The organism is Kitasatospora sp. NPDC101235, assembly GCF_044767505.1.
Lineage (GTDB): Bacteria > Actinomycetota > Actinomycetes > Streptomycetales > Streptomycetaceae > Kitasatospora.
The window spans coordinates 75,905-131,192 of record NZ_JBIWNZ010000017.1; the positions used below are offsets into that span (position 1 = coordinate 75,905).

Here is a 55,288-nt window from a genome sequence, read left to right on the forward strand (position 1 = left end):
CGCCCCAGCTCTCACCTTGTTGTTTTTATGGGGTGGCGTTCTCCTCCACCCCCCCGCCCACCCACTGTGCGGCCCCCCCCCCCCCCCCCCCCCCCCCCCGCGCGGGGGGCCCCGGCGGTGGTCTTTCCAACTCGTTTGCAGCTGACTGCAGTCGGCTCGGAAGTGGCAGCCGCGCGCGGTTACGCTTCTCGGCACGAACCGCGCGGGAAGTGTCCGGTTCAGCCCTATCCAGGCAGGTGAACCATGCCCTCAGTCATGCCGTCCAGCAGTGCGCGAGCGGCCCGGAAGGAAGTCGCCGACCGCCTCCGGGAACTGTGCCGCGATGCCGGGTTCAACGGGCGTGAACTGGCCCACCGAGCCGGCTGGCACCCCTCCAAGTCCTCACGGATCATCAACGCGTTGACCGCGCCCTCCGACGAGGACATCCGCACCTGGTGCCGGCTCTGCGGGGCGGAGGAACAGTCGGCCGACCTCATCGCCGCGACGCGGTCCGCCGAGTCGATGTACGTGGAGTGGCGCCGGCTCCGGCGTGCCGGGCTCGCGCGGTTGCAGAACTCCTACGTGCCGCTCTTCGAGCGCACCGAGGTGTTCCGGGTCTACAGCTCCTCCCTCGTCCCCGGCTTCCTGCAGAGCCGGGACTACGCAACGGCGTTGCTGTCCGCCATCACCCGTTTCCACGGCACACCCGACGACGTCGCCGAGGCGGTCGACGCCCGGCTCGCCCGTTCGCGCATCGTCCGGGAGGGCGGACAGCGGTTCGCGCTGTTGATGGAGGAGCCGGTCCTGCGCCACCGCGTCGGCGACATCGGCACGATGCGGGGGCAGCTCGGCGACCTGCTGACCGTGACCGCGCTGCCCGCCGTCTCGCTGGGGATCATCCCGGCCGGCGCGGCGCGGGAGGTGTGGCCGCTGGAGACCTTCAGCGTCTACGACAGCGAGCAGGTCGAGGTGGAGACCCTCACGGCGAGCCTGACCGTCACCCGGCCGCGCGAGATCGCCCACTACCTCGACGCCTTCGAGAAGCTGTCCGCGACGGCCGTGTACGGCGACCGCGCCCGGGCGCTGATCACCTCGGCGGTCGATGCGCTCGGGTGACGCGGCGACTACCACGGACCGGCGGTCGGCAGGGGAGGATGCCCACGAACCACCTATCCGAGCGAATCTGACGACTCATCAGTTAAGGTCCGGTCGCTCCGGACCATGATGCGGTCAGTATCCGTCACGGAAAGGGTGGTTCGTATGACCAGCTTCAATGGAGAGCCGATCCCGGCGATCACCGAGACCACACTGGCTGGCATCGCCGACAACGGCCTCTGGGGCCCCGGCGCCACCGTCAACCAGGCCGTCATCGACCTCGGCAACGGCCTGCTGGCGGCCGCCCAGGGCGTCAAGACCGTCCAGCTTCCGCCGGAGCTGGCCGAGTTGGTGGCCAAGGTGCGGCAGATCGCCGACATCGACGCCACCACGATCACGGTGGAGGACGGCACCCGCCTGTCGGCGTTCGCCGTCAAGCTGAACGGCGACGAGCCGCGCCCGGTCGTGATCGTGCCCGCCGGCTGGAGCCCGGTCGGCTGGCTGCCCTTCGTCTACGCCTACTTCAAGCTGGCGCTGCGCGGCTACCACGTGCTGGCCTACACCCCCCGCGGCCTCGGCTACCCGAACTGGATCTCCACCTCCGAGGGGTACGTCGACGTCGCCGGGCCCAAGGACTGGTCCGACGGGTCGGACGTGATCACCTACGCGGAGGGGCGCTTCAGTCCGAGCCGGGTCGGCTTCCTCGGCGAGTCCTACGGCTCCGGGATCAGCCAGCTGGTCGCCGCGCACGACCGCAGGAAGCGGGTCGCCGCCGTGGTCGCGCTGAGCACCTGGGGCAACCTGGCCACCAGCCTCTACGCCAACAACACCCGGCACGTGAAGGCCGTCGAGCTGCTGGTCGGCTTCACCGGCGGCTCGAAGGAGGAGAAGTTCGACGAGGAGACCCGGGACATCCTCGACAAGTTCGACGAGAACCGCGACCTCGACGACGTGATCGCCTGGGGCAACAAGCGCTCCCCGGAGACCTACCTGAAGGAGACCAACGCGCGGGGCATCCCGACCTTCGTCTCCAACACCTGGCACGAGACGCTCTTCCCGGCCGCCTCGGTGGTCGACGTGTTCAGCCGGCTCGACGTGCCGAAGCACCTGAACCTGTGGATCGGCGACCACGGCGCTCCCGAGGGCGCAGGCCTGTCCGGCCTGCTGACCCACCTGCCGTTCCCCGGCCTGCGGGAGCCGGTCCAGGAGGCCTACGACTTCCTGGACCACCACCTGCTCGGCGTCGACAACGACGTCCCGCGCCGGAAGCAGGTGAAGAGCCAGGTCATGTTCACCTACAAGACCAAGCCGGCGCTGGGCGGCGGCAACCGGATCACCGAGGCCGCCCGCCGGGAGGAGTGCGACGCGTGGGCGGACGTCACCACCAGCCGCGAGAACTGGTACCTGACGGGGACCAACGGCGACGGTGACGGTGCACTGGCCGACAAGCCGGCGGCCGACTGGGCGCGGAGCTTCACCGTCGGCGAGCTGACCAAGGCCACTGCGGTCGACGAGGTCATGGGGACGGGTCAGAAGGAGTGGACGGGCAACCCCCGGAGGTACGTCCTGGCCGAGTTCGAGCGGGACAGCCTGCTGGTCTGGTCGACGGACCCGCTGACCGGGCAGGGCGAGGTGGCCCGCCGCATCCGCGGTGCCGCGGAGGTCCGGCTGACGGTGCGCAGCACGGGGGAGGCCGCCACCCTGGTGGCCTACCTGTTCGACGTCGCCGCGGACGGCACGGCGCGGATCATCGCGCACGAGCCGTACACCGCGCTCGACCTGACCCCGGGCGTGGACGCGACCGTCAGCTGGAAGCTCCAGCCCACCGCCTACGACCTGCCGGTCGGTCACCGGCTGACGCTGGTCGTCAACAGCCGTGACGAGCTGTACTCCTTCGCCGCGGTGAACGGCACCACCACCATCGGCTCGCCGAGCGGGAGCGAGTCCCGGCTGGAGCTGCCGCTCGGCTGACCGAGCCCCAGGCCCGGGTGAAGCGGGCGAAGGCCCACCTGGTCCGCGTGAACTCCTGGGCGCGCGGTGACGGCAGGCGCAGGCCTCAAGCGGAGGTCAAGGAACCTTGACCTCCGCTTGGGGACTGCCGCCGCTGACGGCATGTCAGACTGTGCGCCCCGCAGGCCGATGAGGAGAATCCGGTGGACCTGGCGCGCCCCCTGATCGAGGACTTCCCCGCCCACCCGGACGGTGACCCCGCCGACGCCCTGGCCCGCGCCGTCCGTGCCCGACGTGCCGCCCTCGGCCTCACCCTCCCCGCTCTCGCCGCCCGCGCCGGGCTCCCGGAGGCCGACGTCCGGGCCGTCGAGGCGGGGCACGCGGTGCCCACGCTGGCGCTGCTCGCGGTGCTGTCGCGCGCGTTGCGGAAGGAGTGACGAGCGGCCGCTCAGGCGGGCTCGTAGGAGGTGCTGCGGACCAGAGCGCGGGCCGTGGGGGAGTCCATGGGGTGGGCGAAGAGGTAGCCCTGGCCGAGCGGGCAGCCCATGGCGGCGAGCAGGTCGCGCTGTTCGGGGTGCTCGATGCCCTCGGCGATGACCTGGACGCCGAGGGTGTCGGCGATCCGGGCGATGCCCTCGACGAGGGCGTACTGCTGGGGTGAGTGGCCGAGGCCGTTGATGAAGGACTTGTCGATCTTGAGCAGGGAGATCGGGAACTCGCGCAGGTAGGACAGCGAGGAGTACCCGGTCCCGAAGTCGTCGATGGCGATGCCGACGCCGAGGCCGGACAGGGTGGCCATGTCGGCGTGGATGCGGTCGTCGCGGCGCATCAGCACCGACTCGGTGAGCTCCAGGACGAGGGTGTGGGGGTCGATGCCGGAGCCGGCCAGGGCCTGGCGGACCACGTCCACGAAACCGGCGTCGCGGAACTGGCGGGCGGAGACGTTGACGTTGACCCGCAGCGGCGGCCGGCCGGCAGCCGTACGGACCGCCGAGCTCGCGGCGTGCCAGGCCGCGGCCTCCTGGGCGGCGCGCTCCAGGACCCAGGCGCCGAGCGGGACGATCTGGCCGCTCTCCTCGGCGAGGGCGATGAACTCGTCGGGCAGCACCATCCCGCGCCGGTCGTGCGGCCAGCGGACCAGCGCCTCGAAGGCGACCAGATCGCCCGAGCGCAGGTCGACGATCGGCTGGTAGTACAGCTGGAAGGCCGATTCCGCGATCGCCGAGTCGAGGTGCTCGTTCAGCTCGTGCCGCTCCACCATCCCGGTCTGGAGGGCCGGCCGGTAGTGGCACCACTGGCGGCGGCCGGAGGCCTTCGCGGAGTAGAGCGCGAGGTCGGCGTGGGTCAGCAGCTCGGCCGCGTCCACGCTGTCCTCGGTGGTCGCCACGCCGATGCTGGCGCTCACCCGGACCGCGCCCGCCTTCAGCTTGAACGGTTCGGCGAACACCGCCAGCACCCCGGCCGCGATGGTGTCCACGTCGGCGGGCCACCTCGCGTCCTCCACCAGGACAGCGAACTCGTCGCCGCCGAGCCGGGCGGCGGTGTCCGAGGCGCGCAGCGCGGTGGAGATCCGCAGCGAGACGGCGACCAGCAGCTCGTCGCCGACCGCGTGGCCCTGGGTGTCGTTGACCACCTTGAAATCGTCCAGGTCGATGAAGAGCACCCCGGTCACGGCCCCGCTGCGCTCGCCCCGGGAGAGCGCGTGCCCGACCCGGTCCTGGAACAGCACCCGGTTGGCCAGGCCGGTCAGCGAGTCGTGGAAGGCCCGGTGGGTCAGCTCACGCTCCATCTGCCGCTGCTCGGTCACGTCGCGCAGGGTGAGCACCAGGGCGCCGACGGTCGGGTCCGCGCGCAGGTCGTTGAAGCGGACCTCGGCCTCGATCGGGGTGCGGTCCTGGCACAGCAGCCGCCAGTGCTCGCGCGGCTGCTCGCCCCGGGACTGCTCGGGCGCCTCGCGCATCCGTGCCAGCGCCTTGCCGACCTCCCGGCTGTCCTCGGGCGGGACCAGGTCGGTCAGCAGGGTGCCGGCCAGGTCCGGGTGGCCGAGCACCGTCTCGGCGGACGGCGAGGCGTAGCGCACGCCGTCGTCGGCGTCGATGATCAGGATGACGTCGCTGGCGTTCTGCACCAGGGTGCGGAAGTACAGCTCGCTGTTGCGGCGGGTGACCTCCCGGCTCAGCACCACCCGCTCGACGGCGAGGGCTGCCTGGGCGGCGAGGATCTCCAGAGAGCTCCAGAGGCCGGTCAGCTCCTGCTCGGTGCCGATGACGATGAGCGCGCCGATCAGCGGGTCGCCGGAGGGCCGCTCGGCGAGCGTGAGCGGGCAGACCAGGGCGTACGGCATGCCACCGGGACGGGTGCGGCGGTCGCCGCCGGACCGTGCGGCACCGGGCGGGTCGGCGGCCGTCAGGCCCAGGGCCGCCACGGGCAGCAGCAGGGTCTCCCGCACGGCGGCGAGTTCGAGCACCTGGTTGGACGGCGCGGCGTCCCCCGGCCGGGGCCGGGCGGCGCCGCTCCCGGCGTGCCGGACGTGCAGCACGCCGTCCTCGGTCACCGCGAGCAGGGCGACGCGCCCGGGCACGGCCGGCATCAGGGTGGAGGCGGCGGTCTGGACGGCGTCCGCGACCTCCTCCACCGTCGCGGCCGCGGTCAGCCGGGCGCCCGCCTCGCGCAGCGCCCGTTCGCGGGCGACGGCCTGTCTGCGGTCGGAGACGACCACCGCCAGCCGGGCCAGCACCAGCAGGTAGAGCAGTGCGGAGAAGGCGCCGATCACGCCCGCGTTGCTGGTGTTGCCGGCCAGCGACTCGATGATCAGGATCGCCGGGGCGATCAGCGAGGCGAGGGTGAGCAGCACCAGCCGGGCGGTGCTCAGGTCCGGCTGCTGGGTGGGCACCGGCCGGGTCAGCTCGACCATCGACGGGTGCAGCGCCGCCGCACCCCAGGCGGTGTGGAACGCGGCCCAGCCGAGCTCGACGGGCGTGCCGATGTGCCAGGTGCCGTGCAGTTGGACCAGCCCGTACAGCACGTCGGAGACCAGGATGCCGAGCGAGCCCACGGCGAGCAGCTGCAGCGAGCGGGAGCTGCCGCCGCGTGGGGTCAGCAGGCGCAGCAGGAGGGCGAGCACGACCACGTCGCCGAGCGGGTAGGCGATCGAGACGGCCTTCTGGAACCAGCCGAGGTCCGGGTTCCGGGTGTACGGGAGGATCAGGTAGATCCAGGCGAGCAGGGCCAGCCCGATGGTGAGGATGAGCGCGTCGAGCAGCCCGGCGCGGTCCTGACGGGCCGTGCGCCAGCGGATGAAGCCCAGCAAACCGATCGCGTACAGCACGTACTCGGCGAGGTAGAAGGCGTCCGCGACGGACGGGAAGGGGTTGGGCAGGCGCAGGATGTCCAGCTGGACGGCCTGCACCGCCTCGCCCACGGTGAAGCTGAGGTTGGCGAGCGCCAGCACGTACCAGAACCGCGCGTGCGCGGGCCGGTTGAGACGGACGCCGGCCACGATGGCGGCGACGCCGCCGAGGCCGATGCCCGTCCACCAGATGATCCGCTGGCTCGGATTCGCGTAGTAGATGCCGGTGAACAGCACCATCCAGAGCAGATAACAGACCATCAGGCGTCGGCGCCGGCGAGTCAACGAGGCTACCTCCTCCGCGACATCACCCCGCCCGTCGGGCGGGGGAGTTCGGGCGAGGGCTGGGCGGGCGAGCCCGTGCGGGGCCGGCCCGGGTGGGGCGGACGAGCGCTTGCGCGCAGCAGTGGGGCGTCCGGCGGGACCGGACGTCCTCGACGAGGCAGGAGTGCGTATAGTCGGAAATGTCGCACTCCCAAGCATTCTGCCGTCACAGCACGAGGTCAAGCCGGTGGACGACGCAGCAGACAGCGCACGGGGCGTACGAACGGATGCGAGCTCCGGACGTCACGCCGTGGTCCGCAACGACGACGGTCAGTACGCGATCTGGCCCTGGGGCTTACCCGTCCCGGCCGGCTGGTGGCAGGTCCACGGGCCGGCCGGGCAGGCCGACTGCCGGGACTGGGTGGAACGCGAGTGGCACCCGGCCGGGCTCGGCTTCCCCGGCGCAACCCCCGTACGGCGGGCGGCGGCCGGATTCGCGGACACGGTGCACGGACTGTTCCGCGCGCGGGCGGCGCACGACCCGCAGGCGATCGCCGTCGTCGCCGACGACGCCACGCTGAGCTACCGCGAACTCGACCTGCGCAGCACCCGGTTGGCCGCCGCACTGCGGGCGCACGGAACCGGTCCGGAGCAGGTGGTGCCGGTCTGCCTGGAACGCGGGCCGGGGCTGGTGACCGCCTGGCTGGCCGTGCTCAAGGCGGGCGGGGCCTTCCTGCCGCTGGACCCGGCGCACCCGCAGCGGCGGCTGGCCCGGCTGATCGAGGACTGCGGGGCACGGGTGGTGGTCGCGGACGGTGACGGGTTCCCCGGGGCGTCCCGGGTGTCCGTGCTCGGGCCGGAGGGCGGCGGGAGCGGGGAGTTCCCGGGCGACGGCGGGGCCGGGGGGTTCCCGGGCGACGGCGGGGCCGTCCCGGACGACCTCGCCTACCTGATCTACACCTCCGGCACGACCGGGCGCCCCAAGGGCGTACCGGTCACCCACCGCGCGCTGCTGTTCACCCTCGACCGGATCGTCCACGCCTACCGGCTGCGCCCGGGCGAACGCGTCCTGCAACTGGCCGCGCTGGGCTCCGACACCGCGCTGGAACAGGTGCTCGGCCCGCTGCTCGCGGGCGCGACGGTCGTGCTGGGCGGCGGCGGGGGCACGGGCGGCACCTGGGCGCCCACCGAGCTGGCCGGCCGGCTGCCCGGGCTGGGCCTGGCCGTCGCCGACCTCACCCCCGACTACTGGCACCACCTGCTCGACCTGCTCCCGCCCGGCGGACCCGGCCCGCAGGGGCTGCGGCTGGTGCTGGTCGGCGGGGACACCGGGCACGCCGACGACTTCCGACACTGCCTGGAGCGGCTGCCCGGCGCGCGGCTGCTCAACGCGTACGGGGTCACCGAGGCGGCCGTCACCTCGACGCTCTGCGAGGTCACGGCGGAACTGCTCGGCGGGGGAGCGGGCACCTTCACCGCGCCCGTGCCGATCGGACGGCCGCTGCCCGGTGTCCGGGCGTACGTGCTCGACGCCCGGCTGCGTCCCGTCCGGCCCGGGGAGAAGGGACAGATCCACCTCGGCGGGCCCGGTCTCGCCCGGGGCTACTGGCGGCAGGCCGGGCTCACCGCCGAGTCCTTCCTGCCCGACCCGTACGCGCCGCTGCCCGGCGAGCGGATGTACCGCACCGGCGACGCCGGGCGGTGGCGGATGGACGGGCAGCTGGAGATCCTCGGGCGGGTCGACGACCAGGTGAAGGTGCGCGGGCACCGGGTGGACCCGGCCGAGATCGAAGCCGTCCTGGCAGCCCACCCGGACGTCCGGCAGGCCCGGGTCGCGGCCGTCGGCGTGGCGGCGGACGGCAGCCGAACGCTCACCGCGTACTACACGCTCGCCTCCGGGGCGGCCGGCGGGGCGCCGGGGATCCGGGCGTTCCTGGCCGAGCGGCTGCCGGAGTACCTGGTGCCGGCCGAGTTCGTGCCGCTGGAGGAGATGCCGCTCACGGCGGCGGGGAAGATCGACCGGCAGCGGCTGCCGCAGGCCCCGGTGCGCCCCCCGGAGCCGGTGCCGCCCGCGCCCGAGGCCTCCGGTGCGGGGACGGTGGAGGAGGCCGTCGGGCAGCTGTGGGCGGAGCTGCTCGGCGTCCAACACATCGGCCCGGACGGCGACTTCTTCGCGCTCGGCGGCACCTCACTGCTCGCGATGGAGATACTGGCGCGGGCGCGGATCGTGTTCGGCATCGACGTCGGGCAGGTGCGGACGCTCACCCGGGCGCTGCTGCGCGAGCCCGTCCTGCTCGCCTTCGCGGGGGCGTTGCAGGCGGCGCGGACGGGGGGCCCCGCGGGCGCCGTACGGGATGCCGCCGTCGACTGGTCCGCGGAGGCCCGGCTCACCGAGGACCTCCGGCAGTCCTGGAGCCCGGCGCCCTCCCGTGTCGACCCCGCCGAGCTCCTGCTCACCGGCGCCACCGGCTTCTGCGGCGCCCACCTGCTGCACGCGCTGCTCGCCACCACCCGGGCGCGCGTCCACTGCCTGGTCCGCGCGCCCGACGAGGAGCACGCGCTGGAACGGCTGCGGGCGGCGCAGCAGCGCTTCCTGCGGCGCGACCTCGCCGACCCGCGGGTGGTACCGCTGGTCGGCGACCTCACCCGGCCGCGGCTCGGCCTGACGGACCGCCGGTTCGACCGGCTGGCCGGGCACCTGGACGCGATCCACCACCTGGCCGGGCAGGTCAACTTCCTCTATCCGTACCACCAGCTGCGGCAGGTCAACGTCGGCGGCACCCGGGAGGTCGTCCGGCTCGCCGGACACCGCCGGGGCATCCCCGTGCACTACCTCTCCACCCTCGCCGTGCTGGCCGGCTTCGGTGCGGCCGGTGTCGCGAAGGTCACCGAGCGGACCCCGCTCGCCCACCCGGAGCGGCTCGGCGTCGGCTACGTCGAGAGCAAGTGGGTCGCCGAGCAGCTGCTGCACAACGCGGCCGCCGCCGGACTGCCCGTCACCGTGCTGCGCACCAACGACGTCACCGGGGACCTGGCGGACGGGATGATGAACACTCGCACCGAACTGTGCGCGCTGATCGCCTACCTGGCCGACAGCGGGACCTGCCCGGACGTGCAGCTGCTGCTCGACTTCGTCCCCGCCGACCGCTTCGCCCGCGCCATCGCCCACATCGCCGCCCATGCACCCGCCGCCGGCGAGGTCTACCACCTCACCTCCCCGCGGCCGGGCGTCCTCGCCGACCTCGCCGAGCGGCTGCGGGTCCGCGGCCACCGGATCGCCCGGCTGCCGTACGGGGAATGGGTGCAGCGGCTGGTCCGGTTCGCGGCCGGGAACCCGACGCACCCGATCGCGCCGTTCGTCCCGCTGTTCGTGGACCGCGCGCCGGGGACGGCACTGTCGATCAGCGAGATGTACTTCCGGCCGACGTTCCCGCTGTTCGAGCGGGCGAACGCGGACGCGGCACTGGCCGGGAGCGGCATCGAACTGCCGCCGGTGGATGCGGAGTTGATCGACCACTACCTGACAAGGCTGGAGCGGGAGGGCTTCCTGCGGGCGGCGCCGTCGTGAGCTCCTTCGCCGCAGCCCTCGGGGCGCTGGACGTACGACTCGGCCACGGTGACGGTCCGGTGGCCTTCGGCGGCACGCTCGGCGCCGAGGAGTTGCTGGCGGCGTACCGGCACGGACTGTTCCCGCTGCCGGCGGCGGACGTGTACGCGAGCGCGTACAACGAGGCGCTGTACGGCGAGGCCGTCGAGGCGGGCGAGGTGGCGCTGCTGCCCGGCAGGGCGGACCCGTACGCGCTGGCCTGGTGGTCGCCCGACCCGCGGCCGGTGATCGCGCCGGACGGCGTACGGCTCGGGAGCCGGCTGGCGCGGCGGCTGCGCAACCGGTCCTCCTGGTGGACGAGCGCCGACCGGGCCTTCGGGCGGGTGCTGGCGGCGTGCGCCGAGGGGCGTCAACCAGTCTGGCTCACCGAGGAGTTGGCGGCGGCACTGATGCGGCTGCACGAGCTGGGGGCGGCGCACAGCGGGGAGGTGTGGGAGGGGGAGGAGCTGATCGGCGGGGTGTTCGGGGTCGCGGTCGGGCCGGTGCTGAGCCTGGACTCGATGTTCCACCGCCGCCCGGACGCCGCCAGGGTCGCCGTCGCCGACCTCGGGGCGCGGTTCGGTGCGGCGGGAGGGCGGCTGCTCGACGCCCAGTGGGACGGGCCGCACGTGCGGAGCCTGGGGGCCGAGCCGATGGCGCGCTCGCGGTACCTCGCGGAGCTGTCCGGCGAGGGTCGGGGTGGGGTTGGGGTCGGAGTGCCGGACGGGGCGCCGCTGTCGGCGGCGCGGCTGGGGCGGCCGGGCTGACCTGCGGTTAAACCTGTCCGGGCGGGCTTTTTTGCCCGTCTTCGACAAACTTATTCCTCGTCAGTAACATGACGTGGCGTGTTCAAACGCTCCATAGGCAGGGCCGCAGGCCCCGCCGTCCTCACCCTCGTCCTCGCCGGGGCCGCCGCGTGCGGGCCGACCGACCCCGGTACCTCCCAGGCCGGTGCCGCACCGGCCGCCGCCACCGTCGCCGACCCGGCCGCGACCGCCGCCGGGGGCAGCCCGGCCGCCGCCCCGCCCGCCGGGAACACCCCGCGCGCCAAGGCGGGCAGCCCCGCCGCCGGCCGCCCGACCCCGGGCAAGGCCTCCGTCACCGCCGCGCCCGCCGGGGACCGGCAGGCCGCGATCGGCAGTCCGGGCAAGGACGGTGGCGCCGTCACGGCGGCGACGAAGAACCTCCAGCTGACGGCCTACGACCCGGCGGGCGGAACGGCGGTGCTGTCCGCGGCGGGGCCGACCGCCCCGGCTTCGGCCGCCGCCTCCGCTTCCGCCCCCGCCTTGCCGAGTGTCGTGCCCACGGCGGCCACTGCCGCCGTCCAGCCCGGGCAGCTGATCGCCAGCCCGCCCACCGCCGCAGCACCGCAGGGCGCGCTGGTCGCCGTCACCGGCGTCCGCCCCGGCGCGGGCAACACGCTCGCCCTGACCACCCGTCCGGCCACCCTGGCCGAACTCCTCGGCGGCACCGAGGCCGACGGCAACGTCCCCGTCGACCCGCACGGCATCACGGTGACCCCGCTGGTCAAGGACCTCAAGGCGACCGCCGGCCTGACCGGCGACGGCGTGCAGGCCGACGCCTCCGGCACCCTGGAGGTGAACCTCAAGGCCCCCGTCCCGCTGCCCGGCGGCGCGAGCCTCGACGCGTCCGGCTCGCTCCGGCTCCACCCCGCCGTCCACTTCGCCTACCACGGCGCGGCGGCCGGCAGCCCGCGCACCGCCTCGATCGGCTTCGACCTCGGCGCCCACGCCCAGTGGAAGGTCACCGGCGACGCCGCCCGCAGCACCGGCGCGGCGCCCGTCCGGGTGCCCTTCGCCAAGCTGCAGGCCAGCCCGGTGCTGACCGTCGCCGGCCTGCCGGTGGTCGTCAACCTCGGCCTCACCTGCTACCTGGAGGTCAGCGCCGACGGCCAGGTCCACCTGGAGGCGGAGCAGGACGCCACCGGCACCTGGGCGGTGCGCGCCGACTACGCCGGCGGCAAGGGCTGGACCCCGGTCACCAACGCCGAGACCAAGGTCACCCCGGTGCACGTGCGGCTCAACGGCAAGGCGGGCGTGCGGGCCGCGCTCGGCGCCGAGATCAGCCTCGGCCTGTACGACACCGTCGGCGTGGAGACCACCGTCGCCCCCTACCTGCGCGCCCAGGCCGAGGGCTCGCTGACCGTCGACTCATCCGGCAACCCTCCGCAGGTGCAGGGCAGTTGGTCGCTGGTCGGCGGCGTCGACCTGAGCGGCTCGTTGCTCGCCCACCTGAAGGTCTTCGGCACCCCGATCATCGAGGGCAAGCTGCCGTTGCCGCCGTTCCACCGGGAGTGGCCGCTGCTCGCGGGCTCGGCGGCGCTGCCGTCACCGCAGCACAGCTGATTCCTCGCCATCCTGTGGGCCCCTCGGCGGAGTTGTCCGGCCGAGGGGCCCTCGTCGTGGGGAGGCCCGGACCGGCCGGACGTCGCTGGTCCAGGCGTTGCCGTCCCACCAGCGCTCGTGACCGGGGGAGCAGTCCGCACCGGGGACCGGGTACCACCCGGGAGGCGTGTCGTTGTTCACGGCCGTACGCCAGCCGGCGCCGGCGGTGTGTCGCCCGAGCTGGGAAAGGTTCCGCGCCCACCGCCGCCAGCGCCACCGCCGCCGCGTCCGCCGCGGGCGGTCAGCGCGAGGGCCGCGGCCGCGGCTGCGGCGAGGGCTGCCCAGGCGGCGGTGAAGCCGTGGGTGGTGTCGCGGAGCAGCCCGAGGGCCGGCGGGACCAGGACGACGGCCAGTTGGTTGACCGCCATGACCAGGCCGAGGGCGAAGCCGGTCCGCCCCGGTGGGGCCGACTCCGCCAGGTGGGCCACCCACGGGCCGTACCAGCCGATGCCGAAGAAGCCCAGCCAGACGAACAGGAACGCGGCCACCGCGGGGGAGTGGCCCGCCGGCGTCGTCAGGGCCGTCAGCCCGGCCACCACCGCGCCCAGGCAGACCAGGACGGGCCGGTACCGCCCGGCGCGGCTGCGGTCGCTCCAGGCCGCCAGTGCGATCCGGCCGATCGCCCCCGCGACCTGGGCCGCCACCAGGACGGCGGCGCTCGGGCCGGGGCCGAGGGCCGTCACGTCGTGGAGGTACAGCGCGCCGAGCACGCCGATGCCGCTGTGCACGGAGACCAGGCTCAGGCCGGACAGCAGGATCCTCGCCATGGCCGGCTCGCGGAGCATCCGCAGCCGGGAGCGGACGGAGGCCATCGCCGAGGCCGTGTCGGGAACGGGGCGCACGGCCGTGGTGGCCGGCGGCCGCCGGTAGAGGGCCGTGAAGAGCCCGGCACCCAGGAGCGCGACCAGCCCGCCGACCACCAGCGCCGCCCGCCACCCGTACGCCACGGCCACCAGCGGCAGGACGGCGGCGGCGAGCGCCCCGCCCAGCGGCAGTCCGGCCTGGCGGATGCCCATGGCCAGCCCTCGCTGGGCGGGGTCGAACCAGGCCGCCACCGACTTGCTGCCACCGGGCTGCACCGTGCTGTACCCGGCGCCGACGACCAGCAGGACGGCGAGCAGGGAGGCGTACCCCTGCGCCAGACTGCCGAGGAGCAGGCCCGCGGCGACCACGGCGGCGCCGATGCCGACGACCCAGCGCTCGTTGTGCCGGTCCAGGAGTTCGCCGGCCACCAGCAGGCCGACCAGCGGCACCAGTTGGGAGGCCGACAGGAGCAGGCCGAGCTGGGCCGTGCTGAGGTCCAGCGAACGCTGCAGGGGGACGGCCATCGCCCCGATGCCCTGCACGAAGAAGCCCGACGCGGCCTGGGTGACGGTGGCGACGCCGAGGACCACCCAGCGGTACCGGAGCGGGCGGGTGGTGCCCCCGGAGGGCCTCAGTCCGGAGCGCGTTCCGGTGCCGGTGTGCTGACTCATGCCCAGCAGCCTGCTGTCATGGTCCTATGCATCTCAACCCTTACGGCGAAGGCGCCGTGCACCTCGCCGCGGAGCTGGCCAACCGGCGCCCCGGAACCCCCGAGGAACTGGTGGACCGCTGCCGCGCGGCCGGGCTGGTGGTCGAGGGACCGGTCCTGGCGGCGGACCTGGCGCGCATCCTGGCCCTGCTGGACAGCTGGGAGTCGGTGGTCGACGCGGCCGACGGGCGCGAGCGGGCCGAGCGGCTCAACCGGATGCTGGCCGCCGATGCCGACCACCCCCGGCTGACCGACCACACGGGTGGCTGGCACCTCCACTACCGCGACGACCATCAGCCGTTCGCCGCCGTGCTGTCCACCCTGATCGCCGTCGGCACCGCCTTCCACCTGGTGGGCCGAGGCATGCACCGGCTCGGCCGGTGCGCCGTCGCCGAGTGCGCCACCGTCTTCGCCGACACCACCCGGACCGGCCGCAAGCGCTACTGCTCCCAGCGCTGCGCCAACCGCGACGCCGTGCGCCGCCACCGCCGTGCGGCGCGACCGGCGAGCGGCCCGGCCCGCGCCTGACGCCCGGGGTGGGCGGGCGCGGTCCGCCGGCGTTCCGACCGGTCCGGTGGGCGTACGGCGCTGGTGCCGGCGCCGGCGCCCTCGGGGACGGCGCCGGGTGGTGGATCGTGTACGGGACCGGCTGGATACCATCGCCCGGTGATCACTTCCAGCGCCCGCACCACGGTCTTCGACATCGACGGCACGCTCTGCTTCGACGGGCGGACGATCGACAGCCGGATCCTCGCCGCCCTCGACGCCTGCGAGCGCGCCGGCCACCAGCTGGTCTTCGCCTCCGCCCGGCCGGTCCGCGACCTCCTGCCCGTCCTCGACGGGGCCTTCCCCACCGCCACGCTGATCGGCGGGAACGGCAGCCTTGTCTCCGTCGACGGCCAGGTGCGGGCGCGGGCCGCGTTCGAGGCGGGTGAACTCGGCCGGCTGCTGGCCGAGGCCGAGCGGTTCCGGGCGGGCTACCTCGCCGACGGGCCGTGGGACTACGCCTACACCGGACCGGCCGACCACCCGATCCGCGGCCGGGTCGACCAGGGCGGCCTCGCCCGACGGGTGGAGCTCGCCGAGCTCCCCGCCGTCGTCAAGTTCCTGGTGGTCGACGCGACCGACCTGACGGCCCTCGCCGAGGCCGGCCGCGGGCTCGGGATGACCGTCAACCACCACCTCGACGAGGCGATCATCGACTTCGCCCCGGGCACCACGAACAAGTGGGAGGCGCTGACCTCGCTGGGGATCGACGCGTACAACGCCTTCGGCAACGACATCAACGACCTCGACCTGCTGCGCAACGCGCGGCACTCCGTCCGGGTCGGCACCCACCCGGGCCTGGACGGCGTCGCCCGCGTCACCGTCGCCGCCGAACCGGAGGCCGTCGCCGCCGAGATCTCCCGGCTGGCCGAGGCGCCCGGCCGGTAGCCGCCGGGCGCCGCGACCGTTCGCGTCAGGCCGAGGCGGCAGCCCAGGCGGTGGCCGGCCCGGCGGACGGGCGGCCGAGGTGGCGGGCGAGGAAGCGGACCGCGCTGTCGGCCTCGAAGCGGGGCAGATCCTTGTGCCGGCCCGCGTTGGCGTGCAGCGTCTTCTCCGTCGAGGCGAAGGCGTCGAACAGAGCCAGGCCGGCCTCGCGCGGGATGTGCTCGTCGTCCCACTGGAGGTCGAACTCGACCGGGACGGTGATCCGCTTCGCGTGCTCGACCAGGACGTCCGGCCAGTGCCGGCCGAACACCGCGGCCGTGATCCGGGGCTCGGCCGCCACCAGCGGCACGCCGGTCGCGGTGGCCATGTCGAGGCCGAAGTAGCCGACCGGCCCGTCGGTGCCGATCTCCGGAAGTTGCTGGAGCGCGTCCAGCGCCGCCCGCCACTCGGGCACGGCGAGCTCCGCCAGGTACGCGTTGTAGCGCACGCGGGCACGGCGGTCGCACGCTCGTACGTCACCGTGCTGCAGGCGCTGCCCGAGCTGCCGCTGTCCGAGCTGCCGCTGCAGGCCGTCGCCGCCGGCCGGTACCACGACCGCTTCGCGCGCGGGGAGTACGGGCGGTGGCGGTTCGTGGAACGGCGGGTGCGGATCACCCTGGTCGGGGACGTGAGCCGCCACCTGCGGCGGTAGGGTGCGCAGCCGGGACGGGGAGAGGTGGGGCAGTGGTGCGGGAGCTGTTGGCGGGTGCGGCACGGGCCGCGCTGGGCGGCGGGCGGCGGCTGGAAGCGGCCCGGCGGCTGGCGGGCGGCAGCAAGAAGGGCGTGTACCGGCTGCTGATGGACGACGGGACGACGGCGATCGCCTACCGCTGGGACCGGTCCGAGAACTACTGGCCGGCGGCCGAGGGGGACGAGGACCTCGCCGACCCGTTCTCGCCCGGCCTCGGGCTCGACCTGTTCGAGGCTGCGCACGCACGGCTGGACGGGCTCGGCGTCCGGGTGCCGGCGATCCGGTTCGTCGAGCGCGCCGGGAACCGTGACGGCGGCAGTGCCCCGGGCGCGGCCGACCTCGCGATCGTCGAGGACGTGCCCGGCGAGAGCCTGGAGAGGCTGCTCGCCCGCGACCGGCGCGCCGCCGCCCCGGTGCTGGCCCGGCTCGGCGAGGCGCTGGGGGCCATGCGCGGCCACCGCGCGTCCGGCTACGGGAAGGTGGCGGTGGTCGACGGGGGAGGAGCGTCGCACGGGCCGTCGTGCGAGGGCGTCGTACTGGACCGCGCGCTGCGCGACCTCGCGGAGGCGGCAGCGCGCGATCCCCGGATCGCGGGAGCCCGGGACCGGTTCGCCGAACGGCTGCGGGGCCTGGCGGCGGCGGTGCGGCCGCGTGCCGAGTACGCGGTGGTGCACGGCGAACTGGGGCCCGACCACGTGCTGGTGGACGCGGACGGTCACCCGGTGCTGATCGACATCGAGGGCGCGATGTACTTCGACGTCGAGTGGGAGCACGTCTTCCTGCGGATCCGGCTGCACGAGGCCGACTACCGGTCGCTGGCGGCCGACGCGCTGGACGAGGATCGGCTCGCCCTCTACGCGCTGGCGCAACGCCTCTCGCTGACGGCAGGACCGCTCCGACTGCTCGACGGGGACTTCCCGGCACGGGAGGCCATGGCCGGCATCGCCGAGTACAACCTGCAGCAGGCACTGCAACTGGTCGGCGACCGATAGCCGTTGGAACCGGATCCTGGCCGGTCGTCCGCGCGCCGGTCGCGGGTCAACCGGTGAGCTGGGCCCGGAAGACGGCGCTGTTGAAGTACGCCCTGGCCTCCCGGATGAGGCCGGTGTCGTCCAGCTCGTAGACGTTGATGCCGGACCAGTTGACCGGCTTGCCGTCCAGGGCGACGGCGGCGCCCCGCCAGGAGACCGCGACGTGACTGCCGACGGTGTGTGCCTCCAGGGGCGTCAGCCCGAGGAACGGACGGAAGCCGGGCAGGACGGAGGCGATGAAGTCGTGGATCGCGGCGCGCCCGGTGATCGGCGGCGTGCCGACGGGGTCGTGGAAGACGCCGTCCTCGGCGAAGGCCTTCGCCCAGGTGTCGGTGTCGCCTTCCTGGGAGGCGCGGAAGAACTGGAGGACGGCGGGCGGCATGGCCGGGAACGTCATGGAAGATCCTTCGTGTCGTGTTGGCGTGCTGACGTGGTGACTTGATGAAGTGATGACGTGGTGGTGTGGCGACGTGGCGACTTCGTGACCCGGGAGCCCGGGAACACGGGTGGTCGGGGGACTCAGCGGCCGGCCCCGGCCCGCAGAGCGGTCAGGGCGGCGACCGCGGCGAGCGCGATGAGGCCGCACACCCCCGGCCAGCCGAGCTGGGCGTGGAGGCGGATGCCGAGCCAGGAGCCGGCGCTGCCGCCGAGGAACGAGCAGGTCATGTAGGCGGTGTTCAGCCGGCTGCGGGCCTCCGGGCGCAGTGCGAAGATGCGGGCCTGGTTGGCGACCTGGCTGCACTGCACCGCCACGTCCAGCAGCAGGAGGCCGGCGGCCAGTGCGACCAGGCCCGGTGCGCCGCCCGCGCTGCCCGCGGTGAGCACCGCGGCCGCGGCGAGGGTGGCGCCGGTGCACCAGCGGTTCACCCGGTCCGGGCCGTGCCGGTCGACCCGGCGTCCGGCGGCCGCGGCGCAGAACATGCCGGCCGCCCCGATCAGCGCCAACAGGCCCACCGCCTGGGCGTCGAGCCGGTAGTGCGGGCCGGTGAGCAACAGGGCGAGCGCGGTCCAGGCGGCGCTGAAACCGCCGAAGAGGGCGGCCTGGCAGAGCGCGGAGCGGCGCAGGCCCGGCTCGGTGCGCAGCATCCGGACGGTGTCGGCGAGCAGGGCCGGGTACCGGTCGCGGACGGCCGGTGCGGTGCTGGGCAGCGCCAGGCCGAGGACGAGCGCGAGCAGCCCGGTGAGTGCGGCGGCGGCCAGGTACGTGGCGCGCCAGCCGAGTTGCTCACCCAGGACGCCGCCGAAGGTGCGGGCCAGCAGGATGCCGCCGATCAGGCCGCCCTGGAGGGTTCCGATCACGGCGCCGCGCCGGTCGGGCGCCACCAGGCCTGCGGCCAGCGGGAGGAGCAGCTGGGGGACCACCGTGGCCAGGCCGACCACCGCGCCGGCCGCGACCAGCGGACCGGTGGCCGGGGCGAGCCCGGCGGTCAGCAGCGCGCAGCCCGTCACGGCCAGCAGCACGGTGATCAGCGGGCGGCGGGGGAGTCGGTCGCCGAGCGGGACCAGCAGGAAGATCCCTGTGGCGTAGCCGAGTTGGGTGACCGTGGCGACGCTCGCCGCCGTGCCCGGTGCGATGCCGAAGCCGTCGGCGACGAGCGGGGTGAGGGCTTGCGGGAAGTAGACGTTCGCCACGCTGACGCCGCAGGCCAGGGCCATCACCAGCGGCAGCCGTCCGCCCGGCGCGGCGGACTCCGGCTCCGGCGGTGCGGGCGCGGGCGCTGGTTCCGGCGGTGCGGGCGCGGGCGGGGCGGGCTCCGGCAGGGCGGGCGGATTGATCCGTGGCATCACAACTCCAACCGAACGAACTAGATGGTTCGAATGCTCGGTGCGAGCGTGGCAGACCGTCGCGGGATCGTCAAACGAACCGGTTCGTTACCATCGGTCCATGGCGTACGACTCGACGGCAACCAAAGAGCGGATCCTTGCGGCGGCAGCCACCGAATTCGCCGCGTACGGCGTCGCCGGCGCCCGGGTGGACCGCATCGCCGCCCAGGCCCAGGCCAACAAGCGGGCGATCTACGACTACTTCGGCGACAAGAACAGGCTCTTCGCCGCCGTTCTCGAACGCCTCATGGCCGACCTCGCCCAGGCCGTCCCGCCCGGCGACGAGGACCTGTCCACGTACGCCGAGCGCCTCTTCGACTACCACCGCGCCCACCCCGAGGCCCTGCGGCTGCTCATGTGGGAGGCCCTCGAACTCGGCGACCAGCCCGTCCCCGGCGAAGAGGCCCGCACCCGCCACTACCGGGACAAGCTCCGGGCGGCGCAGCCCGCGGACGGCGCCGGCGACGCCCGCGCGCGACTCTTCCTCACGCTCGGCCTGGTCGGCTGGAGCCTCGCCATGCCCCAGCTCCGCCGCATGATCCTCGGCCCCGACCACACCCTCGACGGGCTGCGCACCGACATCGCCCACGCCGTCCGGGCGCTGTCGGCCGGAGACGGGCTCCCCGAGCAGCCGTAGCCGCGCCCCCGCACCGGGTGGAGCGGGTCTGGCGGGAACCCCTATCGCGATATATCGTGAGTTCCTGTCCGCGCCGCTGACCCATCGCGCGCGAAGACCTTCGTCAAGCTCAGGACGGGACGTATGCCGGGAGAGATGTCACCCACCGGGAAGCACTCCGGCCGCAGCTCGGAACCCGAGATGCGGGCCTCCCACGCGGACCGGGACCGGGTGGTCGAGCTGCTGCGCGTCGCGGCGGGCGACGGCCGCCTCACCTCGGACGAACTGGACCAGCGCGTGGAGGCCGCCCTGTCGGCGCGGACGGTCGGCGAGCTGGCCGGTCTCACCGCCGACCTGCCGGCGCTGTCGGTCTCGGCCGGCGGGGTGGTGGCGGAGGTCAAGGACGTCCTCCGGATCGACCAGCGGTGGAGTCCGGTCAGGCGGGAGGGGCGCTGGGTGGTGCCGCGCCGGATGGAGCTCTTCGTGGAGTGGTGCGAGGTGACACTCGACTTCACCCAGGCGGTGATCACGCACGACACCCTGCAGATCGACCTGGACATGGAGGGCAAGACCCTGACGCTGATCACCGGGCCGGGCGTCGTGGTCGATGCCGACGCCCTGGCGCTGGAGTTCAGCAGGGTCAGGAACCACCGGGCTCCGGACCCCGGCGAGCCGATCACGCTGCGCGTGGAACTGGTCGGCAGGAAGAGGCACGGCCGGGTCGTCGTGCGGCAGTCGCGACGGACGGCCGGCCGGTGGCTGCGGCGCAAGCCCCTTCCCCTGCCCGGCGGCTGACGGGCCGCCACGGCGGCGGAGTGTTCGTGTCGCGCGCCGCAACCGTCGAGGTCCGACCTCGGCCTCCCCTACCCTTCCTCCATGCTCTCTGTGGTGGTGGCCCCCTGGGCGGGACAAGCGGAGCCGGTGTTCGTCCGCAACCCGGACGAACTTCACGACGCGGCCAGCACGATGAAGGTCGCCGTGCTCGCCGCGCTCTGCCGCAGCGGGGCGAACCTCGATGCCGAGGTGCCGGTGGTGAACCGCTTCGAGTCCGTCGTGGGTGGTGAGTTCGGCAACGATCCGGACTGGGACAGCGATCCGCTGCCCTGGGAGCTGCTCGGCACCCACGTGCCCCTCCGGCTGCTCGCCGAGCGGATGATCACCCACTCCTCCAACCTGGCCACCAACATCTGCCTGGCCCGCACGACTCCGCAGGCCGTCGCCGAAGTGTGGCGCCGCGCCGGAGCCACGCGCAGCTCCACTCCGCGCGGGATCGAGGACTACGCGGCGCGCGCCCGGGGCGTGCACAACCGGGTGAGCGCCCGTGACCTGGTCCGGCTGCTGCGCTCGCTCGCCGAGGAGCCCGAACTCCTCGCCCTCCTCGAATGCAACGAGTTCCGGGTGGACCTGGCCGCCGGCCTCCCCTCCAACACCCGGATCGCCTTCAAGAACGGCTGGTTCCCCGGCACCCGGCTCAGCGTCGGCCTCGTCCAGTCGGCCGACTGCCCGCCCTATCTGATCGCCGTCTGCTACACCGGCCCGCTCGCCGACGGCACGGACCGCACCGACCCGGCGGCCCGCCTGCTCGCCCGCATCTCCAAGGCGGCGTGGGACCGCCGCGAGCAGATCAGCGGGCCAGGGTCGTCAATCCGTCCAGCGCCGCCTCGTTCAGCAGGTTGATCCGCACGAACCCCTGGTGCCCGGCGAGTGCGAAGTGCCGTTCGTCGTGGGTGCGCAGCCGGTAGCCGGCAGGGCGGGGCGCGGGCACAAGACCGCGCGGCCGGGGCGTGCGCCTCCAAACCGTTACCGATCGCACACGCATGACGGCCCGTCGGGTGCGGTATCGGTTTGAAGGGTCCTGCTCAAGCAGCTGTGCGAAGGCTCGGGGGTGGGTTGACGTGTCGTCCCGGCTACGGATGGTCGCCCGGTGGATCACGGTGATCGCGGTCGCGGCGGCCTATGTGGCGCTGCACCTGCTGGTCAACGTGGGCATGGGCCGGCAGGTGCGCGGGAGCGCGGCGGGGGCGTCGTGGTGCGGGGCGATCGCCCTGGCGCTGCTCGGGCCCGCCCTGTGGTTGCGGCACCGCCGTCGGTCGGCGGTCGCCGAGATCGTCGGGCTCGTCGACCGGTACGGCCCGCGGCAGCCGCGCCGGAGGCGAGCCGTTCGGGTCGTCGGTGCCGCCGGTCGGGTGCTGTCCGCAGGCGGCGCCCTCGCCGTCGCCGTCGCCCTGTCGGAGCGCGGCGACGACCTCTGCCCGGAGGTGTCGCTCCTGCTGCTGGCCGGCGGTGTGGCGGCCACGGGGAGCGGCCTCCTGGTCCTGCGCCGCACCCGTCCGTACGCGGCTCGCGGGGCTGCCCAGGTCCTGCTGCGGGACGGCCGCAGACCCGTGCTCTACCTGCGCAGCTTCGACGACGACGAGGTCGCCGCCCGGGAGGGCGGCAGGGCGAAGACCGACCTCCACACGAGGGAGGTGCAGTTCGCCGCCGCGCTGGGTGCCGTCGGTCCCGTGATCGCGGTGGGACGGCCGGGGGAGGACCTGCCACGCCTGGGCGCGGCCCGGTTCTACCTGCCGCTCGACGACTGGCAGGGCACGGTGCGCCGGCTGATGGACCTGTCCCAGCTCATCGTCCTGCGCCTCGGGCAGGGGGAAGGGCTGCGGTGGGAGATCGGAGAGGCGCGGGCCACCCAGCCCCCCGCGAAGCTGATCCTGCTGGCCCCGGGCGGCCTTCCGGAGCTCGCCGGCCAGGTGAACGAGAGCCTCCCCACCCCGCTGCTGCCCAGGGAGATGGTCACGGGCGGGTACCGGACCGGAGCCGTCGTCGCCTTCGACGGCCACTGGACCCCTCGGGTGTTCCCGGTGAAGGAGCGCAGGGGGCCGGCGGCGTGGATGGCCCGGTCGGGCATCTCCCACCTGCACACGCCCACGGTGCACCTGGCCCGCACCATCCACGCGGCTCTGGCGGCCACCGGGAGGCGGCGGCGGACGATGGCCTGGCGCGCGCAGCTCGCCACGAGGAGGGCGGACCTGGTGAGTGTGGGGCTGGCCCTCGCGATGGTCCTGCCGGGATGGCTCGGGTACCGGATCCTGCAGTTGGCCGGCCGCTGGTGAACCACCTCGCCGGGGGGGGGGGGGGGGGGGGCCCCCCCCCCCCCCCCCCCCCCCCCCCCCCCGCGCCGGGACCGCAGCCGTCAGTACGGCTGCACGAGGACGTGCGCCGCCCCCGGGACGCCGACCTTGAGGAGCTCGTCCTCCTCCGGCGTGGTCGCGGTGCCGGTCTCCTGCCTGAGGATGGCGCGGGACAGGGCCTGGACCCACATGGCGCGCGGGCGGCGGCGCTCCTCCCAGGCGGCGAGGGCGGCCGGGACGGTGTCGGCCGCGTCCAGGCTCTGGGCGAGCACGAGGGCGTCCTCGACGGCCATCGCGGCGCCCTGGGCCAGGTGCGGGGTGGAGGCGTGGGCGGCGTCGCCGGCCAGGACGATCCGGCCGACGTGCCAGGGCTCCTCGACGGTGACCTGGGAGATCCGCGAGTAGACCACGGCGGCCGGGTCGGTGATCTGCGCCAACGCCTCGGCGATCGGGCCGCCGAATCCGGCCAGCCGCTCCCGCAGCTGCTCGTGGGCGCGCTCCGGGTCCGGGCGGAAGTCCTCGGCCTCGGCGAAGACCGAGCCCAGGTACATCTGCTCCGTGCTGATCGGGGTGAGCAGCGCCTTGGCCGCAAGGTTGCCGGAGGACATCAGCACGCCCTGCACCTCGGGAGAACGAGGCAGCGTGACGCGCCAGTTGGCGAAGCCGGTGTACTCGGGGGCGTACTTCTCGCCGTACAGGTGGCGGCGCAGCGGCGAGCCGATGCCGTCGAAGCCGACGACCAGGTCGTAGCGGGCGCTGTGCCCGTCGGTGAGGGCGACCCGGACGCCGTCGGCGTCCTCGGTCAGGGTGTCGATGGTGGTGCCGAAACGGATCGTGGCGCCCGCCTCGACGGCGGCGTCGGCGAGGACGCGGGCCAGCGCCGGGCGCGGGATGCCGTTGTTGGAGGGGGCGTCGCCCATCCGGGGCTGCGGGATGGTCGCGAGGGTGGCGCCGGCCGGGTCGCAGATGGTCAGCACCTCCCACTCGAAGCCGACGGACAGGCAGTCGTCCAGGACGCCGATCTCGCGCATCACGTGCAGGGCGTTGGACGGCTGGATGATGCCGACGCCGAGCGCCTCCAACTGCTCGCGCAGCTCGGCGACGTCGACGTGGTGGCCGCGTCCGGCGAGGGCGGTGGCGAGGGTGAGGCCGCCGATGCCGCCGCCGTGGACGAGGACGCGCAGGGGTGTGGTCATGAGGAGTGCTCCGGGAGGAAGTTCACGAGTGCGGATGGCCGGCCGGGGACCGGAGGGTCAGCCGGCGGGCGCGGCGGCGAGGTCCATCAGGTGGTCGACCAGGGCGAGCAGCAGGTCCCGTCCGAAGACGCGCTCGCGCACGTCGCCGAGCAGCATCGGCACCTGCGGGTCGAGGTCGAGCGCGGCCCGGATCTCGTCGGGGGTGCGGGTGTTGGTGTTGTGGAAGCAGTTGATCGCGACCACGAACGGGATGCCCCGGCTCTCGAAGAAGTCGATGGAGGCGAAGCTGGTGTCCAGTCGGCGGGTGTCGGCGATGACGATCCCGCCGAGAGCGCCGTTGACCAGGTCGTTCCACATGAACCAGAAGCGTTCCTGACCGGGCGTGCCGAACAGGTAGACGACCAGCTCGGAGCTGATCGTGATCCGGCCGAAGTCGAGTGCGACGGTGGTGGTGGTCTTCTGGTCGACGCCGGCCAGGTCGTCGACGCCGACGCTGGCCCGGGTCAGGTACTCCTCGGTGCGCAGCGGGGTGACCTCGCTGACCGAGCCGACCAGGGTGGTCTTGCCCACGCCGAAGCCGCCCGCGATCAGGATCTTGACGGCGGCCGGGGCGGCGGCGGGGTCGTCGATGGCGGAGTGGGGTGTTGCCATGTTCAGAGTCTCCGGAGTCCTTCGCGTACGGCCGTGAGCAGGCCGAGGTCCACGCCCCCGGCGGCCCGGGCCACCGAGAGCGGGGCCCGGGCGTTCAGCAGGCCCTGGGCGACCAGGTCGCCCAGCAGGATCTTGGTGACCGAGACCGGGAGGTCCAGGCCGGCCGACACCTCGGCGACGGCGATGGGGTGCCGGCAGCGTTCGAGGATCAGCCGGTGCTCGGGCTGGAGGCCGCGCGCACCGGCGCGGCTGCCCCGCGCCAGGGCGGCGTCGGCCTCCGCCTCGACCGTGGTGAGCACGGTGATGAGGGTGAGGTCGTCGCGCTCCGGCGCGGTCCGGCCGCGGGTGATCGTGTACGGGCGCACCATGCTGCCCGTCTCGTCCTGCGCGTCCTCCTCCTCCAGCTCGCTCCAGTGCGGCACCGCGCCGCGCCGCCAGCGGTCGTCCCAGCCGGACTGCGGACCGGCCTGCCGGCCGTCGTCGCGGCCGTCCCCCCAGGCGTCGTTCCCGTACGGTTCCACCCGCGTCAGCCCCGGGTCCGGGCGGCGAAGGCGTCGAAGGAGGCCGGGGCGGCGGGGGCACCGGGGGCGCCCTCGTTGCGGGCCGGGGTGGTGAGCTTCTGGCCGACCTGCTGGACCAGGGTGTGCATCGCGACGGACATCACCTCGGCGTCCACCTCCTGGGAGGCGACCACGGCCAGGTGGGTGCCCTGGGCGGCGGCGATGATGAACAGCCAGCACTCGGCGAGCTCGACGATCACCTGGTGCACCGGTCCGCCGTCGAAGAGCTGCCCGACGCCCCGGGCCAGGCTCTGCTGGCCGGTGGCGACGGCGGCCAGGCGCTCGGCGTCGGCCCGCTCGATGGTGCGGGAGTGGCTGACCACGAGACCGTCGTCGGAGAGCAGGACGGCGTTCCTGGTCCCGGGCACCGAGTCGACGAGTCCGTCCAGCAGCCAGTCCAGGTCCTGGTGGGTGGCGATCGTGCGGTTCATTGCTGGTCATCCGTTCGTGTGGTTCGGGAATCCGCGGCCGGAAGGGCCCAGGGGGACGGGGCGGGTGTGGGGGAGGCGACGGGCGGGGTGGCGGGCAGCAGGTGCTCGCCGCTGTCCTGGGCCCGGGCGGCGCGGGACTGGCGCTGGAAGGCGCCGATCGCCGCACCCGAGCGCCGCACCGGGCAGTCGGTGCGCTGGAACGGGCCCGCGGGCGCGGCGTTCCCGGCGGGCCGCTCGACCCACTGCGGCTGGTCCGGCGGGGGCACCCGCAGCTCGGCCGCCAGGCTGGCCTGCCGGACGCGCTGCGGCAGCGGGGGCTGGCCGCTCTCGGCCGGGCTGAACGGCACCGAGGTCTGGTACTCGCGGCGCTGCCGCCGCTCGGCCAGCCGGTAGTGGTCGGCCGGGCGGTACTGCTCGTCGGCGTACGGGGCCTCGGCCTCGGTGACCCGGGCGTAGGCGATGTCCGGGTAGACCGGGGCGCCCTGGGCGGGGGCCGGGTCGGCCGGGGAGCTGTGCTCGATCGGCTGCTCCGACTGGAAGGACGGCTGGGCGGCCGGGACCGGCTGCTCCGACCCGTACGACGGCTCCGAGCCGACGGACGGTTCAGTGCCGTACGACGGCTCCGCGCCGAAGGGCTGCGCGGACGGGTACATCTGCTCGGCCCGGAACGGCTGGTCCGCCTCGAACTGCGCCGCCGGGAGGGCCGCCTGAGCGTCCGGGGGCAGCGGCAGCTGCTGGACGACCGCCGGCGTGAACGGCGCCTGCGGCAGCGGGACCTCCTGGAGCGTGGTCTCCGGCCCCGCCTCCTGCCCGGCACCCGCCGGGGACAGCGGCAGCGGCACCGGAGCCGCCTGAGGGGCGAAGTCGCCCTGGCCGAAGGAGTCCACCGGTGCGACCGGTGGACCGGCCGGCACCGGGGCGGACGTCTCGTCGGAGGCCGAGCGCACGGCCCGGCGCGAGCGGCGCACCAGGGGGATCGGCTCGGTGGCCGTGCCGCCGGCGCCGTCCGGCAGCCCGGCGTCGCCGTCGAGGACCAGCTCGTCCGGGACGAGCACGACCGCCCGGGTGCCGCCGAAGGCGGACGGGCGGAACTCGATCCTCAGCCCGTGCAGGGCGGCCAGCCGGGAGACCACGTGGAAGCCGAGGCGGATGTCGTCGGCCCGGGCCAGCACGTCGGTGCGCGGGGGCCGGCTCATCAGCTCGTTGGCGGTGTCGTACTGCTCCGGGTCCATGCCGAGGCCGCGGTCCTCGATCTCGATCGCGAGCCCGCGGCCGACCACGGCGGCGCGCACCTCGACCGGCGTGGGCGGCTTGGAGAACGTGGTGGCGTTCTCCATCAGTTCGGCGAGCACGTGTGCCACCGGGCCGACGGCCCGTTCGGAGAGCCACGGGTGGCCCTCGATGTCGATCGAGATCCGGCGGTAGTCCTGCACCTCGCCCTGCGCGGCGCGCAGCACGTCCAGCAGCGGGACGGGCTTGCGCCAGCGCCGCTGCGGCTGGCCGCCGGCCATGATGACGAGGTTCTCCTCGTAGCGGCGCAGGCGGGCGGTGAGGTGGTCGAGGTCGAAGAGGCCCTCCAGGACCTCCGGGTCGTCGTGCCGGCGCTCCAGCTCGTCCAGCTTGCGCAGCTGGCGGCCGATCAGCAGCTGGGTGCGGCGGGCGACGCGCTGGAGCAGCCGCTCGAAGCCGCGGTGCTGCTCGGCCTGGCCCACGGCGGCCTTCAGGGCGGCGGAGCGGGCGAGGTTGAGCGCCTGGCCGAGGCGGGCCAGCTCGTCGGTGCCGTTGCCGTGCGGGCCGGCCGTGATGCTGTGGCTCTCGGCCTCGACGTCGACCTGCTCGCCGCGGCCGAGGCGGTCGACCACCTCGGGCAGGGTGCGCTGCATGTCCTCGGCCTGGGTGTGCAGATCCTTGATGCGGCGGCGCAGCGAGCGGCTCAGGCGCCAGGAGGCGATGATGACCGCGATGACCGTGACCAGGCCGATGGCGGTGGTCAGCACCACGCGGGTGAGCATGCCGATGATGGCGGTCTTGGCGACCTCGATGATGCCGTTGGTGCGGTCCTCCAGCGCCTTGACCAGCGGCGGGTTGAGCCCGTCGAGGGCCTGACGCCACTGGTCCTGCGTCGCCGGGACCTTGACCGTGCCGTTGGCGTCGGCCGCGGTGGGCTTGAGCAGGGCCTGCTCGACGGCGGCCTTGGCCTGCCAGGACGGGCTGTTGACCAGCTCGTGCCAGGCCGGCGCCTCGGAGTCCGGGATGTACGGGATGACCTGGACGTTGAGCAGGTGGTCCTGCGTGCCGATCAGCTGCTGGACCTGCTGGTAGTCGGTGGCGGACAGCCGCCCGGTGGGCCAGCCGCGGGCCAGGATGGCGTCCTCGCGGGAGAGCATCTCCTTGACCCAGAAGGCGTTGACCAGGGTCTTGGACAGCCAGGTGACCTCGCCGGTGTCGACCCGGCTGAGCGCGGTGAACAGCCGCAGGTCGACGCTGATCAGGTCGGTGTAGTAGACGAAGACGCTCTGCTGGTCGGTGGTGCCGCGGTCGACGGCGGCACGCTGCTCGGCCAGCTTGCCCATGGCCTGGCGGGCCTCGATGACGGCGGCGCGGATCTCGGCGGGGGCGTTGTCGGCCGTCGCCCCGGAGAGGGTCTGGAACTGGCGTACCGCGTCGTCGGTCAGCTGCCGCTGGTGGCGCAGCTGGTCGGCGTTGGAGCCGGGCCGGGCGAGCGCCTCGGCACTGAGCCGGCGCTCCTCCTGGAGGTTGTAGTAGACGATGTTGGACGGCTGGCCGGCCTTCTGCGCGATGGTGGCCTGGTCGGCCAGCCGCTGGAAGCCGGCGATGGTCTCACCGCTGGTCACGGCCCAGAGGGCGACCAGGGCGATGCTGGGGACGACGGCCAGGACGAGCAGCGCCGTCCGCAGGGACAGGCGTGGACGCCTGCGGGGGCCCTTCGGCGTCGGGGGCCGCCGATTCGCACGCGCGCGCAGAGCTGACTCCTTGAGGCTGGCGGCCGGCCGGTGAGGGGCAGGCCGTCCGGGGCACGGGATTTTTGACGAAGCGATATTAGTCATACCGTGTGATTGGAGTGAAAGTCCGTTCGCCGCCTGGGCCGGGCTTGCGCACGCAGCGGCCACAACGTCATTCGGTTGTTGACTGTACGTATGCGGAGCAGGCGGCTGTGGACTTGCTTGACACAGTGTCAATGCGGCGCGCGGCCGCCGGATGGCCGTCATGTGAAGACTGTGTGACGCCCCGCCGGGAGGCGCTCGGCGGTGCGGCGGGCGGATCGTCCGTGGGCGAGCGGACGCCCCTCACCGGGCCGGCGCTCGGGAGCGGGCGGCCGCCGGATCCGCCGCCGGATCCGCCGACCGCCGCCGCGCGGAAGGCATGATGGGCCGATGACCTCCTCCCTCCCCACCCGCAGCCTGGCCGTCGCCGAGGCCCTGGCGGCGGCCGGCGTCCCCGGCGGGATCCGCCTCCTGCCCGACTCCGCCCGCACCGCGGCCGAAGCCGCCGCCGCGCTCGGCTGCGAGGTCGGCGCCATCGCGAACAGCCTGGTGTTCCTCTGCGGCGGTGCGCCGCTGCTGGTGATGACCAGCGGTGCCCACCGGGTCGACACCGTCCACCTGGCCGGGCAGCTGGGAACCGGCCCGATCGAGCGCGCCACCGCCGCCCAGGTCCGCGAGGCCACCGGCCAGGCCATCGGCGGCGTCGCCCCGACCGGCCACCCGGCCCGGCTGCGCACCGTGGTCGACACCGCGCTGCAGCAGTACGAGGTGCTCTGGGCGGCCGCCGGGCACCCGCACACGGTCGTACCGATGACGTACGAGGAGCTGCTGCGGGTGACCGCCGGAACACCCTCCGTCGTCACGCCTGGCTGAACCCCGTCCGTCAGCCGGATGGCGGATGTCGAGCTGCGGGTTCCGTCGCCGGCCACATACTGGAGGAGTGGGAGGGACCCGGGCGTCATTTCGCCTCCGGCCCCGCCGGTATGGAACCCGACCACGAACGGCAGATCCGGTGCCGCAACCCCGTATCTCCCGGGCGCAGTCGCCTCGGCGGCGGCCTGAGCGTGCGGAGCACCGGTGCGACGAGAGAAAGAAGCCGCACAATGAGTTACTTCGACCGTCGAGACCATGGCAACGGACGTCGGAACCGCCGTCGTCGTCGCTCCAACCGCCGTCGTCGTTTCGGCATGTGGTGACGGAGGGACCGGTACGGGTCGCTAGCAACCCGTCATAGTTTCCAATCCTCGGGGCCGGCGGTTCCACCGCCGGCCCCGTCTTCATGAACGGGGTGCGCCATGCACGGTGCGACGGCCTCGGGGAACCTGACGGAGGAATCCGACGGGAGGACGGACGAGGGGGGGAACGAACGGCCGGACCGGAAGGCGGACGAGGGGCCCGACGGGACCGGCGCGCAGGGGCCGGTGGCGGACTCGCCGACCATCCCGCTGCGCGGACTGTTCCACCGGTTCTGGCCCTGGGTGCGGCCGGACGCGCGCTGGCTCCCGGTGGCCGCCGTCCTGCTCGTTCTCGGAGCCTTCGGCGAGGTCGTCTCGGTCTGGCTGTTCAAGGACCTCATCGACGACGTCCTCGTCCCACGGCGTTTCGCCGACTTCTGGCCGCTCGCCGGTGCCATGCTCGGCGCCGCCGTCGCGGCCGCCCTGTTCGCCTTCGCCGGCACCTACACCAGCACCTGGATCGCCGAACGCTACATGCTGCGGCTGCGCACCGACACCCTCGCCCACCTGCACACCCTGCCGCCGGACACCCTGGAGACCCGCTGGCGCGGAGACCTGGTGGCCCGGATGACCGCCGACATCGCGGCGATCGAACAGATGGTGGCGACCGGCATGGTCGAGGGCGCCGTGGCCGGCATCAGCCTGCTGCTGTTCACCGGCGCCGCCTTCTACCTCAGCTGGCCGCTCACCGTGGCCGCGCTGCTCGTCGCCCCCCTGTTCATCCTCTCCACCAGCCTGTTCGGGCGGTGCATCCGCGCCCGCGAACGCCAGGTCCAGCGCCGCGCGGGCGGCGTCACCGCGTTGCTGGAGGAAAGCCTGCGCAACGCCGTGATCACCCGGACCTACGGGCAGGAGCGCCGCGAGGTCGAACGCGTCCACCGCGAGGGCCGGGCCCTGCTCGACGCCGAACTCGCCTCCGCCCGGGCCTCCGACCTCTACCAGCCCTTCCTCAGCGTGCTGCAACTGCTCGCCGCGCTGGTCGTGGTGGGCGTCGGCGCGCTGGAGGTCATCCACGGAAAACTGAGTCTCGGCGGACTGCTCGCCTTCGCGGCCTTCATGGCCCAGCTCTTCGAGCCGGTCCAGCAGCTCGCCGCACTCGTCCCGCTGGCCGGCGCCGCCTGCGCCTCCGGCGAGCGGGTCCTGGAACTGCACGACATGACCAGCCCGGTACGGGAGAGCGACGGCGCCCGGGACGTCGGGCCGGTGCGCGGCCGGGTCACCTTCGAGGGCGTCCGCGCCGCCTACCCGGGCAGCAACGGCAGCACCGGCCCGCCCGTCCTCGCCGGCGTGGCCTTCGACCTCCCGCCCGGCGAGACCCTGGCCCTCGTCGGGCCCAGCGGCAGCGGCAAGTCCACCCTCGCCAAGCTCCTCGTCCGCTTCCTCGACCCCGAGGCGGGCACCATCCGCCTCGACGGCCACGACATCCGCGGCCTCACCCTCGCCTCGCTGCGCCACGCCGTCACCCTGCTCCCGCAGCAGGCCCCGCTCTTCCACGCCACCATCGCCGACAACATCGCCTACGGCCGCCCCGGCGCCCCGCAGCCCGAGATCGAACACGCGGCCCGCACCGCCGGTGCCCACGACTTCGTCACCGCCCTCCCGGACGGCTACGGCACGACCATCGGCGCCGACGGCTTCCAGCTCTCCGGCGGCCAGAGCCAGCGCATCGCCATCGCCCGCGCCCTACTGCGCGACACCCCGGTCCTCGTCCTCGACGAACCCACCACCGGCCTCGACCCGCAGACCGTCGAGCAGCTCATCCCCCCGCTGCGCCGCCTGATGGCCGGGCGCACCACCGTCCTGATCACCCACGACCGGGCCCTCCTGTCGCTGGCCGACCGGGTGCTCACCATCGGTCCGCCGGGCGCAGGCCTCCGGGGTGCCGGCCCGGACACGGGTCCGCGCGCCGGTTCGGGCATTCGCCCGGTCGCGAGCCTGGTCGCCGCGCTCCGGGCGCTGCGGGATCGCTGAGGCCCGGGTGCCCGGAGCGCTTCCCCGGCCGGGGGATACTGCCGCAATGCTGTTGACGTGGATCGCCGAGCCGGCCGACGAGCCGCTCGCGCTGGAGCCGGACGACCGCCCGGTGGAGTGGGAGACCAACACCTGGTGGCTGAGCGCCGAGGTCGAGGACTACGCGCCGAGGTAGTGCAGGACGGCCAGGATGCGGCGGTTGTGGTCGGTGGTGCGGGGCAGGTCCAGCTTGTCGAAGACGGCGTTGAGGTTCTTCTCCACCGCGCTCAGCGAGACGTGCAGCCGCTGCGCGATGGCGGCGTTGGTCCAGCCCTCGGCGAGCGCCTCCAGGACGCTGCGCTCGCGCGGGGTGAGCCGGGCCAGCGGGTCGGTGCGCGTGGTGCGCACCACCAGCCGGCGGACCACCTCCGGGTCGATCGCCGCGCCGCCCGCCGCGACCCGCACCAGGGCGTCCAGGAACTCCTCGACCTCGGCCACCCGGTCCTTCAGCAGATAGCCGACCCGCTCCGCGCCCGCGTCCAGCAGCCGGGCCGCGTAACCGCGTTCGATGTGCTGGGAGAGCACCAGCACGCCCACCTCCGGCCAGCGCTCACGGATCTCCACCGCCGCCCGCAGCCCCTCGTCGGTGTGGGTCGGCGGCATCCGGATGTCCACCACCACGACGTCCGGCCGCTGTTCGGCCACCGCCGCCGTCAGCGCCGTCGCATCGCCCACCGCGGCCAGCACCTCGTGCCCCTCCTCGGCGAGCAGGCGGACCAGGCCCTCCCGCAGCAGGGTCGAGTCCTCGGCGAGGGTCACGCGCATGGCAGCTCCGCGGTGATGACGGTGGGGCCCCCGGCGGGGCTGTGGACGTGGAGGGTACCGTCCAGCGCGGCGACCCGCCCGCGCAGGCCGGTCAGGCCGCTGCCCGACGGGTCCGCGCCACCGCTGCCGTCGTCCTCCACCCGTACCGTGAGCAGGGCGGCGGTCCTCTCGACCCGGGCCGAGACCGTCGAGGCGGCGGAGTGCTTGGCCGCGTTGGTGACGCACTCCGACACCACGAAGTAGGCCGCCGTGCGCACCGGTTCGGGCAGCGGGCCGGCCACCTCGTAGCGGAGCCGCAGCGGGATGGGGCACCGCTCGGCCACCCCACCCAGCGCCTCCTCCAGCCCCAGGGCGTCCAGCGCCGAGGGGTACGCTCGCCAGGCCACCTCGCGCAGCTCGGTCAGCACCTCCTGCGCCTCCCGGTGGGCCTGGCGCAGCAGCGCCTCCGTCCGCTCCGGGTCCCGGTCGCGGCCCAGGCCGCGCCGCGCCCGGCCGAGCAGCATCGCCAGCGCCACCACCCGCTGCTGCACGCCGTCGTGCAGATCCCGCTCGATCCGCCGCCGCTCGGTGTCCACCGCCTGCACCACCGCGGCCCGACTGTCCGCCAGTTCGGCGATCCGGTGGCGCAGCAGCTCGGCCTCGGACGGCCCGAAGCACTCCCGGGCGGTCCTGGCGTCCAACGCGGCCAGCGAGAACAGGCCCTGCACGGCCAGGAAGAGCAGCACCCCGCCGAGCAGCACCTGGGTCGCCAAGTCCTCCCAGCCCAGCGAGCCGCGCAGCACCCCGCTGACCAGCAGCACGGCCAGCACCGTCCCGAAGGCCAGCAGCCCCAGCACCACCCCGGCGACCAGCCCGCCGCCGCTGCGCACCACCAGGTAGCGCAGCAGCCTGCGGTCGTCCGCCCGGTAGTGGCGGGGGAAGCGGTCGCCGAAGAACGCGCTGCGCCGGGCCCGTTCCAGGGCGGCCAGCCGGCGCACCCCGGACAGCAGGGCCGGCGCCGCGTACGGGCGGGTGCGCGGCCAGAGCAGGAACGGGCCGAGGACGGCGCCCGCGAGGAGGAGGTACAGCGCGGCGAGGACGGCGCTCGGGCAGCCGAGCAGAACTCCGGCGGCTCGACGCGGCCATGACGTGGTGTCTGCTCCATCCCCCTGCACGGGGTCCGAGCTTACGGGGCCTGCCCGGGTTGCGGAGCCTGCCGGGGTTACGGGGCCTGCCGGGGCTGCGGGGCCGGTCGGGCCGCTCACCGGGCGCGGCGGTGCTGGGCGGCGCTGTTGCGTCCGCGCCAGCGCATCGCGACGTACCCGGCCACGGCCACCACGACCAGCACCAGGACCGCCTTGGAGAGCAGGCCGACGTACGTCTCCACCACGTCCCAGCGGTCCCCGAGCAGGAACCCGGCCATCACCAGCACGCTGTTCCACACCAGGCTGCCGATCGTGGTCAGCATGACGAACGCGGGCAGCGGCATCCGCTCGACCCCGGCCGGCACGGAGATCAGGCTGCGGAAGATCGGCACCATCCGGCCCAGCAGCACCGCCTTCGTCCCGTGCCGGGCGAACCAGGCCTCGGTGCGCTCCAGGTCCGAGGCCTTGACCAGCGGAAGCCGGGCCCAGATCGCGTGCATCCGCTCCCGGCCGAACAGGGCGCCCAGCCAGTAGAGGACGACGGCTCCGGCCACCGAACCGAGGGTGGTCCAGGTCAGGGCGGAGGCGAGGCTGATCACGCCCTGCCCGGCGGCGAAGCCCGTCAGCGGCAGGATCACCTCGCTGGGCAGCGGCGGGAACAGGTTCTCCAGCGCGATCGCCAGGCCCGCCCCGGGGCCGCCCATGGTGTCCACCAGGTCGGCCGCCCAGCCGGCGAAGCCGTCGGCGGGCTGCTGGGCGATGGCGAGGACGGTGTGCTGCATGCGGGGCTCCAGGGTGGCAGGGGTGCCGGCGCTGGTGCGTCCGGCTCTGGTCTCCACGCTAGAAATCGCAGGTCAGCGGCGGTATGAGGGTTTCCGGCGAACCTCCTGCGGAAAACCGCACCGCCGCGCCCTGCGGTTTTCCGCAGGGCGGCTTGTCCGGTGGCGACGGCCGTGGTCGTCTTGTCAGGATGTCGCCATGAACGACGCATTCACCCTGGCCTGGCAGTACACCGCCGGACTCGTCCACCCCGAGGGCCTGCCGATGGCCGCCGCCGAGTTGCTGGCGCCGGGCGTCGGCGAGGAGTCGCCCGCGCTGTGCGAGCTGGCGGGGCGGCGGGGCCGTGGCGAGAGCTCGGCCGAGCTGACGGAGCTGCTGTGGCAGGCGATGGCCGAGCTCGGCCTGCCGGTGCCGGACGGCGACTTCGTCCGACGCTGCGTGCTGCACCGCACGGCGGCCCGGCTGACGTCGGGGGAGATCACGCCGGAGGAGGCCGTCGTCCGGCTCTGGCACCTGGGCGGCTCGACCGCGACCGCGGTGGAAGAGCGGCTCGCGGAGGTGGTCGGCCGGATCTGCTGCCCGGACTGCCTCGACGACCGGGAACCCGGGTCGCAGCACGACTGGGAGCGGGAACTGAGGGCGGCGGCCGTCGCGGTGACGGCCGAACCCGACCACGAGCTCACCGCCTCCTGGCACCGGGACTGACCACCCCGCACCGCGCCACCGGGCACCGCCGGGGTCCTCCGCTCCGCCCCGGCCGGCTCAGCGGTCCAGCGCGGCCACGGTCTCCCGGGTCAGCTCCCGCGCCCGGGCGACGGTGGCCGTCAGCTCGGCCGCCGACCCGCCGGGCGCGGCGAGCAGGCTGCGCACGCGCGGGCCGAAGCCCGGCGGGGCGTCGGGCAGTTGCTCGGCGACGGCCAGGGCGCCCTTCTCGTTGAGGCACCAGCGGCGGTGATGGGCGTACAGGGCCTGGATCAGGATGCCGACGGCGCGGGACAGGCAGAGTGAGACGTGCAGGGCGTCGGCGCGGACGGCGCTCTTCGCGGCGGTGTCGAGCAGGAAGCCGGCCTCCCAGGTGGCCGCGGTGAGGGCCCCGCGCAGCGGCTCCGGGTAGTCGGCGGTCTGCCGCTTGAGCCGCGTCAACTCCCCGGTGGGGTCGGCCAGTGGCTGCCCGAGGGCGACCTCGCCCGGGTAACAGGGCGACCAGAAGCCGAGCGGGTGGCCGGCCTGCGTCCCCACCTCGTAGCGGCCCTCCCGGCAGTCCGCCCACACCTGCCCGACCCGGTCGAGGTCCCGCAGGATCCAGTCCACGGCGGCACCGTCGATTCGCAGCCACGCCCCGCCGTTCACCCACGGGCCCCAGCCGCCCGGGCCGGCCACCTCGACCTCCGGCCCGGCGAGCGCCCGCAGTTCGTCGAGGTCGAGGCGGCCCCGGTAGTACACCCCGAGGTCCCAGTCCGACTCCGGCCGCTCCTCGCCCCGCGCCCGGCTCCCGCCGAGCATCACCCCCACCACGCCCGGCACGCGGGTGAGTTGGCCGGCCATGTCCTCGATGATCGCGCGCATGGGGAGAGTCTGGCAGGTGGTGCGGCGCCCGGCCGGGGAATTCCGGGTGCCCCGGCGCGCTGAGGACGGCCGGAAGGGCCGGGCGGTCAAGGGGAGTTCGCTGCTGTGACGGCGTTGCGAAGGCGCTTGTGCCGGAACTTGTGTCGGCGTCCGCGGAGGTGTCACCACTCCTCGCCACTCTCAACGTATAGCGCACGGGGGGCCTTGCCACAAGGCCCCGGTGATGCCGCAGAATCACCGGCTCAAGGACGCAGCCTGCGGAAACGGGGAGTCACGAAGTGCGAGTGGTGTTGTCGACGTACGGGTCGCGCGGGGACGTCGAGCCGATGGCCGCGCTGGCGTTGCGGCTGAAGGAACTGGGCGCCGAGGTACGGGTGTGCGCACCGCCGGACGACGAGTCCTCGGCGCGGCTGGCCGAGGCCGGAGTGGATCTGTTGGCGGTCGGGCAGTCGGTGCGCTCACTGGTCAGCGGGCCGCCCCCGGCCCCCTCGGACCTCCCCAAGCGCGCCGCCCGGCTGGTCGAGCAGTTCCATGCGGCGGTGCTCGCAGCGGCCGAGCCGGGCGGTGCGGTGGTGGCCACCGGCCTGTTCCCGGCGGTGGCCGGCGCACAGGCGGCGGCCGAGCAACTGGGCGCCCGCTTCGCGTGCGTCGCCCTCCAGCCGACCATGCTGCCCTCCCCGCACCACCGGCCGTTCGAGTACCGGATGCGGCCGTACCCACCGGAGGTGACCGACCATCGGGAGCTGTGGGAGCTCAACATCGGGACGATGAACGCGCTGTTCGGCGAAGCGGTCAACACCCACCGGGCGGCGGTCGGACTGCCGCAGGTCGACAACGTCCGGGACCACGTCCTCACCGGCCGGCCGTGGCTGGCCACCGACCCGCTGCTCGACCCGTGGCCCGGCTCCGAGGGGGACGGCGGGATCTGGCCCGAGGTGGTGCAGACCGGCGCGTGGATCCTGCCGGACGAACGCCCGCTGCCCGCAGACCTGTCGGCCTTCCTGGCGGCCGGCGACGCGCCGGTGTACGTCGGCTTCGGCAGCATGCCGCTGCGCGACCCGGCGGACGCCGCCCGGGCCGCCGTCGAGGCCGTCCGGGCGCAGGGCCGGCGGGTGCTGCTCGGCCGGGGCTGGGCCCGACTCGCCGAGGTGGACGGGGCCGAGGACTGCTTCGTGGTCGGCGAGGTCAATCAGCAGGCACTGTTCCCGAAGGTCGCCGCCGTCGTCCACCACGGCGGCGCGGGCACCACCACCACGGCCGCCCGGGCCGGCACGCCCCAGGCGCTGGTCCCGCAGATGGTGGACCAGCCGTACTGGGCCGCACGGGTGGCGGAGCTGGGCATCGGCGTCGCCCACGACGGCCCGACCCCGACCACCGAGAGCCTCACCGCCGCCCTCCGCCACGCCCTCACCCCCGCCACCCGCGAGCGCGCCGCCGCCCTCGCCGCCGACGTCCGCACGGACGGCGCGACGGTGGCCGCGAAGCTCCTGCTCGGCTGAGGAGGGACGGGGAGTGGGAAGTCGGCCGAGCCGACTCCCCACTCCGCAAACCGCTGGTGGGAGCGGTCGTGAGTGGCGAGACTGCAGGGATGACACACGCTGACGACGAACTCGCCCGGCTCTGGGAGGCGTACCGCAAGGCCCCCTTCCCGGATGCCCTTCGCAGAACCCGACTCGCGGGAAAGGACGCGGCGCTGCTCGACTTCGAGATCGCCGGGCTGGTGTGGGTGGACATCCACAAGGAACTCGACGGCCGGCAGGTGGCCGCCCTCCGCGAGTCCCTCGCCGTAGTGGACGAGGCCCTGCCCCTGATCGAGGACGAGTACGGCGCGTCCTACTTCACGGACCTGCGGACGATGGCCGCGATGGTGGCCGAACGCCACCCGCCAGGCCAGGCCTCCTAGCCGGCCACCGTACCCCGGGCACGCCGCAGGGCGAGGTGCGTCAACCAGGCCAGGCCGAAGGTGAACGGTGCGGCGGTGTCCTCCGGCGGGCCGGGGACGGCGACGCAGACCGCGTCGACCGCCAGCGGTACCCAGGGGCCGAGCACGAGGTGCCGGGCGAGCACGTTGCCCGGCGCGAGCTTCGCCACGAAGGGGACCAGGACCCCCACCACCGCGAGGGGGATCGTCGGACCGGTGTGCTTCACCGCCTCGAAGACCGTCCAGGCGAGCAGTACCAGTCCCAGTGCGCCCCACCCCGCCGCCTGCCTCACCGGCACCCCGTCAGTCGCCACCGCTCCAGCCGACCACGGGCCGGTTCCTCAGGAGGCCGTTTCCCTCATGAGGCCGGTTCGGTCAGGAACCTGGAGCCGGCGTCCGGGAGCTTGTTGCCGTCCCTGTCGAAGAACTGCCAGGACTTCGCCCGCATGGTCCCCGGGCGGGCCACCACCATCGCGCGGATGGGGGAGTCGGCCACGGTGACGAACGGCGGCTCGGTGGTGGAGCCGTCCGCCCAGGTCACCACCACCCGGCCGACGTCCGGGCCGAGGGAGAGCAGCACCACGTCGAGCGGCGCCACGGTGTCGCCCTTGCCCCGGTGGCCGACCACCCCGCCGCCGAAGCTCGTCCTGCTGCGCGGGTCCACCTTGCCCGGGGCCGCCTGGGTGCCCTCGGAGTCATGGCTGAGCCGCACCCCGTCCACCGTGAAGTAGACGTTGACGACATCGGAGTCGGGCTGCCAGTACTGCCGAACGAAGTCCTCCGTCGGCCTGGGGACCGCCGGGTCGTACCGGATGCGTTCCTCCCACACCGCCGTCGCCTGCTCGAACGCCCGCTCCCGCGGGGCCTCGGGCCACAGCGCCTCCCACAGCTGCCACTGCTTGCCGTCCGGGGTCCGGTCCTGGCCCAGCAGCACCCGGACCGGGGTGAGCGGGTCGCGCACCGCGGGGGTCGCGCTCGTCGCGGGGGCGGTCGCCGGCGCGAGCACGGCGCCGGCGCCCGCCGGGCCGATCCCGTGGGCGGGAGCCGGGTTCGGGCGCAGCTGCGCCAGTGCCCCGCCGGTCAGGGCCACCACCGAGGCCAGCGCCACGGCGCCGACCACCGTCCGGCGGCGGTGCCGCAGCCGGCGGCCGCCCGCCACGATGTCCGCCACCGGGGCCGGGCCGATCCGCGCGCCGGCCGCCGCCTCGGCCAGGCCGAGCCCCACCCACAGGTCCTTGCCGTCGTCCACGCCCGCACCCATCCCGTCCGTCTCCCGGTTCATGCCATTCCTCCGATCTGCGTCGTGTCCTTGAGCTCCACCAGCGCCGTGACCTGCCGCAGCCGTGCGATGCCCTTCGCCGCGTGGCTGCGCACCGCGCCCACCGAACACCCCATGGCGGCCGCCGTCTGGCTGTCGCTCAGGTCCTCCCAGTGCCGCAGCACCACCGCCTCGCGCTGGCGCGGCGGCAGGGTGGCCAGCGCGGCCAGCAGGGCCCCGCGCTGGTCGGAGCGGGCGAAGCCGTCCTCCACCCCCGGTGCGTCCGGCACCGCTTCCATCAGCAGCTCCGGCGCCCGGCGGCGCCAGCGGCGGGCGTGCTGGTTGACCAGGATCCGCCGCACGTAGGCGTACGGATCGTCGGCCCGGCGCACCCTCGACCAGGCCGCGCAGGCCTTCTCGGCCGCGGACTGCACCAGGTCCTCGGCCGCGTACTGCTCGCCGGCCAGCAGGTACGCCGTCCGCACCAGGCGTGGCCAGGCCGCGACGACGAACGCCTGGAACCCGTCGTCCTGATCGCTCTTCGCTTCTCTCATGAGCACTTCCGAGCACCTCCTTCACCCGTCCAGAGCCCGGGGGCGGCCGGAAGCGCTTACCGGTGGCTGTGGCGGCTTCACATTGCCTGGGGGCGACGGCGGGAGCGACGGCGCGGGCACTACCATCCGCCGGGTGATCATTTCTCATGACGTAGCGGGCAGTGGGCCCGCCGTGGTGCTGCTGCACTCCTCGGTGTGCGACCGGCGGATGTGGGACGCGCAGTGGCAGCCGCTGATCGACGCCGGGTACCGGGTGGTCCGCTGCGACTTCCGCGGCTTCGGCGACACGCCGCTCGCGGACGGCCCGTACAGCGACACCGGGGACGTCCTGGCCCTCCTCGACCACCTGGGCATCGAGACCGCCGCCCTGGTCGGCGCCTCCTACGGCGGCCGGATCGCCCTGACGGCGGCCGCGCTGCGCCCCGCGGCGGTCACCAAGCTCGCGCTGCTCGGCGCGGGCATGCCCGGACACCAGCCCAGTGACACCCTGCGCGCCTTCGGCGGACGCGAGGACGAGCTGATCGAGGCGGGGGAGCTCGACGCGGCCGTCGAGCTGAACGTCGACTCCTGGCTCGGCCCGGAGGCCGACGAGCAGGCCCGCGCGGACGTCCGCCGGATGCAGCGCCACGCGTTCGACGTCCAGATGGAGGCGACGTTCGGCTCCGACCGCGAGGACGTCGACCTCGGCCGGATCACCGCCCCCACGCTGGCCGTGTCCGGCGCCCACGACTTCCCGGACTTCCGCGACATCGCGGCGGCCCTCCCCACCGTCCTCCCCGACGCCCGCCACCGGGAACTCCCCTGGGCGGGCCACCTCCCCAGCCTGGAACGCCCGGCCGACACCACCGACCTGCTGCTCGCCTTCCTCCGCGAGCCCGCCCGGGCCGCGCAGTAGCACCCCCGGCCCCGCCACCCACCGGAGCCCCGCTGGACCGGGCCGGAGTGGGAAGTCGGCCCGGTCGACTTTTCACTCCGCGGCTGGTTTCAGCAGGTGGCGGAGGGCGGTGGGGGTGTGGCCGAGGTGGTGGCGGAGGGTGCGGGTGAGGTGGGCCTGGTCGGCGTAGCCGAGGTCGGTGGCGAGGGTGGCCAGGCTGGGTTCGCCGGCTTCGAGGCGGTCGAGAGCGCGGGTGATGCGGACGTGGTGGCGGTGGTGGGTGAGTGAGACGCCGAGTTCGCGGGGGAAGGCGCGGCTCAGGCGGTACGGGGAGACGCCCAGGAGTCCGGCGAGGGACAGCAGGGTGCGGGAGGCCGGGTGGTCCTCGGCGATCGCCTCGCGGGCCGCTGCGACCAGGGCGCGGTCGCGGGCGGCGGACGGGCGGGCCGCCGCGGGTGTCGGCCCGAGGGCCGTACGGGTGACGGCGGTGGCCAGCAGTCCCAGCAGCTGCTCCGTGACGGCGTAGTCGACGTCCCCCGAGCGGGCGGTGGCGAGCAGGCGGCGGTGGGCGAGGCCGAGTCCGGGATCGACGTAGAGCGTTCCGGCGCCCGGCCCGGGGCCGTCGCCGGCGAGGGAGCGCCAGAGCGCGGGCGTCACGCTGATCGAGGTGCACCGGTCGCCGCCGCTGGGGTGGGCGAAGCTCTCCTCCTCGCCCGGTGTGCCGAGGTAGCCGAGGTTCGGGTCGAGGTCGGCGGCCACCCCGGCGGCGCGACGGCGGAAGCGGCCGTGCCGGACCAGCACCATGCGGTGGCCGCGATGGACCTCCGGCGGGGACCAGCGGACGTGGTCGCTGCGGCAGGCGACCGCGCTGATGTCGAAGTCGGGCCGGGTGGCGACGGGTTCGGCGGTGAGCACGGTCGGCAGGGTACGGGCGGGGTCTGACACCAGGGCCGGCCCGACGGCCGCCTGCAAGGATGTTCAAGACCGGCGCGGCGGGCCGGCGGCAGGCTGTGCACGGCAACAGCAGCAGTGCCCGCATTCACCCGCAACCGCAGGAGCCCGCACCATGTCCGTGCTGAACCAGCCCGCCACGATCGTCCTCGACAGCGCCGACCCGCTCGCGCTCGCCGCCTTCTACCAGAAGGCCACCGGGTGGGAACTCACCCACAGCGACGAGGACTTCGCCTCCCTCGCCCCGGCCGGTGCCGCGCCCGGGCTGGCCTTCGTCCGGGTGGACGGCCACCGTGCGCCGGGCTGGCCGGAAGGCGGCGCGCGGCTGCACCTCGACTTCGCCGTCGCCGATCTGCCGGGAGCCGTCGAGGAGTTGCTGGCCCTCGGGGCCACCCGGCCGGCGTTCCAGCCGGGGGAGGGGCAGTGGGTGGTCCTGCTCGACCCGCAGGGTCACCCGTTCTGCCTGGCGCCCTCCGTCGCCGGCGACTGACCGTCCGGGTCGAGGCGGGCGAGGAGCGTGCGGCACCGGCGCTGAAGCTTCTCGTCCTCCTCGATGCTCCCGAACCGGCCGCCCCGCTGCGGCAGTTCGAGCTGTGCGCGCAGCAGCGGGACGGCCGGTGCGGCGGCGGCGCCCATCCGCTCCAGGCAGGCCGCGACGTGGCCGCCGGTGGCGGAGTTGTTCTCCCAGGCCGGGAGGAGCGCGTCGAGGACCGCCGCGGTCTCGGGGGCACCGCCGATGTCCCAGAGTGCGGCGGCGCAGTGGACGCGAACCCAGTCGTAGCCGTTGGTGAGCAGTTCACGCAGCCGGGGCAGGGCGGCCGCCGCTGCCGGGCCGATCCCGCCGAGGAGGTCCACGACCGTGAACAGTCCGAAGGGGCTGTCGGTGTCGAGCAGTTCGAGCAGTGGCGGCAGAATCTCCGCCGCGTCGCCCTCGACCGCCCAGAGCGCGCCGAGGGCGACGGGACGGACCCTGGCCTCCGGTCCGTGCGCCAGGGCGCGGATTCGCGGCAACGCGGGTACGGCCGCCGGGCCGAGCCGTCGCAGGGCCTGGAGCGTGGATTCGACGATGCCCCACTGTCCTTCCCGGACGGCCGCGTCGAGGGCCTCCGTGAGGGCCGGGAGCACCGCCGCGTCGCCGAGCACCCCCAGGGCACCCACGACCGACCGCACCTCCGTCTCGATCCACTCCCGGGACAGGTCGAACCCGCGCAGCATCCCGGCCAGCCGGGGCGACAACTCGCCTGTCGCGGCAGGAAGATGGCGGGCAACCTGGACGGCACGCCAGGCATCGTCCCCCGAGTCCAGCGCCGTCAGCAGGCCCGGCAGCGCCCGTTCGTCGCCGAGCTGCGCCAGCGCCAGGACGGCCTCCTGGTGTGCCCGGCGCCGGTGCGGCTCGGGCGAGGCCCACACCTGGGGCCCGCCCTCGGCGCGCTGCGCCGCGACGAGGGCGGCGAGGGCCTCGCGGGCGGGTCCGGCGGTCACATGGCAGGCGTTGAGGACGGCGGCGGCCTCGGCGACCACCTCGGGGTGGGGGTCGGCGAGCCGTCCGGCGACCAGCGCGATCAGCGAACCGTGGTCGCCGCGCCAGGACCTGACGAGTTCGGCGGTCATCCGCAGTGCGTCGAGGCGGGACCCGGGGTCGGGGCTGCACAGCTGTTCGGCGAGCAGTGCGGTGCGCTCGGGCACCCGGGAGTCCAGGACTTCGTGGAAGTCGCGCAGCAGCCGGGTGGTCGGCGAGTGGACCGCGGCGTGCCGGTCCAGCTCCGCGAACGCGGCGATGACGTACCCGGGTGCGCTGCCCGGTTCGATCGGGGGCTTGGGCCCGGTCGGGGCGGGGGAGGCCCACCACTCGCCGGCCGGCGCCGGCTCCTGCCGCAGCAGGTCGATGGCGGCCGGGATGTCCTGTGGACCCGGTTCGGTGCAGCGGGCCCGGTGGACGAGCGCGGCGAGCCGGGTCGTGGGGTCCAGGGTGGCGTCCCCGGCCAGGGCGGTGAGCCACACCGCCGCGTCCGGCGCCGCTTCGGTACGGCGCAGGGCCAGTGTCGCCATGGCCTCGACCAGCAGCAGCCGTTCGACCACTCCGGGCTCGGCGGGCAGCCGCTCGCGCAGCACCGCCGCGGCCCGGACGGTGTCCTCGACGAGCAGGCCGAGCGCCGGGATCGCCGCCTGCCGCAGCAGTCGGCTCCCGGTGTCGTCGGTGGCGAACCGCACGAAGACGTCGCTCCGTCGGCGCAGGAGGGCCAGCGCGTCGGAGTGGTCCCCGTCGGTGTACCCGTGGTCCTCGCACGCCGCCGACTCGTGGCCGATACCGGACAGCAGCTCGACGATCGCGGCCCGCCCGGGCGTGGCCGGGTCGTCCACCAGCTCGAACAGGAACGGCAGGCTGGCCGTGGTGGCGGGGTAGACGCTGCCCTGGTGGAAGAGGGCGCTGTAGTAGCGGTCGAGCGCCTTGCCCCGCTCCTCCTCGTCCGTGGAAGCCAGGGCCGCGAGCAGTTCCGGCACCTCCTCGGCCGTTCCGTACGCGTGGTGCAGCTGCGTCCAGTCGATGTCGTGCAGTCCGTTGAACATGACCGGCACTCTGCCGGGCCGGTCTGACAACGGGCCGGACACCTGTTCCGCCGACAACGGTGAAAGCCGGGACTCGAACGCGCGTCGGGAGCCATGATGGCGGGGTGCACTTCACCTCGGAATCCAGCGCGGACGGCGTGACGCAGCGCAGCTTCACCCTCGACGGCGTGCCCGGTGTGCTCTGGCACCCGGACGGATCGCCCCTCGGTGGGCGGCCGTTGGTGCTGCTGGGGCACGGTGGCGGCCAGCACAAGCTGGGGCCGGGGGTGGTGGCGCGGGCCCGGCGGTGCGTGCGCCGGCACGGGTTCGCGGCGGTGGCGCTGGACGCGCCGGGGCACGGGGAGCGGGCGCGCAGCGCGCAGGACGAGCGGTTCGCCACCGAGATCGGGGAGCTGATCGCGGCGGGCCGGCCGATCAGTGCGTGGGTGGCGCGGCACACGGCGGTGCTCGCGGAGCGGGCGGTGCCGGAGTGGGTGGCCGTGCTGGACGTGCTGGGCGGGCAGGTGGAGGACCTCGGGCCGGTGGGGTACTGGGGGCTGTCGCTGGGGAGCGTGATCGGCATCCCGCTGGTGGCGGCCGAACCGCGCATCGCCGTCGCGGTGTTCGGGTTGACGGGGCACGCGTCGCAGACGGAGGCGGCGGGGCGGGTCGGCGTGCCGGTGGAGTTCCTCCTCCAGTGGGACGACGGGCTGGTCCCGCGCGAGGGGGCGCTGGCCCTGTTCGGCGCGCTGGGTTCGCGGGAGAAGACGCTGCACGCCAACCCCGGCGGGCACCTGGAGGTGCCGGAGCTCGAACTGGCCTCGTGCGAGCGGTTCCTGGCCCGGCATCTGATCCGGGCGCAGTGAGCGCGGGCCCCGGCGCCGCCGACGTCAACCGTCGGTAAAACTTCGCAAAGGATTTCTCCCCGCAACGAACGCGGGCGGCGCCGACTTCAACAGATTGTTGCAGCTCAGTGACCCGATGGTCACCCTTCGTGGATTCGGCGTAACAGTCCGCTCCCACTGGACTTCGCAATCCGTAGGAGTACGGTTCCGGAGGAATCGCCGGGGCCGACTTCCGGGCAGGCCGGCCGTACCGGAAATTGGTGCGCAGCATGGGTTGGCAAAAGGGTGGGGAGAGCGCCTCGGTGGCGACTCGTCCGATATCCGGCAGGTGGGCCGCGGAAGTCCTGCGCGGCGTCGCACAAGTCGATTTCATGCCGTCCGTCGTCTGCGGGCTCTTCTTCGTGGCCGCACTGTTCGCCGCCGGCTGGCGGTACGGCCTCTACGGACTGCTCGGCAGCGCCGTCTCCACCGCCGTCGCGTACGGGCTCGGGCTCGACCGGGAGACCGTCGGCGCGGGGCTGCACGGGTACAACGGGTGTCTGGTGGCGCTGGGTTGCGCCGTCTTCCTGGACGCCGGGCACCCGGCGACGGTCGCGGTGGCGGTCCTCGGGGCCGCCGTGGCCGTGGTGGTCACGGCGGGCGTCGGGGCGCTGCTCGCCACCTGGCGGCTGCCCGCGCTGACCGCGCCGTTCTGCCTGGTCGCGACGGCCGTCACGGTGGCCGCCCCCGGCTTCCGGCGGCTGTGGCACGGCGCGGGCGCACCCGCCGCCCTGCCCGTCCCGGCCGACGGTCCGACCGGGCTGAGCTGGGAACAGCTCTGGCACGGGTTCTTCGCGAACATCGGTCAGATCTTCTTCATGCCGCAGTGGTACGTCGGCCTGCTGTTCCTGACCGGGCTGTTCGCGGCGAGCCGCCTCGCGGGCCTGATGGCCTGTGCGGGAAGCGCCACCGGGCTGCTCACGGCCTGGGTGTTCGGTGCTCCCGGTGAGGCGGTCGGGCAGGGCCTGCTCGGGTACGGCGGCGTGCTGGTCGCCCTCGCGCTGTGCGGGGTGTTCCTGGCGCCCGACGGCTGGAGCGCGGCCTACGCCCTGGTCGGGGCGGCGGCCGCGACCGTGCTGACCCCCGCGCTCGGCGCCGTCTGCGCGCCCTTCGGCGGCCACGCCTTCACCTGGCCGTTCGTGCTGACCACCCTGCTGTTCCTGGCGGCGGTGCCGGCCGTCCCCCGCCTGCGCCGGGCCTGAATCCACATCCGGCGCCCCTGGATTTCCCGTCCGTCGAACACCTCCTGCATGTCACCCATCGGATTCCCGGAAAGGAAGAGTGGTGCCCGTGAATCTCTCGCCGCGTGAGATGGACAAGCTGTACATCTACGTCGTCGCCGATCTGGCCCGCAAACGCCGCGACCGCGGCGTCAAGCTGAACTACAGCGAGGCCTGCGCACTGATCAGCGAGGCGATCATGGAGGGTGCCCGGGACGGCCGAACCGTCGCCGAGTGCATGGAGATCGGCAAGCAGGTCGTCGGCGGCGAGGACGTCATGCCGGGCGTGCGCGAGATGCTCCCGCTGCTCCAGGTCGAGGCGGCGTTCGTGGACGGGACCAAGCTGGTCTCCTGTCACGACCCGGTGGGTGCCTGAGCGATGACCCAGCCTCAGGCCGCCGCGGTGGTGCTGGCCGGCGGGCACGAGAGCGACGGCGGCCGGGATCTCGCCGCCCTGGTGGCCCGCGAGCCCACGGTGCGCGCCGCCGTCCCCGCAGGCCGTCCGCTCACCGAGGCCGTGCGGTCGGCGCTCGCCGCGGCGGGCGACGGGCCGGTGTGCGTCGTACCGATGACGCTCGGCCGCGACCCCGAACTGGTCGCCGACACCGCTCGGGCGCTGCGCTGGCTGGCTGCCGGGGAGGCCCACGGCCGGCTCGCACTGACCGCGCCCTTCGGCGCCGCCGACCACCTGATCGGCTGGTTGCGCGCCGCCGCCCGCACCGCCCCCGACGGCGCGGTGCTGGTCACCGCCCCGGCGGCCGGCCCGTTCGAGGACGCCGAGCTGTTCCGGATCGCCCGCCTCGCCCGCCAGTACGGACGGCACCGGTGGGTCGAGGTCGCCTTCGAGGGCGGCGACCCCGACCCGGCCGAGGGCACCGAACGCTGCCGGCTGCTCGGCGCCCGCGAGGTGACGGCCGTTCCGGCCTCCTTCGGGCCGGCCCTGCGCACCGCGCTGCCCGGCGTACGGGACGGCGGCCCGCTGCTGCGGCCGTCCGCCGTCGCCGGGGTCGTCGCGGCCCGGACGGCGGCGGCGCTGCACCTGCTCGGGCACGGGGAGGACGGCATCCTGGCCGGCCTCGACGCCGAGCACGGGCACGGCTACACGCACAGCCACGGGCCGGGCGAGCAGAGCCACAGCCATGGGCCGGTCCGACAGGGCCACAGCCACGGGCCGGGCGAGCAGGGCCACCAGCACCGCCGCGACCACGCCAACGAACACGCGCACACCCCCCACGCACACGGCCCCCACTGACCCGGCAGAAAGGAAGGCCAGCCATGTCCGGTAGCGCCGCATACCTGTACGGCGAGGACCCGGTGGAGATCAACGCCGGCCGCGCCAAGGCCACCGTCACGGTCAGCAACACCGGCGACCGGGCGATCCAGGTCGGTTCCCACTACCACTTCTTCGAGGCCAACCGCGCTCTCGACTTCGACCGCAACGCCGCCTTCGGCAAGCACCTGGACATCCCGGCCGGCACCGCCGTCCGGTTCGAGCCGGGCGACACCAAGGACGTCACGCTCGCCGAGTTCGGCGGCCACCGCCGCCTGGTCGGCTTCGCCAACCTCGTGGACGGCGGCATCACCGCCCCCGACACCCGCGCCCGCGCCGTCGACCGGGCCATCGCCCGCGGCTTCAAGGGCACCAACCTCGACCACAAGGAAGACCGGTCACGGGACCTCCACCCGGAGCTCCACCAGGAAGGCGACCGCTGATGGCCATCCTCTCCCGCAAGCAGTACACCGACCTCTTCGGCCCCACCGTCGGCGACCGCTTCCACCTCGCCGACACCAACCTCGTGGTCGAGGTCGAACAGGACCACAACCAGGGCCACTACGGCGACGAGGCCGTCTACGGCGGCGGCAAGGGCATCCGCGACGGGATGGCCCAGGACCCGGCCGCGACCTCCGTGCAGGGCGCGCTCGACCTGGTGATCACCAACGTGGTGGTGCTGGACCCGGTGCTCGGCGTGGTCAAGGGCGACATCGGCGTCAAGGACGGCTTCATCGTCGCCGTCGGCAAGGCCGGCAACCCGCACACCCAGAGCGGCGTGCACCCGCGGCTGGTGATCGGCCCCGGCACCGAGGTGATCTCCGGCGAGCACCTGATCGCCACCGCAGGCGGCATCGACACCCACATCCACTTCATCGCCCCGCAGCAGGTGCAGGAGGCGCTGAGCAACGGCATCACCACCCTGATCGGCGGCGGCACCGGCCCGTCCGACGGCACCAACGGCACCACCTGCACCCCCGGCCCGTGGAACATCCACCGGATGTACCAGGCGGTGGAGGAGCTGCCGGTCAACGTCGGCCTGCTGGGCAAGGGCAACGGCTCGCTGCCCGGCGCGCTGCGCGAGCAGGTCGAGGCGGGCGTGTGCGGACTCAAGGTGCACGAGGACTGGGGCAGCACCCCGGCCGCGATCGACAGCGCGCTGAGCGTCGCCGACGAGTACGACGTGCAGGTGGCGATCCACACCGACACCCTCAACGAGTCCGGCTACTTCGAGGACACCCTGTCCGCGATCGACGGCCGCACCATCCACACCTTCCACACCGAGGGTGCGGGCGGCGGCCACGCCCCCGACATCATGCGGATCGCCGGCGAGCCCAACGTGCTGCCGTCCTCCACCAACCCGACGCTGCCCTACACCGTCAACTCGGTGGACGAGCTGCTGGACATGGTGATGGTCTGCCACCACCTCAGCCACAACATCCCCGAGGACGTCTCCTTCGCCGACTCCCGGGTCCGCGCCGAGACCATCGCCGCCGAGACCGTGCTGCACGACGAGGGCGTCATCTCGATCTTCTCCTCCGACTCGCAGGCGATGGGGCGGATCGGCGAGTCCTTCACCCGCGCCTTCCAGACCGCCCACCACTGCAAGGAGCAGCGTGGCAAGCTGGCCGGCGACAGCGAGCGCAACGACAACGTCCGCGTCCTGCGCTACCTCGCCAAGCTCACCATCAACCCCGCCATCGCCTCCGGTACCGCCGACCACATCGGATCGCTGGAGCCCGGCAAGCTCGCGGACATCGTGCTCTGGCCGATCAACTCCTTCGCCGCCAAGCCGAAGATGGTCATCAAGGGCGGCGTGATCAACTGGGCGCTGATGGGCGACCCGAACGCCTCGCTGCCCACCCCGCAGCCGGTCTACTACCGGCCGATGTTCGGCCAGTACGGGCGGGCCAGGCAGGCCACCCGGGTGTCCTTCATGTCGCAGGCCGCGGTGGACCTCGGCGTTCCGGCCGAACTCGGTCTGGAGAGCAGGGTGTTGCCGGTGCGGCGGTGCCGTTCGATCGGCAAGCAGCACATGGTGCGCAACGACGCGCTGCCGAAGATCGCGGTCGACCCGGAGACGTACAAGGTCACCCTGGACGGCGAGCCCGCCACCATCGAGCCGGCCCGCGAGCTGCCGCTCAACCACCTGTTCTACCTCGCGTGAGCGTTGTCGACGCCGGCGCCGGCGATGCCGCTGATGCCGCTGATGTCGCCGGGACCGCCGACACCGGACTGGACGCCCTGCTGGTCTGCCTCCAGCTGACCGACTCGGCCTTCCCCAGCGGCTTCTACACCCTCTCGCACGGGCTGGAGGGCTACGCCCAGGCCAGGGCCGTCACCCCGGACACCCTGCCCGGGCTGCTCGCCGACCTGCTGCGGCACGGCGTCGGACCGTCCGACGCCACGGCGCTGGTCCTGGCCCACCGGGCGGCCACGGCGGGCGACTGGGAGCTGCTGGCCGAGACCGACCAGCGGCTGCACGCCACCAGGCTCAACCGTGAGCTGCGCCTGGCCGCCACCCGGACCGGGCGCCAACTCCTGGACATCGCCAGGGAGTCGGTGGGCGGCGAGGCGCTGGAGCGGTACGCCGCGCTGGTCGCGCAGAAGCGGGCCCCCGGCTGCCAGGCGGTGGCGGCCGGGGTGGCGTACGCCTCGGCCGGCGTTCCGGTCGAACAGGCCGTCACCAGCGACCTGTTCGCGTTCTGCACCAGCTTCGTCGGCGCCGCGCTTCGGCTGCGGCTGACCGACCACCGCAAGGCGCAGGTGGTGCTGCGGGCGGCCTCCCCGGTGATCCGGGAGGTCGTCTCGGCCGCCCTGGTACGGGACTTGGCGGACCTCGGCGGCTGCGTGCCGGTCGCGGACGCCATGTCCGGACGGCACGAACGGGCGGAGGCCCGGCTGTTCATGAGCTGAATCCGTTGTTTCGCACAATGTACGACCAGAGGAGGAGAGTTGACCGAGAACGTGCTCCGCGTGGGCATCGGCGGGCCGGTGGGCTCCGGAAAGACGGCGCTGATCGAGGCGCTCGTCCCGGTGCTGATCGCCCGCGGCCACCGCCCGGCCGTCATCACCAACGACATCTACACCCAGGAGGACGCCCAGCACGTGCGGCGCACCCTGGCCGGGGTGCTGGACCCCGAGCGGGTGGTCGGCGTGGAGACCGGCGCCTGCCCGCACACCGCCGTCCGCGACGACCCGACGATGAACCTCGCGGCCGGCGCCGAGATGCTGGAGCGCTTCCCGGACGTCGACACCCTGCTGTTCGAGTCCGGCGGCGACAACCTCACGCTGACCTTCAGCCCGGTGCTGGTCGACCTCTTCCTCTTCGTCCTCGACACCGCCGAGGGCGAGAAGATGCCCCGCAAGCGCGGCCCGGGCATCACCGAGTCGGACCTGCTGGTCATCAACAAGATCGACATCGCCCAGTACGTCCGCGCCGACCTCGGGGTGATGGAGTCCGACGCCCACCGGGTCCGTGAGGGCGGTCCGGTGGTGCTCACCAACTGCCTGACGGGGGAGGGGCTGGAGGAGATCGCGGCCTTCCTGGAGACCTTCCGCAAGGTCCCGGCGTGACAGGCTCGTCGGCCGCTCCGGCCGGTGTGGACGCTTCGGTTGCGGCGGTGCCCCGGCTCGACCCCCGGCACTACGAGCCGGTCCGCGTCCCGTACGAGGTCCGGCGCCACGCCGGGACGCCCGACACCCTCGGGGTCGGGCGTCCCGGCAAGGTCGGGCTGTTGGAGCTGGCCTTCGAGCAGATCGCCGGGCGCACCGAACTCACCGGCCACTACCAGAAGTCGCCGTTGCAGATCATGCGCCCGCTGTACTTCGACCCGGCCCGCCCCGACCTCGCCGTCACCTTCCTGATGTCCACCGGCGGCGGGATCCTCCAGGCCGACCGGCTCCGCACCGACCTGCACTGCGGCGCCGACACGGCCGTCCACCTGACCACCCAGGCGGCCACCAAGGTCTACCGGATGGAGCACGACTACGCGACGCAGCTGGTCAACCTGACGGCCGGCCCGCGCGCCTACGTCGAGTACCTGCCCGAGCCGGTGATCCCCTTCGTCGACTCGCGCCTCTACCAGCGGACCGTCCTCACCGTCGACCCGGAGGCGACGGTGCTGGCCGCCGAGACCGTCCTGGCCGGCCGGCTCGCCCGGGGCGAGCGCAACGCCTACCGGGTGTTCGCGTCCGACCTCGAAGTTCGGCGCCCGGACGGCGAGTTGGTGGCACTGGACACCGTACGGCTGGAGCCCTCGGTGACCGGGGGCGGCGGGGTCACCGGGCCGGCGGTGCTGGCCGGGCACGACGTGATGTCCAGCCTGTACGTCCTCAGCCCGCTCGCCCCGGCGGGCCGGATCGCGGACGTCCTGCACGAGGCGGTGGCCGGCTGCGGTCAGGAGTACGGCGAGCTGCTGTACGGGGTCAGCGTGCTGCCGCAGGACAGCGGCGCCTGGCTGCGGCTGCTCGGCTCCGACACCCGCGCCTGCGCGGCCGCTCTGCGTGCGGCCTGGGACGCGGTGCGACGGCTGCTGATCGGGGTGCCGGCGCCGGAGCTGCGGAAGACGTAGCGTCCTCCGCCCGGCACGGTCGTCAGGACCCGCCTTACCCGCCTGACTCCCCGGAGGCCATGGCCGCGAGCCGGGCGACCTGCCGGTGGCTCAGCTCGACCGTGCGGTTCATGTGCCGTAGCAGGAAGGCGAGTTCGGCCTCGCTGTCCTCGGCGAAGACGGCCGCCCAGTCGGTGGACAGCTCGCGCCACACCGCCCCGAAGCGCTCCAGCGCCTCGGGGAGGACCGCGACCAGCACCCGGCGGCGGTCCGCCTCGTCGCGCTGCCGGGTGACCAGCCCGGCCTTCTCCAGCCGGTCGACCAGCCGGGTGGCCGAGCCGCTGGTGAGCCCGGTGAGCTCGGCGATCCGGCCGGTGGTGACCGGCCCGTCCTCCAGGGTGAGCAGGTTGAGGCACTGGACGTCGGTCGGGTGCATGCCCAGGTGGTCGGCGACGGCCTGGTTGAACAGCACGTACGAGGCCAGGTAGCGGCGCGAGACCGGCCACAGCCGGGCCATCAGTTCGTCGCGGGTCGTCGTCATGAGGGAAGGGTAACTGGCTGCCCGATAATTGTTTGCGTCGCACAGAGATCGCTCCCTATGTTGTCTGCATGACGCAGATAATCGAGTCTTCGCTTCCCGTTGCCGTCACCGGAGTCACCGGCGCCCAGGGCGGCGTCACCGCCCGCGCCCTGCTGCGCGCCGGCCGACCCGTCCGCGCCCTCACCCGCGAGCCCGACTCGCCCGCGGCCGCCGAACTCGCCGCGCTCGGAGCCGAGGTGGTCCACGCCGACTTCGACGACCCGGCCTCGCTGGTGGCGGCGCTCGACGGCGCCGGCGCGCTGTTCGCGATGTCCACCCCGTTCGGCACCGACCTCGACACCGAAGTCCGCCAGGGCACCGCCCTGTTGGATGCTGCCCGGCTGGTCGGAAGCGTCCGGCACGTCGTCTTCACCTCCGCCGCCAACGCCGACCGCTCCACCGGCATCCCCCACTTCGACAGCAAGCACCGCATCGAGCGGCACCTGGCCGGCCTCGGCCTGCCGTGGACCGTCCTCGGCCCGGCCGCCTTCATGGAGAACTACGCCAACGACTGGACCCTCAAGTCCCTCCGCGAGGGCGTCTTCCACCTCCCCATGCCGCCCGGCGTCCCGCTTCCCATGATTGCCGCCGACACCATCGGCGCCTTCGCCGCCCACGTCCTCGCCCGGCCCGAGGCCTACGCGGGACGACGCATCGACATCGCCTCGCAGTGGCGCACCGGCGAGGAGATTGCCGCCGCCATCAGTGCGGCGAGTGGCCGGCCGATCCGCTTCGCGGAGGTGCCGCTCTCGGTCGCGGCCGGGTACTCCGAGGACCTCGCCACGATGTTCCGCTACTTCCAGGAGCCCGGCCTCGACATCGACACCGCCGCCCTGCACGCCGAGCACCCCGACATCGACTGGCAGCCGCTGGAGACGTGGGCGGCGGGCCGCAGCTGGGACTTCTGACGGAGTTCAGGAGCCGGCGGTGAGGTGCGCGACGGCCCCGAGCCCGGCTTGGGCGGCCTCACGGACCGCGGTCTCCGGATCGTCGGCCAGCGCGGACCGGAGGGCCGCCGTGGTCTCCGGACTGTTGGGCCACTGCCAGGCGAGCATGGTCAGCGCCCGGCCGCGCACCTCCGGACTGGGGTCCACCGTGGCTCGGGCGCGAATGGTGCTTTCGGCTGCGTCGAAGGCAAGCATCGCGTAGCAGCTGAGAGCTGTGCCACGGATCGTGGGAACCGGGTCCTCCATGGCGCGGTTGAGGAGAACCCGGATCGTTCCACCGCGAGATCCGTAGCGTTTGGTCAGAAGATTCAGCACCAATTCCCTTACGGAGGTAGATTTGGACTCAGTGGCTGTCCGGACCAGCAGTTCGAAGGTATTGGGTGTCTCCCTAGCCACGGCGGCGATCGCCCTGAGTGCGGAGATTCGGACGATGTTGTCGGTGTTGCGAGTTGCGAGATTCCGCAGGATGGCCATGACCTCAGGACTCTTGGGCCAACGCCGTGCGAGATCGTTGGTCGCCACGGCGCGAATGAGGACAGAGGGGTCGTTGACCGCACGGTCGAGAAGCAGTGTGAGAATCCCGTCGGCCGTCGGCCATGTTTGAACGAGACTTTCAAGTGCAACACCACGGATGATCTCGTCGTCATCATCGGCCGCGAGCTCCATCAACCGAGCGGGGCCATCAGAGCGCTTCGGCCAGTGGTTTATCAGCAGGTTCATGACGCGGTCGCGATTCATCGGTGCTGTATCGCTATCTGCGCGGTCCTGGAGCGTCTGTTGAACATCCGGATGATCCGGCCAATGCAATCTGAGCTGGCGTAAAGCGGTCACCCGGGTTGCTGGGGATGGGTCAGCGGTGGCGCTACACACAAGGAGTGGCAGGACATCGGGATGGGTCGGCCAGTTGCTGGCAAGGAGTCGATGCTCAGGTACTTGGTGTCGCGGTCCCAGTGGGCAACCAGTACTCGCACCGCGTGCTCATAGACGCCCTGGCGGTCACGGGGCAGAGACTGGCGGCGGCCGATGATGGCGAGGATGGTCAGCAGCAGGGGGTTGCTGGCGAGTTCGCGGATGGGGCGGGAAGACTCGACGGCGCTGGTGATGCGGTCGACCAGCCGGCCGGCGAGCTCGGGATCCGTCGGACAGGCGATGGCGTACCAGCGGCGGGCGAAGTCGGCGATCCGGGCCGGGTCGAGGTCCTGGAGCATGAAGTGGGTGAACCCGGCGCCGCCGAGCGGGCCGCGCTGGTAGCCGATGACGCGCGAGGTCACGACGACGCGCGCCCGGTTGTAGCGGGCCGCGAAGGCGGCGATGCGCTCGGCGGTGGCGGCGCGCACGCCCGGGTCGAAGAGTTCGTCCAGACCATCGAAGACGACCACAGCCCGTTCTTCGGTAAGGAGTCGGCGCAGCTCGGGGCCGGGGAAGGACATCCCCGCGACGGCGTGGCGGTGATCGAGGAAGTCCTCGAAGGTCCGCTCGCGCCACCGCCCGTCGGCGTACTGTCGCAG

Annotated in this window: 54 protein-coding genes and 1 pseudogene (1 of these 55 only partly in view); 32 read left to right on the forward strand and 23 right to left on the reverse strand. The window is 73.9% G+C overall.

Annotated features, from left to right (window positions below; translation table 11 throughout):
- Positions 1 to 243: 243 nt before the first annotated feature.
- The 3 genes from ACIRRH_RS26280 to ACIRRH_RS26290 all read left to right on the forward strand — a co-directional run bounded on the left by ACIRRH_RS26280 (position 244) and on the right by ACIRRH_RS26290 (position 3,461).
- On the forward strand, positions 244 to 1,095 hold the full coding sequence (locus ACIRRH_RS26280; RefSeq protein WP_403072051.1) for a helix-turn-helix domain-containing protein: 852 nt from the start codon (positions 244 to 246) through the stop codon (positions 1,093 to 1,095).
- Positions 1,096 to 1,239: 144 nt separating this feature from the next.
- A complete protein-coding gene (locus ACIRRH_RS26285; RefSeq protein WP_403072054.1) occupies positions 1,240 to 3,045 on the forward strand; it encodes a CocE/NonD family hydrolase C-terminal non-catalytic domain-containing protein in 1,806 nt (601 codons plus the stop codon).
- 182 nt (positions 3,046 to 3,227) lie between these two features.
- Positions 3,228 to 3,461, forward strand: coding sequence for a helix-turn-helix transcriptional regulator (locus ACIRRH_RS26290; RefSeq protein ID WP_224279039.1), 234 nt, complete (start codon positions 3,228 to 3,230; stop codon positions 3,459 to 3,461).
- 11 nt (positions 3,462 to 3,472) lie between these two features.
- Here ACIRRH_RS26290 and ACIRRH_RS26295 read toward each other — a convergent pair whose 3' ends face one another.
- Positions 3,473 to 6,634, reverse strand: coding sequence for a putative bifunctional diguanylate cyclase/phosphodiesterase (locus ACIRRH_RS26295; protein WP_403072057.1), 3,162 nt, complete (start codon positions 6,632 to 6,634; stop codon positions 3,473 to 3,475).
- 250 nt (positions 6,635 to 6,884) lie between these two features.
- Here ACIRRH_RS26295 and ACIRRH_RS26300 point away from each other — a divergent pair, with 250 nt between their 5' ends.
- From ACIRRH_RS26300 to ACIRRH_RS26310, 3 genes are all read left to right on the forward strand, one after another.
- Complete coding sequence (locus tag ACIRRH_RS26300; RefSeq protein WP_403072059.1) at positions 6,885 to 10,205, forward strand: amino acid adenylation domain-containing protein; 3,321 nt, start codon at positions 6,885 to 6,887, stop codon at positions 10,203 to 10,205.
- Positions 10,202 to 10,990, forward strand: a complete 789-nt coding sequence (locus ACIRRH_RS26305; RefSeq protein WP_403072062.1) for a leucyl/phenylalanyl-tRNA--protein transferase — start codon at positions 10,202 to 10,204, stop codon at positions 10,988 to 10,990. Before ACIRRH_RS26300 ends, ACIRRH_RS26305 begins: the two co-directional genes overlap by 4 nt.
- A gap of 78 nt (positions 10,991 to 11,068) precedes the next feature.
- Entirely contained in the window at positions 11,069 to 12,589 is a 1,521-nt protein-coding gene (locus ACIRRH_RS26310) for a hypothetical protein (protein ID WP_403072065.1), read from the forward strand.
- On the opposite strand, the gene ACIRRH_RS26315 is transcribed toward ACIRRH_RS26310, so the two are convergent.
- Positions 12,572 to 12,769: a DUF2510 domain-containing protein gene (locus ACIRRH_RS26315; RefSeq protein WP_403072067.1), complete on the reverse strand. Its 198-nt coding sequence runs from the start codon at positions 12,767 to 12,769 to the stop codon at positions 12,572 to 12,574. The genes ACIRRH_RS26310 and ACIRRH_RS26315 overlap by 18 nt on opposite strands.
- Positions 12,766 to 14,103, reverse strand: a complete 1,338-nt coding sequence (locus ACIRRH_RS26320) for an MFS transporter (protein WP_403072070.1) — start codon at positions 14,101 to 14,103, stop codon at positions 12,766 to 12,768. Before ACIRRH_RS26320 ends, ACIRRH_RS26315 begins: the two co-directional genes overlap by 4 nt.
- A gap of 26 nt (positions 14,104 to 14,129) precedes the next feature.
- On the opposite strand from ACIRRH_RS26320, the gene ACIRRH_RS26325 reads away from it, so the two are divergent.
- The gene (locus ACIRRH_RS26325) at positions 14,130 to 14,669 is read left to right on the forward strand and encodes a CGNR zinc finger domain-containing protein (RefSeq protein ID WP_403072073.1); all 540 of its coding nucleotides are present in this window, start codon (positions 14,130 to 14,132) and stop codon (positions 14,667 to 14,669) included.
- Positions 14,670 to 14,807: 138 nt separating this feature from the next.
- The gene (locus tag ACIRRH_RS26330; protein WP_403072076.1) at positions 14,808 to 15,575 is read left to right on the forward strand and encodes an HAD hydrolase family protein; all 768 of its coding nucleotides are present in this window, start codon (positions 14,808 to 14,810) and stop codon (positions 15,573 to 15,575) included.
- Positions 15,576 to 15,600: 25 nt separating this feature from the next.
- On the opposite strand, the pseudogene ACIRRH_RS26335 reads toward ACIRRH_RS26330, so the two are convergent.
- Positions 15,601 to 16,059: pseudogene (locus ACIRRH_RS26335) on the reverse strand (alpha/beta hydrolase); the annotation flags it as partial.
- Positions 16,060 to 16,092: 33 nt separating this feature from the next.
- Between ACIRRH_RS26335 and ACIRRH_RS26340 the strand changes: the two are divergent.
- Both ACIRRH_RS26340 and ACIRRH_RS26345 read left to right on the forward strand, forming a co-directional pair.
- Positions 16,093 to 16,263: a hypothetical protein gene (locus ACIRRH_RS26340; protein ID WP_403072079.1), complete on the forward strand. Its 171-nt coding sequence runs from the start codon at positions 16,093 to 16,095 to the stop codon at positions 16,261 to 16,263.
- 32 nt (positions 16,264 to 16,295) lie between these two features.
- Positions 16,296 to 17,294, forward strand: coding sequence for a phosphotransferase family protein (locus ACIRRH_RS26345; RefSeq protein ID WP_403072082.1), 999 nt, complete (start codon positions 16,296 to 16,298; stop codon positions 17,292 to 17,294).
- Positions 17,295 to 17,340: 46 nt separating this feature from the next.
- Here the strand turns inward: ACIRRH_RS26345 and ACIRRH_RS26350 are convergent, their stop codons facing one another.
- Together ACIRRH_RS26350 and ACIRRH_RS26355 are read right to left on the reverse strand one after the other, a co-directional pair.
- On the reverse strand, positions 17,341 to 17,730 hold the full coding sequence (locus ACIRRH_RS26350; protein ID WP_403072085.1) for a nuclear transport factor 2 family protein: 390 nt from the start codon (positions 17,728 to 17,730) through the stop codon (positions 17,341 to 17,343).
- A 122-nt stretch (positions 17,731 to 17,852) separates the two neighbouring features.
- The gene (locus tag ACIRRH_RS26355; RefSeq protein ID WP_403072315.1) at positions 17,853 to 18,989 is read right to left on the reverse strand and encodes an MFS transporter; all 1,137 of its coding nucleotides are present in this window, start codon (positions 18,987 to 18,989) and stop codon (positions 17,853 to 17,855) included.
- Positions 18,990 to 19,218: 229 nt separating this feature from the next.
- Here ACIRRH_RS26355 and ACIRRH_RS26360 point away from each other — a divergent pair, with 229 nt between their 5' ends.
- The 4 genes from ACIRRH_RS26360 to ACIRRH_RS26375 all read left to right on the forward strand — a co-directional run bounded on the left by ACIRRH_RS26360 (position 19,219) and on the right by ACIRRH_RS26375 (position 22,880).
- Positions 19,219 to 19,794, forward strand: a complete 576-nt coding sequence (locus tag ACIRRH_RS26360) for a TetR family transcriptional regulator (protein ID WP_403072088.1) — start codon at positions 19,219 to 19,221, stop codon at positions 19,792 to 19,794.
- 135 nt (positions 19,795 to 19,929) lie between these two features.
- A complete protein-coding gene (locus tag ACIRRH_RS26365) occupies positions 19,930 to 20,568 on the forward strand; it encodes a DUF1707 domain-containing protein (protein WP_403072091.1) in 639 nt (212 codons plus the stop codon).
- An 81-nt stretch (positions 20,569 to 20,649) separates the two neighbouring features.
- Positions 20,650 to 21,450: a serine hydrolase gene (locus ACIRRH_RS26370; protein ID WP_403072093.1), complete on the forward strand. Its 801-nt coding sequence runs from the start codon at positions 20,650 to 20,652 to the stop codon at positions 21,448 to 21,450.
- Between the two features lie 218 nt (positions 21,451 to 21,668).
- Positions 21,669 to 22,880, forward strand: coding sequence for a transferase (locus ACIRRH_RS26375; protein ID WP_403072095.1), 1,212 nt, complete (start codon positions 21,669 to 21,671; stop codon positions 22,878 to 22,880).
- A gap of 80 nt (positions 22,881 to 22,960) precedes the next feature.
- Here ACIRRH_RS26375 and ACIRRH_RS26380 read toward each other — a convergent pair whose 3' ends face one another.
- Genes ACIRRH_RS26380 through ACIRRH_RS26400 form a run of 5 tightly spaced genes read right to left on the reverse strand, consistent with a single transcriptional unit; the run spans position 22,961 to position 28,591 of the window.
- Positions 22,961 to 24,094, reverse strand: coding sequence for an FAD-dependent monooxygenase (locus tag ACIRRH_RS26380; protein WP_403072098.1), 1,134 nt, complete (start codon positions 24,092 to 24,094; stop codon positions 22,961 to 22,963).
- A gap of 57 nt (positions 24,095 to 24,151) precedes the next feature.
- On the reverse strand, positions 24,152 to 24,745 hold the full coding sequence (locus tag ACIRRH_RS26385; protein WP_403072100.1) for a GTP-binding protein: 594 nt from the start codon (positions 24,743 to 24,745) through the stop codon (positions 24,152 to 24,154).
- Between the two features lie 2 nt (positions 24,746 to 24,747).
- Positions 24,748 to 25,266 (reverse strand): DUF742 domain-containing protein, encoded by a 519-nt coding sequence (locus tag ACIRRH_RS26390; protein WP_403072102.1) that lies wholly within the window; start codon positions 25,264 to 25,266, stop codon positions 24,748 to 24,750.
- 5 nt (positions 25,267 to 25,271) lie between these two features.
- Positions 25,272 to 25,736 carry a roadblock/LC7 domain-containing protein gene (locus ACIRRH_RS26395; protein WP_403072105.1) on the reverse strand — a complete coding sequence of 155 codons (465 nt, stop codon included), beginning with the start codon at positions 25,734 to 25,736 and terminating at the stop codon, positions 25,272 to 25,274.
- The gene (locus tag ACIRRH_RS26400) at positions 25,733 to 28,591 is read right to left on the reverse strand and encodes a nitrate- and nitrite sensing domain-containing protein (protein ID WP_403072108.1); all 2,859 of its coding nucleotides are present in this window, start codon (positions 28,589 to 28,591) and stop codon (positions 25,733 to 25,735) included. Before ACIRRH_RS26400 ends, ACIRRH_RS26395 begins: the two co-directional genes overlap by 4 nt.
- 540 nt (positions 28,592 to 29,131) lie before the next feature.
- On the opposite strand from ACIRRH_RS26400, the gene ACIRRH_RS26405 reads away from it, so the two are divergent.
- From ACIRRH_RS26405 to ACIRRH_RS26415, 3 genes are all read left to right on the forward strand, one after another.
- Positions 29,132 to 29,614 carry a YbaK/EbsC family protein gene (locus ACIRRH_RS26405; RefSeq protein ID WP_403072111.1) on the forward strand — a complete coding sequence of 161 codons (483 nt, stop codon included), beginning with the start codon at positions 29,132 to 29,134 and terminating at the stop codon, positions 29,612 to 29,614.
- Positions 29,615 to 30,036: 422 nt separating this feature from the next.
- Positions 30,037 to 31,947 carry an ABC transporter ATP-binding protein gene (locus ACIRRH_RS26410; protein ID WP_403072114.1) on the forward strand — a complete coding sequence of 637 codons (1,911 nt, stop codon included), beginning with the start codon at positions 30,037 to 30,039 and terminating at the stop codon, positions 31,945 to 31,947.
- Between the two features lie 46 nt (positions 31,948 to 31,993).
- Positions 31,994 to 32,122: a hypothetical protein gene (locus ACIRRH_RS26415; RefSeq protein WP_403072117.1), complete on the forward strand. Its 129-nt coding sequence runs from the start codon at positions 31,994 to 31,996 to the stop codon at positions 32,120 to 32,122.
- On the opposite strand, the gene ACIRRH_RS26420 is transcribed toward ACIRRH_RS26415, so the two are convergent.
- The 3 genes from ACIRRH_RS26420 to ACIRRH_RS26430 form a co-directional block, all read right to left on the reverse strand.
- Complete coding sequence (locus tag ACIRRH_RS26420; RefSeq protein WP_403072120.1) at positions 32,107 to 32,751, reverse strand: response regulator; 645 nt, start codon at positions 32,749 to 32,751, stop codon at positions 32,107 to 32,109. The two genes, ACIRRH_RS26415 and ACIRRH_RS26420, sit on opposite strands and share 16 nt — an antisense overlap.
- A complete protein-coding gene (locus ACIRRH_RS26425) occupies positions 32,742 to 33,905 on the reverse strand; it encodes a sensor histidine kinase (protein WP_403072122.1) in 1,164 nt (387 codons plus the stop codon). The genes ACIRRH_RS26420 and ACIRRH_RS26425 overlap by 10 nt, the downstream gene beginning before the upstream one ends.
- Positions 33,906 to 33,991: 86 nt before the next feature.
- On the reverse strand, positions 33,992 to 34,657 hold the full coding sequence (locus ACIRRH_RS26430; protein WP_224282453.1) for a DedA family protein: 666 nt from the start codon (positions 34,655 to 34,657) through the stop codon (positions 33,992 to 33,994).
- A gap of 196 nt (positions 34,658 to 34,853) precedes the next feature.
- Here ACIRRH_RS26430 and ACIRRH_RS26435 point away from each other — a divergent pair, with 196 nt between their 5' ends.
- Complete coding sequence (locus ACIRRH_RS26435; RefSeq protein ID WP_403072125.1) at positions 34,854 to 35,360, forward strand: hypothetical protein; 507 nt, start codon at positions 34,854 to 34,856, stop codon at positions 35,358 to 35,360.
- Positions 35,361 to 35,417: 57 nt separating this feature from the next.
- Here ACIRRH_RS26435 and ACIRRH_RS26440 read toward each other — a convergent pair whose 3' ends face one another.
- Positions 35,418 to 36,221 carry a nucleotidyltransferase domain-containing protein gene (locus ACIRRH_RS26440; protein ID WP_403072128.1) on the reverse strand — a complete coding sequence of 268 codons (804 nt, stop codon included), beginning with the start codon at positions 36,219 to 36,221 and terminating at the stop codon, positions 35,418 to 35,420.
- Positions 36,222 to 36,499: 278 nt separating this feature from the next.
- Here ACIRRH_RS26440 and ACIRRH_RS26445 point away from each other — a divergent pair, with 278 nt between their 5' ends.
- On the forward strand, positions 36,500 to 37,720 hold the full coding sequence (locus ACIRRH_RS26445; RefSeq protein ID WP_403072130.1) for a glycosyltransferase: 1,221 nt from the start codon (positions 36,500 to 36,502) through the stop codon (positions 37,718 to 37,720).
- Between the two features lie 89 nt (positions 37,721 to 37,809).
- Entirely contained in the window at positions 37,810 to 38,124 is a 315-nt protein-coding gene (locus ACIRRH_RS26450) for a hypothetical protein (RefSeq protein ID WP_403072133.1), read from the forward strand.
- Here ACIRRH_RS26450 and ACIRRH_RS26455 read toward each other — a convergent pair.
- From ACIRRH_RS26455 to ACIRRH_RS26465, 3 genes are read right to left on the reverse strand one after another with little or no spacing between them, the layout of a single operon-like run.
- A complete protein-coding gene (locus tag ACIRRH_RS26455; protein ID WP_403072136.1) occupies positions 38,121 to 38,456 on the reverse strand; it encodes a DUF4260 domain-containing protein in 336 nt (111 codons plus the stop codon). The genes ACIRRH_RS26450 and ACIRRH_RS26455 overlap by 4 nt on opposite strands.
- A 44-nt stretch (positions 38,457 to 38,500) precedes the next feature.
- Positions 38,501 to 39,424 (reverse strand): hypothetical protein, encoded by a 924-nt coding sequence (locus ACIRRH_RS26460; RefSeq protein ID WP_403072138.1) that lies wholly within the window; start codon positions 39,422 to 39,424, stop codon positions 38,501 to 38,503.
- The gene (locus ACIRRH_RS26465; RefSeq protein ID WP_403072318.1) at positions 39,421 to 39,954 is read right to left on the reverse strand and encodes a SigE family RNA polymerase sigma factor; all 534 of its coding nucleotides are present in this window, start codon (positions 39,952 to 39,954) and stop codon (positions 39,421 to 39,423) included. The genes ACIRRH_RS26460 and ACIRRH_RS26465 overlap by 4 nt, the downstream gene beginning before the upstream one ends.
- 133 nt (positions 39,955 to 40,087) lie before the next feature.
- Between ACIRRH_RS26465 and ACIRRH_RS26470 the strand changes: the two genes are divergently transcribed.
- A complete protein-coding gene (locus ACIRRH_RS26470) occupies positions 40,088 to 40,849 on the forward strand; it encodes an alpha/beta fold hydrolase (protein ID WP_403072141.1) in 762 nt (253 codons plus the stop codon).
- A 72-nt stretch (positions 40,850 to 40,921) separates the two neighbouring features.
- Here ACIRRH_RS26470 and ACIRRH_RS26475 read toward each other — a convergent pair whose 3' ends face one another.
- A complete protein-coding gene (locus ACIRRH_RS26475) occupies positions 40,922 to 41,743 on the reverse strand; it encodes a helix-turn-helix transcriptional regulator (RefSeq protein ID WP_403072144.1) in 822 nt (273 codons plus the stop codon).
- Positions 41,744 to 41,894: 151 nt separating this feature from the next.
- Here ACIRRH_RS26475 and ACIRRH_RS26480 point away from each other — a divergent pair, with 151 nt between their 5' ends.
- Positions 41,895 to 42,269 carry a VOC family protein gene (locus ACIRRH_RS26480; RefSeq protein WP_403072147.1) on the forward strand — a complete coding sequence of 125 codons (375 nt, stop codon included), beginning with the start codon at positions 41,895 to 41,897 and terminating at the stop codon, positions 42,267 to 42,269.
- Here the strand turns inward: ACIRRH_RS26480 and ACIRRH_RS26485 are convergent.
- Positions 42,230 to 44,347, reverse strand: a complete 2,118-nt coding sequence (locus ACIRRH_RS26485; protein ID WP_403072150.1) for a HEAT repeat domain-containing protein — start codon at positions 44,345 to 44,347, stop codon at positions 42,230 to 42,232. The genes ACIRRH_RS26480 and ACIRRH_RS26485 overlap by 40 nt on opposite strands.
- Before the next feature lie 104 nt (positions 44,348 to 44,451).
- On the opposite strand from ACIRRH_RS26485, the gene ACIRRH_RS26490 reads away from it, so the two are divergent.
- The 9 genes from ACIRRH_RS26490 to ACIRRH_RS26530 all read left to right on the forward strand — a co-directional run bounded on the left by ACIRRH_RS26490 (position 44,452) and on the right by ACIRRH_RS26530 (position 52,274).
- On the forward strand, positions 44,452 to 45,192 hold the full coding sequence (locus ACIRRH_RS26490; RefSeq protein ID WP_403072153.1) for an alpha/beta hydrolase: 741 nt from the start codon (positions 44,452 to 44,454) through the stop codon (positions 45,190 to 45,192).
- A gap of 248 nt (positions 45,193 to 45,440) precedes the next feature.
- Positions 45,441 to 46,412 (forward strand): urea transporter, encoded by a 972-nt coding sequence (locus tag ACIRRH_RS26495; protein ID WP_403072156.1) that lies wholly within the window; start codon positions 45,441 to 45,443, stop codon positions 46,410 to 46,412.
- Between the two features lie 88 nt (positions 46,413 to 46,500).
- A complete protein-coding gene (locus ACIRRH_RS26500; RefSeq protein ID WP_224284926.1) occupies positions 46,501 to 46,806 on the forward strand; it encodes an urease subunit gamma in 306 nt (101 codons plus the stop codon).
- Between the two features lie 3 nt (positions 46,807 to 46,809).
- Positions 46,810 to 47,682: a sirohydrochlorin chelatase gene (locus tag ACIRRH_RS26505; RefSeq protein WP_403072159.1), complete on the forward strand. Its 873-nt coding sequence runs from the start codon at positions 46,810 to 46,812 to the stop codon at positions 47,680 to 47,682.
- Positions 47,683 to 47,705: 23 nt separating this feature from the next.
- Positions 47,706 to 48,143 (forward strand): urease subunit beta, encoded by a 438-nt coding sequence (locus ACIRRH_RS26510; RefSeq protein WP_403072162.1) that lies wholly within the window; start codon positions 47,706 to 47,708, stop codon positions 48,141 to 48,143.
- Entirely contained in the window at positions 48,143 to 49,867 is a 1,725-nt protein-coding gene (gene ureC / locus ACIRRH_RS26515; protein ID WP_403072165.1) for an urease subunit alpha, read from the forward strand. Before ACIRRH_RS26510 ends, ureC begins: the two co-directional genes overlap by 1 nt.
- Positions 49,864 to 50,616, forward strand: coding sequence for an urease accessory protein UreF (locus ACIRRH_RS26520; RefSeq protein WP_403072168.1), 753 nt, complete (start codon positions 49,864 to 49,866; stop codon positions 50,614 to 50,616). Before ureC ends, ACIRRH_RS26520 begins: the two co-directional genes overlap by 4 nt.
- A gap of 39 nt (positions 50,617 to 50,655) precedes the next feature.
- A complete protein-coding gene (gene ureG / locus ACIRRH_RS26525; protein WP_363384032.1) occupies positions 50,656 to 51,276 on the forward strand; it encodes an urease accessory protein UreG in 621 nt (206 codons plus the stop codon).
- Complete coding sequence (locus ACIRRH_RS26530; protein WP_403072171.1) at positions 51,273 to 52,274, forward strand: urease accessory protein UreD; 1,002 nt, start codon at positions 51,273 to 51,275, stop codon at positions 52,272 to 52,274. Before ureG ends, ACIRRH_RS26530 begins: the two co-directional genes overlap by 4 nt.
- A 34-nt stretch (positions 52,275 to 52,308) precedes the next feature.
- Here ACIRRH_RS26530 and ACIRRH_RS26535 read toward each other — a convergent pair whose 3' ends face one another.
- Positions 52,309 to 52,794, reverse strand: a complete 486-nt coding sequence (locus ACIRRH_RS26535) for a MarR family winged helix-turn-helix transcriptional regulator (RefSeq protein ID WP_403072174.1) — start codon at positions 52,792 to 52,794, stop codon at positions 52,309 to 52,311.
- 68 nt (positions 52,795 to 52,862) lie between these two features.
- Between ACIRRH_RS26535 and ACIRRH_RS26540 the strand changes: the two genes are divergently transcribed.
- Positions 52,863 to 53,741: an NmrA/HSCARG family protein gene (locus ACIRRH_RS26540; protein WP_403072177.1), complete on the forward strand. Its 879-nt coding sequence runs from the start codon at positions 52,863 to 52,865 to the stop codon at positions 53,739 to 53,741.
- A gap of 6 nt (positions 53,742 to 53,747) precedes the next feature.
- Here the strand turns inward: ACIRRH_RS26540 and ACIRRH_RS26545 are convergent, their stop codons facing one another.
- On the reverse strand, positions 53,748 to 54,611 hold the full coding sequence (locus ACIRRH_RS26545; RefSeq protein WP_403072180.1) for a HEAT repeat domain-containing protein: 864 nt from the start codon (positions 54,609 to 54,611) through the stop codon (positions 53,748 to 53,750).
- A protein-coding gene (locus ACIRRH_RS26550) for an NACHT domain-containing protein (RefSeq protein ID WP_403072182.1) crosses the window boundary here: on the reverse strand, positions 54,608 to 55,288 show its 3' portion. It continues 582 nt past the right edge of the window; the window shows 681 of its 1,263 coding nt (coding positions 583-1,263); its start codon lies off the right edge, out of view; its stop codon occupies positions 54,608 to 54,610. The genes ACIRRH_RS26545 and ACIRRH_RS26550 overlap by 4 nt, the downstream gene beginning before the upstream one ends.

Bases quoted from the DNA above. Each gene is read 5' to 3' on its own strand.
- ACIRRH_RS26540 (WP_403072177.1), top strand. From the start codon at position 52,863: ATGACGCAGATAATCGAGTCTTCGCTTCCCGTTGCCGTCACCGGAGTC.
- ACIRRH_RS26405 (WP_403072111.1), top strand. From the start codon at position 29,132: ATGACCTCCTCCCTCCCCACCCGCAGCCTGGCCGTCGCCGAGGCCCTG.
- ACIRRH_RS26320 (WP_403072070.1), bottom strand. From the start codon at position 14,103: ATGAGTCAGCACACCGGCACCGGAACGCGCTCCGGACTGAGGCCCTCC.
- ACIRRH_RS26415 (WP_403072117.1), top strand. From the start codon at position 31,994: ATGCTGTTGACGTGGATCGCCGAGCCGGCCGACGAGCCGCTCGCGCTG.
- ACIRRH_RS26410 (WP_403072114.1), top strand. From the start codon at position 30,037: ATGCACGGTGCGACGGCCTCGGGGAACCTGACGGAGGAATCCGACGGG.
- ACIRRH_RS26385 (WP_403072100.1), bottom strand. From the start codon at position 24,745: ATGGCAACACCCCACTCCGCCATCGACGACCCCGCCGCCGCCCCGGCC.
- ACIRRH_RS26325 (WP_403072073.1), top strand. From the start codon at position 14,130: ATGCATCTCAACCCTTACGGCGAAGGCGCCGTGCACCTCGCCGCGGAG.
- ACIRRH_RS26435 (WP_403072125.1), top strand. From the start codon at position 34,854: ATGAACGACGCATTCACCCTGGCCTGGCAGTACACCGCCGGACTCGTC.
- ACIRRH_RS26440 (WP_403072128.1), bottom strand. From the start codon at position 36,221: ATGCGCGCGATCATCGAGGACATGGCCGGCCAACTCACCCGCGTGCCG.
- ACIRRH_RS26295 (WP_403072057.1), bottom strand. From the start codon at position 6,634: ATGGTCTGTTATCTGCTCTGGATGGTGCTGTTCACCGGCATCTACTAC.
- ureC (WP_403072165.1), top strand. From the start codon at position 48,143: ATGGCCATCCTCTCCCGCAAGCAGTACACCGACCTCTTCGGCCCCACC.
- ACIRRH_RS26495 (WP_403072156.1), top strand. From the start codon at position 45,441: ATGGGTTGGCAAAAGGGTGGGGAGAGCGCCTCGGTGGCGACTCGTCCG.
- ACIRRH_RS26395 (WP_403072105.1), bottom strand. From the start codon at position 25,736: ATGAACCGCACGATCGCCACCCACCAGGACCTGGACTGGCTGCTGGAC.
- ACIRRH_RS26355 (WP_403072315.1), bottom strand. From the start codon at position 18,989: ATGGCCCTGGCCTGCGGCGTCAGCGTGGCGAACGTCTACTTCCCGCAA.
- ACIRRH_RS26480 (WP_403072147.1), top strand. From the start codon at position 41,895: ATGTCCGTGCTGAACCAGCCCGCCACGATCGTCCTCGACAGCGCCGAC.
- ACIRRH_RS26280 (WP_403072051.1), top strand. From the start codon at position 244: ATGCCCTCAGTCATGCCGTCCAGCAGTGCGCGAGCGGCCCGGAAGGAA.
- ACIRRH_RS26380 (WP_403072098.1), bottom strand. From the start codon at position 24,094: ATGACCACACCCCTGCGCGTCCTCGTCCACGGCGGCGGCATCGGCGGC.
- ACIRRH_RS26360 (WP_403072088.1), top strand. From the start codon at position 19,219: ATGGCGTACGACTCGACGGCAACCAAAGAGCGGATCCTTGCGGCGGCA.
- ACIRRH_RS26460 (WP_403072138.1), bottom strand. From the start codon at position 39,424: ATGAACCGGGAGACGGACGGGATGGGTGCGGGCGTGGACGACGGCAAG.
- ACIRRH_RS26450 (WP_403072133.1), top strand. From the start codon at position 37,810: ATGACACACGCTGACGACGAACTCGCCCGGCTCTGGGAGGCGTACCGC.
- ACIRRH_RS26285 (WP_403072054.1), top strand. From the start codon at position 1,240: ATGACCAGCTTCAATGGAGAGCCGATCCCGGCGATCACCGAGACCACA.
- ACIRRH_RS26350 (WP_403072085.1), bottom strand. From the start codon at position 17,730: ATGACGTTCCCGGCCATGCCGCCCGCCGTCCTCCAGTTCTTCCGCGCC.
- ACIRRH_RS26535 (WP_403072174.1), bottom strand. From the start codon at position 52,794: ATGACGACGACCCGCGACGAACTGATGGCCCGGCTGTGGCCGGTCTCG.
- ACIRRH_RS26510 (WP_403072162.1), top strand. From the start codon at position 47,706: ATGTCCGGTAGCGCCGCATACCTGTACGGCGAGGACCCGGTGGAGATC.
- ACIRRH_RS26365 (WP_403072091.1), top strand. From the start codon at position 19,930: ATGTCACCCACCGGGAAGCACTCCGGCCGCAGCTCGGAACCCGAGATG.
- ACIRRH_RS26505 (WP_403072159.1), top strand. From the start codon at position 46,810: ATGACCCAGCCTCAGGCCGCCGCGGTGGTGCTGGCCGGCGGGCACGAG.
- ACIRRH_RS26485 (WP_403072150.1), bottom strand. From the start codon at position 44,347: ATGTTCAACGGACTGCACGACATCGACTGGACGCAGCTGCACCACGCG.
- ACIRRH_RS26465 (WP_403072318.1), bottom strand. From the start codon at position 39,954: ATGAGAGAAGCGAAGAGCGATCAGGACGACGGGTTCCAGGCGTTCGTC.
- ACIRRH_RS26430 (WP_224282453.1), bottom strand. From the start codon at position 34,657: ATGCAGCACACCGTCCTCGCCATCGCCCAGCAGCCCGCCGACGGCTTC.
- ACIRRH_RS26420 (WP_403072120.1), bottom strand. From the start codon at position 32,751: ATGCGCGTGACCCTCGCCGAGGACTCGACCCTGCTGCGGGAGGGCCTG.
- ACIRRH_RS26370 (WP_403072093.1), top strand. From the start codon at position 20,650: ATGCTCTCTGTGGTGGTGGCCCCCTGGGCGGGACAAGCGGAGCCGGTG.